Below are 57,279 nucleotides of genomic sequence, written 5' to 3' on the forward strand. Positions count from 1 at the left end.
CTTCGCGCTGATGGTAGTGTGGGGTTACCCATGTGAGAGTAAGTCATCGCCAGCTCATTATTCAAAGCCCCCTTGACATAAACGTCAAGGGGGCTTTTTTATACGGAAAGGAAAATATTAAGAAGAAAAGTAGAAGAAAGAAGTTTAAAACAATATATTTACAATAATAAATTATGTGAAAAATATAGCATATATCAAAATATCATAAATTACTGCAAGTCTATTTGGTCGAATTTATCTACAACTTTAGTCTAGGTTTTTAAGAAAATTAACCAGAGTTAAGTTTTTGCTGTAGACAAAAAGTGAATATTGATTCATTTTATATACAAAAGTGAATAACCATTCATTTTTTATAAAATAAAAAGCTCACAATTGGAGGTGAGGGAAAAATGACAGCAACAACAATGAATGTGAATGCTGTAGTGGATCAAGCAAAGTTTAAACCTTTTCATTTAAAAATTGTACTTTGGTGCGTATTTGTCGTTATTTTTGACGGTTATGATTTGGCGATTAACGGTGTGGCTTTACCACTACTGATGCAAGAATGGAATATGACGGCTGTACAGGCAGGTATGCTTGCGAGTACGGCACTGGCAGGCATGATGTTTGGCGCCATGCTGTTTGGCATGTTGGCAGACAAAATTGGCCGTAAAAATGTCATATTAATTTGTGTGACGTTATTTAGTGGCTTTACTTTTTGGGGCGGCTTTGCATCCAACCCAACAGAGTTTGGTATTTTACGTTTTATTGCAGGTTTAGGGATTGGCGGGGTATTGCCTAACCTCGTGGCTTTAACCTCTGAATATGCACCACAAAAAATGCGTAGTACCTTAGTTACCACCATGTTCAGCGGCTATGCCGTGGGCGGCATTATGGCAGCCTTACTTGGTGCATGGTTGACGCCTAGCTTTGGCTGGGAAGTGATGTTCTATATTGCGGGATTACCGTTACTTATTTTGCCTTTATTGTGGTTTTTCTTACCAGAATCTTTAACTTTTTTGGTGAAAAAACAGCAACATGAAAAAGCGCGTCACATCGTCCAGCAAATTAGCCCACAAGAAAATATCAGCCCACAAACACAATTTGTATTAAATGAAGTACAAACCGCAGATGCCTCAATTGCAGCCTTATTTCAAAATAACCGTGGCATGAGTACTTTGCTGTTTTGGTGCTGCTTCTTTATGTGTTTGTTGATGGTTTATGCTTTGGGCAGTTGGTTGCCAAAACTGATGATGGCAGCAGGTTATTCGCTGGGTAACAGTTTAATGTTCTTAATGGCGATGAACATTGGTGCTGTGATCGGAACCATCAGTGGCGGGATTTTAGCAGACCGTTTCCACTTAAAACCTGTGATTATTGGCATGTTTTTATTGGGCGCATTCTCTCTAGTGGGTCTAGGCTTTAATTCACCACAGCCTGTGATTTATTTATTGGTGGGCTTAGCAGGTGCTTCTGCCATTGGCAGCAGTATTTTATTGTATAGCTTTGTTGCTCAGTATTATCCACTTACGATTCGTTCTACAGGTATCGGCTGTGCTTCTGCAGTGGGGCGTGTCGGTGCGATTGTAGGCCCTATTATTATTGGCGTACTTTTGGGCATGGATTTACCACATAAAATGAACTTTTTGGCGGTGGCGATTCCTGCAGTGATTGGTGCAATTGCAGTAGCACTGATTCGTTTACAAAGTACATCACAGGTGGTGAGTGAGCCAAGCGTAGTTAAAAAAGCCAGCCGATCTTATAGTTAATTGATCGTTAGTGTTTTGGGACTTTGAAATTAAGGAGCATTGCTCCTTAATTTTTTGCCTATTCACTTTGTAGAAGATTTAAGTAAGAAAGTGTGTATCGCTACATTTCTACTGTGCACGAGGTACATTTCATTGATTATGATGTCTTGATTAGCACAAGCAAAGATTGAATGAATAGAGGAGCAATTAGGATGCTCAAGATAAATCGGCAATACTATGGATTTATATGTCTAGTTGTATTGGGTTTAACTACAGGGTGTAATGCGCAAGTTGAGCCGAAACAGAACACGGCTGCTTTAGAGTCAAAATCAACTTCTGCACAAAATTTACAACGCTATCAAATACAGCCAATTGCAGATTTTAATGAGCCGTGGGCATTGGCAGAATTACCCGATGGACGCCTATTAATTACAGAAAAAGCGGGGAAATTAAAACTTTTTGATCCAAAAACAGGTCAAAGCTTAGATGTTCAAGCTATCCCTGAAGTCGCCTATGGCGGACAAGGTGGTTTGGGTGATGTCATTTTAGATCCTGAATTTCAACAGAATCAGCAGATTTATTTAAGTTATGCCGAAGTGGGTACGGGTGGTTACGGTGCAGTCGTGATTCGGGGCAAGCTTGTATTAGATGCTAAACCCACGCCAAAACTCACCGAAACTCAAAGAATCTGGCAGCAAGTGCCGAAAGTATCGGGACAAGGACATTATGCGCATCGTATAAAGTTTGGGGCAGATGGCAAATTATGGATAAGTTCTGGTGAGCGACAAAAGTTTGAACCTGCTCAGGATTTAAAATCTAATTTAGGTAAAATTTTACGTTTAAATACAGATGGTACAACACCTTTAGACAATCCATTTCAAACACATGGAGAGATTGCCAAGCAAGTCTGGAGTTTGGGGCATCGCAACCCTTTAGGCATGGCATTCGATTCTACAGGGCAGCTTTGGGTTGCAGAAATGGGACCTAAAGGGGGTGATGAGTTGAATCTGATTGCCAAAGGCGAAAACTATGGCTATCCGTTGGTGTCGAACGGTGATCATTATAATGGTTTGCCAATTCCAGACCATGCGACTCGTCCTGAATTTACAGCCCCAGTGCTGGATTGGACGCCTGTCATCTCTCCCTCAAGTTTGATGTTTTATACGGGAGATGTATTTCCACACTGGAAGCATAAAGCCATTCTTGGTGGTTTATCTTCAAAAGCAATTATTGTGGTGGATACGCAAGCACAGCCTGTTCGGGAGTTACAGCGTATCGAGATGGGTCAGCGGATTCGTGGCGTATTTCAAGCACAGGATGGCAATATTTGGGTGATTGAAGATGGTCAATCTGCCAGATTGCTTAAATTGGTGGCTCCATAAAATAAATTTCTTCAGGTCTAAACTTATTTCAAAGTAGGACAAAAAACAAATAGAAAAAAGCCCCAACATCATGTCGGGGCTTTTTCAGATTTATGTTTAGGTATTACTCCTGTTATACCTTTCAGCGTCCTGCCGTTATATTATTTATTATTGTTATTCTTGCTTTTAGAAACATCCTGTTTCTGTATGTGTTAAATATAAAATGAAAGCTGATCTTTGCCTAGCGTCAATTTTCTGCAGTGCATGTAAGCTAAAACGTACAACGATATATCGGTAAAATATAGATCAATAAACTGGATTTATTTAATTTTAAGTATTTGATTATATTTAATAATTATCTTATTCAATAAAAAATCTCCCAAATTCATTTTCTTGTACTTGGGAGATTTGAACAGCAGAAAGATGCAGTAAGTATGCAAATTGATTACATCAACTTAATACCTTGTTGTCCTGCTGGGGTCACTCTAAAGATTTCAACTTCAAAGGTAATATTTTTACCCGCTAAAGGGTGGTTAAAGTCTACTTCAGTCACATCATCGTTGACAGATTTCACCACGCCATAGAGGCTTTGTTTGGCTTTATCTTCAAATTCAATCATGTGTCCTTCAACTGGATGTTGCTCAAATTTAACCGTATCAAAAGTTTGTACGTTTTCAGGATTCCATGGACCAAATGCTTCTTCAGGTGGAAGACTCACGGTACGACGGTCACCTGCACGTAAACCAAATAATGACTTTTCAAAACCAGGTAATAGGCTGCCATCGCCCATGACCAAACTTACAGGTTCAGCGCGGCTACGGGTGTTGTCAATTTCTACACCATTTTCAATGGCGACAGAAAAGTGCAATTCGACTTTTGAGCCATCTTCAATACGAGTTTCATCATTTGGATTAATAATTTCAGTCATGTTGCGCCTGCGCTCGTTCAATTCGGTGCTTTTCTAGGAAAAACGTATCAATTAACAGCAGAATGGTGCCAAGTGTGATGGCACTGTCTGCAATATTAAAGGCAGGGAAGTGGCTGTTGTTGTAGTACACGTGAATAAAATCGACCACGTAGCCAAGACTGACCCGATCAATTAAATTCCCAATCGCACCGCCTAAAATCAAGGCAATCGCCAAAGGCAGTACGATGACATTTTTTGGCATACGCATTAGCCAAAATACAAAAATTACAGACACTAAACCTGCCAGTGAGGTAAAGAAATAACGTTGCCATCCACCTGCATCGGACAAGAAACTAAAGGCAGCACCATAGTTATGCAGTAAAGTCCAATTCAAAAAGGGCAATACAGGCACTGGATCTGCGTAATTCAGATGCGATACTGCAATCCATTTGGTCCATTGGTCGAGAATAATCGCAACAATAGACAAGCCCACCCACCATAAATTATGTGGATAGAACTGGAATAAGCCCTTTTTGTGTTGTGGATTAGGCATATTTTCTCTCTTCGCCTTGACCTGTTGGAAGGTTGATAATACAACGTGAGCACAAACCTGGATGTGCAGAATGTGTATTCACATCAGGGAGTACATGCCAGCAACGTACGCATTTTTCGCCATCTGCTGCAGAAACTTTCACGTTCAAGCCATCTAAATCAGAGGCTTCACCTTGTGCAGCATCAAAGCCATTCACAACCACTTGTGAGGTAATCAGGACAAAACGTAGCTCATCGCCTAGTTTATCCAATACGGCTTTGAGTTCGTCATTCGCCCAAAGTTCAACTTTAGCAGACAAGTTGGAACCGACTGTTTTGGCGGTACGTGCAGCTTCAATGAATTTATTGACGGCAGATTTAACAGCGATCAGGGTTTGCCATTCCGCTTCTGCCAAGATGTTAGCTTCAGAAGCCACTGGAATGTCATACCATTCTGCAGTGAAGACATATTTTTCTGATTGCTCAGGAATTAGCGGCCATGCTTCTTGTGCAGTAAAGCTTAAGATTGGCGCCATCCAACGAACGAAAGCCTGAACCAAGTGATACAAAGCGGTTTGTGCAGAATGACGTGCTTGCGAGTCTGCTTTGGTGGTGTACTGACGGTCTTTGATGATATCGAGGTAGAAACCACCCAAGTCATTAATACAGAAGTTGGTCAGTGCACTGGTCACGATATGGAAGTTCATATCTTCATAGGCTTGCTGAATGGTTTTCTGTACTTCTGCGGCACGTTGCAGGATGTATTGATCCAGTGCAATCAACTGATCTACAGGCAGTGCATCTGTAGCGGGTTTGAAGCCATTTAAGTTGGCCAACAAGAAACGCAAGGTGTTACGGATACGACGATAACCGTCAGAGGCACGGCTAAAGATTTCCTTACCTGCGGTCATTTCATAGCGGTAATCTGCCGATGCAATCCAGAAGCGTAAGCCGTCTGCACCCATGTCTTTAATAATGTCTTGTGGAGTAATGATGTTACCCAACGATTTCGACATTTTGCGACCTTTTTCATCCACTACAAAGCCGTGGGTTAACAAGCCTTTGTATGGTGCGCGTTCATTGATCGCAATTGAGGTGAGCAATGAAGACTGGAACCAGCCACGGTGTTGGTCTGAACCTTCAAGATATAAATCGGCTGGGTCTTGTAACTCTTCACGCTCACGTAGAACTGCATAATGCGTCGTACCTGAGTCGAACCAAACGTCTAAGGTGTCGCGTACTGCATTGTAGTGCTCGGCATCCTCGCCAATGAAGTCTTTGGCTTCACGGTTGTACCAGCCATCAATCCCTTCTTGTTCGATCAGTTTCGCAACTTCTTCGATCAATTCAGGTGTGCGTGGGTGCAATTCGTTGGTGTCTTTATGTACAAAGAATGGAATTGGCACGCCCCAAGTACGTTGACGTGAAATACACCAGTCTGGGCGACCTTCAATCATCGCTTGGATACGGTTTTTACCCCAATCAGGTACAAAGCTGATGTCATTTTCAATCGCATTCAGTGCGCCTTGACGTAAACCTTTGGCATCCATGCTGATAAACCATTGTGGTGTAGCGCGGAAAATAATTGGAGTTTTATGACGCCAGCAGTGCGGATAGCTGTGTTTGATTGGGTGATGTGCCCACAGCTTATTGTTTTCTGCCAAAGTCGCAATAATTTGTGGATTGGCTTTGTAGATGTGTTCGCCTGCAAAGATTGGTGCAGTAGGTAAATATACGCCATTGCCACCGACAGGATTGTCAACTTTTAGGTTGTATTGTAAGCCAACTTTATAGTCGTCCACACCATGTCCAGGCGCGGTATGTACTGCACCTGTACCGCTTGTTGCGGTCACGTGTTCACCTAAAATCACAGGTACTTGGCGTGCTTGAATCAGTGGATGTTGTAAGATCAGGTTTTCGAGTTTGTCACCTGTGAAGTCAGCCAATACTTCATAGCTGCTAAAGCCATAGCGTTCAGTTGCTGACAGTACCAATTCTTTGGCCAAAATAAAGTTTTGTGGTGCTTTTTCATCGGCACGTGCCTTCACCAATTGGTATTCAATTTCGGCATGTAATGCAACGGCTTGGTTCGCAGGTAAAGTCCACGGTGTAGTCGTCCAAATGACGATGTCAGTGGCATCATTCACTTGCACATCCAAACGTGCAGATAAATCGGCTAAATCGACCACAGCAAAACCGACATCAATTGCATCGGATTTTTTATCTTCATATTCAACTTCGGCTTCTGCCAATGCAGAACCACAGTCCAAACACCAGTTCACAGGTTTAAGACCCGGTTCAATATGACCTGCTTTGGCAATTGCACCCAATGAACGCACGATATCGGCTTCTTGCTTGAAGTTCATGGTGAGGTAAGGATTGTCCCAATCACCAAATACACCCATACGCACGAAGTCTTTTTTCTGTAATTCGACTTGGGTGTAAGCATATTCGCGACAGGCTTTACGGAAAGTCGAAGCATCGACTTTTACACCCACCTTACCCACTTTTTCTTCTACTTTAAGTTCAATTGGTAAACCGTGACAGTCCCAACCTGGAACATAAGGTGCGTCATAGCCATCCATGACACGGCTTTTAATAATGATGTCTTTTAGGACTTTATTGACCGCATGACCTAAGTGAATTTGACCATTGGCGTATGGAGGGCCATCGTGAAGCACATATTTTTTCTTGCCAATACGCGATGCACGAATCTGCTGATAAATGTTGTCGGCATACCACTCTTCTAACCATTTCGCTTCACGTACTGCGAGATTTGCTTTCATTGCAAATTCAGTACCTGGGAGGTTTAGCGTGGCTTTATAATCCACTGCATTTTCAGGAGTTTGCTTATCGCTCATGCAAGTTGTCTTCCAGTTGAATCAGCCCATGGACTGACGCGTTTTACATTAAATATTCAGGGTAAAATTAAAAAGGGAAATTTGGATGATCTTGTCGAAATTCAAGAAGTTTTTCAACATCATCATCAATTCCCGCTTTGAGTGCTTCAAGCGAAGGGTAATTTTTTTCGCCATGTAAATAGTTTAAAAATGTGACCCGCATTAATAAGCCATACAGATTAGCAGAAACATTGGGGAAATGTACTTCTAATCGCCATTCGGGCTGTACTTGTTGGATGGCTGGGCGCGTACCCACATGCCCTGCACCAAACAGACTGTTCGGGCTGTAGCCTGCAACACCCGTTTTGTGAGGATGATCGTGTTTGACTTTTTCGCTTAAAGCGGTGGTTTCACAGACCACTTCAACGCCATAAATGCCATTTAAGCAGGGTTTATGGCGGTTTAAGCGTACATTAATGGTTGGAAAATCAAGTGTGCGACCAATTTGATCGCCATATTGGACGCGCCCTGTAATGCTATATGGGCGTCCAAGCAGTTTGGCTGCCAGTGCCAAATCACCTGCTTGTAAGGTTTGACGAATACGAGTTGAGCTAACACGCTCACCATTTAGTTCAATGGTGTTTAAATTGGTGACCTGAAAGCCATAGTTGCGCAAAAACTCGCTATTGCCTTGGCGGTTTTTACCAAAATGGAAGTCATCACCCAAGACCAAATGCGAGGCATTCAGGGTATCTTTTAAAAGTTTTGCAAAGGCTTCGGCGCTTAAACTGCGGAAATGATTGTCAAATTTCGCTACTGCAATGTAGTCGATGCCCAATTCAGTCAGATATTCGACTTTTTCCCGCAACGAGCTGATGCGTGGTGGAGCATCGTAGCCTTTAAAAAATTCCAGTGGTTGAGGTTCAAACAGCATCACCACGGTTTTGAGTTGTTGCATAGCAGCAACTTCTTTGAGCTGTTGAATCATCGCCTGATGACCGACATGCACACCATCAAAATTGCCAATGGTCACGGCAGTTTGGGCGAGGTCGGTGGTTGAAGATAAAGCATTCAGGCGGAGCAGCTGCATGATCGGATGAAAGTTGAAAATTTGTAAGGGCTATATATTGCCATATTCTCGCGCTTTCGTCTTGCTGTTGTGTTTTTAACCTGAAAAATTATCTGAAAATCAGGCAAAATCCGACTATTTGAGCGCTAAAGGTGAACTGGATTTGCACCGCGTCAGATTTTCTTTTCTAATGTGCCCAGTTTCAATGATCTGTACGAGTAAATAGTGATGAATTCTGATTTCGCTTTAATTATGGCATTGCCCAGTGAGTCTAAAGGCTTGTTTGAGCAGGCTGGGATTCAGGTGCATTACAGTGGCATTGGCAAGGTCAATGCTGCATTTAAAGCCTTTGAAGTGATTCAAAAGACAGGTTGTAAAACTTTATTGAATTTAGGCACAGCTGGCAGCTCACATTTTGATGCACATGCTTTGGTGGAAGTCTGCCAGTTTGTGCAGCGCGATATGGATGTTTCTCCGTTGGGTTTTCAGGTGGGGGTCACGCCAATGGATCAGGAACATCCTGCAGAAATTCATTTGGAACGCTATTTTGAGCATTTGCCAAGTGGTATTTGTGGTACGGGGGATAGCTTTGAAACGGGTACGCCCAAAGTACCGTGTCAGTTGGTTGACATGGAAGGCTATGCGATTGCCAAAGTCTGTAAAAAATTAGGGGTGCGGATGCTGTCGGTGAAATATATTACCGATGGTGCCAATGATACAGCGCATTTAGACTGGGAAGAAAACTTGTTGTTGGGTGCGCAAAAACTATTGTCTTTGTATCAGGGTCTTAAATAATATCGTTGCCAAAACGCCACGACCCTAGTCATAACTAGGGTCGTGAGTAAAAGTGCGTATCTTAGTTAGTGCTGTGCAATTAGTCTTCTGATTCTTGTTCAGGTGTGGCAGTGACCACAGCGGCTTGAGGTGCATCCACTTCGTCCTGACGCGGCATAATACCGTAGAGCATCATGTGAACTGTATGTTGCAAGACACGTTGCAACATGCTGCGGTTGCGCAGGGTTTTACCTGTCACCATTTCCATTTGCGTTGCAAAGTCGGCATAGTTTTGGGTAATCGCCCAAATATTCAAAATAAGCAACTCAGGATCAATCTGCTTAGACAGTTTGCCTTGCTCTTGCCACATGGTAATGACTTTGGCTTTGCGTTTGACCAGTTTTTTCAGAGGGCCTTTTAAAATTTCCTGAATATGTGGCGCACCTTGAATCACTTCTAATGCAAATAGACGTGATGCTTTCGGTTGAGTACGTGAAACCTCAATTTTCTGCAGCAGATAATTGGTAATTGCTTCATCAGGCTCGAGTTCAGCTTCGAGCATTTGCAAAGGTGCCAGCCATTTTTGTAGTACTGTAGTCAGTACCTCAACATATAAGGCTTCTTTATTTTCATAATAATAGAAAATATTCGACTTATGCATCTCTGCAATTTGTGCGATTTCGTCCAAACTCGCGCCGCTAAATCCGTATAAAGAAAATACGTCGAGTGCAGCATTGAGAAGCTGATGGCGTTTTTGTGTACTCTTTTTTTGTTCCATTCGTAATTTTAAAACAATGAAAAAAGGGAATTATTAATTGTACGGCAAATCATCAGGCTTGTGCATCTTTTAAAGATGTATTTTTAAAATATTTTTAGTTTATTCTGTAGTTTAGCTATTAAATCCGTGAAAAGTATGATTAGAGAGGGGGAGTATCTTGTTTTTGTATTTTCTGACTGAATGAATAAGTTTTTTGAATTTTCTATATAAATGATAAAAGTAAAGTTTCTTCCTGCCTTGCATCAATTTTATTTAAAAAAACTAAACAGTGGTGTGGATGCTGCCAATTTTGATCATCCCTACACTGTCGTGCTGACAGGTATAGGTGTGATGACCTGATTTAATCGGCAGCATGTTCCACGTGAAACATGTTTGGATTTTGGTTGTGCAGTATCATTCAACCTGTCAAAAAAACTCACTTAGAGCCGTTTTTTACACACAATTGAGTTGCGTTGATAGTTATATAAAGCCTGACGTGCATCGGGCAAATCATCGACACTGGCAGGAGCAAAGCCCTGTTCTAGAAACCAGTGTGCGGTGCGAGTGGTTAAAATAAATAATTGCTGAATGCCCATGGCTTTGGCTTTATCTTCTAAATAATCCAAAATTTGGCGGCCACGGTTGGATTTACGATAAGCAGGATGCACCGCGACACAGGCAATTTCGGCAGACTTGAGTTCATGACCTGTGGTTGGAATTGGATACAGGGCGGCACAGGCGAGAATCATGCCGTCACGTTCAATCACTGCAAATTGTCCAATTTCATTTTCCAGACGCTCACGTGAACGATATACCAACACGCCTTCTTCTTCTAAAGGACGTAATAAACGAATCAAACCGCCTACATCCTGAATATTGGCCGTACGCACTTCTTCATAATGTGCATCACTCACCATCGTCCCTGAACCATCACGGGTAAACAGTTCTTCGAGTAAAGCACCATCGTAGGCATAGGAAATGAGATGTACCCGATGTACGCCGTTTAATGAGGCATCTTGGGCTGCATTTAAGTGTAAAGCCAATTCAGGATGATGTCGCTGAGCATCTTCAATATATGGATTTAAATGTTGCGGATGAACTTCACGTTGCAATTGACCTTCGGCATTCTGCAAACCGTGCTGCGCGCCTAAGAAAATCAGTTTGTCAGCTTTTAATTGAATGGCAGTTTTAGTTGCCACTTCTTCAGCCAACAAGTTAAACACTTCACCTGTGGTGGAATAACCTGTTGGACCGAGCAACACAATATTATGATTTTCTAAATGGCGTTGAATGGCATCGACATCTACAGTGCGGACTTCGCCAGTCAGTTGATAATCGACCCCATCACGAATGCCATACGGTTTGGCGGTGATAAAGTTACCCGACACCACATCAATCCGTGCGCCGTACATAGGGGAGTTAGCTAGCCCCATCGACAATAAGGCTTCAATTTGCAGGCGAATTGAACCGACAGCATTCATGACACACGATAAAGATTCACGAGTGGTGACACGACGTTGCAAATGAAACGGTGTATCAATTTGGCTGAATTTTAAGTTTTGATTAATTTGTGGACGCGCACCATGTACCAAAATCAAACGAATACCAAGCGAGTGTAGTAGGGCAATATCATGAATAATGTGCTGAAAGTTTTCATGCAAAACCGCTTCACCATCGAACATAATCACAAAGGTTTTATTGCGGTGGGCATTGATATAAGGCGCAGAATGTCTAAACCAATGCACATATTGTAAGGTTGTGCTGTGCGGGTTTTCAGTTGGAGTCATTCGTTGGCCTGCTGTAATGATCGATGGTGCTGTCTTTGATTCTAATCAAAAAATTCTGCAGCGGAAGACTAAATATAAAAAAACACCTGAATGGTGCTTCAGGTGTTGTGGAGAAATGCTATTTTTCAGCTCAGGCTGAACGGTTTTAGCCAATAATACGAATAATACGCTGGGTGCGCTCATTAATCAGCACATAGTCACCGTTGACTTTATACCACTGCTGATAACGACCTGTGTTGGGTAAACGACGTGCTTCACGATCACTGACTTTGTAGCGGTTCGCATCATATCCGCGTGGGAGGTTTTGACCTACACGCCAGTCACGACTTGGATTCACGCGTTTTTGATCATAACGCTTTTGTTCCCACTGTGCAGGATGACGTGGATTGTCCCAACGCTTGTCGTGATGTTTATAGGTGGCACTCGCTTGATGACGACGATCATCATAACGATGGTCGGGTGCTGCCATAGCCGATGTTGCCATGATTGCGCTTAAAGACAGTGCTAAGGTGCTGAGTAATTTTTTCATGCGACTTACCTTCAGTTTTAAATATGGGGTAGATGTGTCCAAATTAGTCAAATACTCAAGATAAATGATGGTGGAAATTGAGGTGAATTGTGAATTTTATGGAGAAAACAAGGAGAGCCTGAGCGGACTATCGCTCTATAAAAAAAGCCCAAAGTGAGCTTTGGGCTATGTATTTAGATATTGTGTATGTACAACAGTAGGTCTATAAACCTGCGATACGCAAAATATGGTGATTTTCGACATCGACCAAAATGTAGTCTTGGTTGATTTTATACCATTGTTGTTTGCGTTCAGGGCGGGGCAAGTTATGTTCCTGATAATCGACTTTATAACCATTGCCACGATAATGCTGCGGCATGACATAACCCGTTTGCCATTTATGTTGTTGTAAGCGTTTTACACCACGTTCTTCACGCATGCGGCGTTTGTCTTGCATACGCTCTTCTGCATCGGCACGAAATTCATGTTTATTGTGTGCTTGGTTACGAGGATGGTCAGCTGAGTCTCGATCAAATTGAGGAGCGGCAGTTGCAAAATTGCTGCTTAGTAAAGCACTGAAAGACATTGCCAGAACTGTCAAAATCTTTTTCATGTAAACCCCTCATTCTCTCATCTTGATATCACAGTTCATACTTTAACCATTAAATGCAGAGAAACTGTGAAGAAAGCACATGAATTTTTTAAATACGCTCTGCAGGATGCGGCATGGTATTGATTCTATTATGCGACAAAATACGAAATTTAGTAGCTATCGCTCAGAAAATAGGGGTGGGATGATTTTTCTTGTGCTAAGGAAAGGATGAGACATCACCATAGCAGCGTACTGCTATGGTCTGCTTTAGTTCCAATGTTCAGTTAAGCCTTGTAAAGATTGCACAGCGATGGCAACACATTCGGCTGTTTCACGATCATCCAAAGCCACAATTAAATGCTGACCTAATTGCAAGCTTTTAATACTTTGAATCACGGCAGTTTTACGTTGAATATCAGTCATCACAATTTACCTAATGCTTGTTGTGGAGATACATCAAGCATAGGTGATGTATATTGATTTGGAAAACCGTATAATTTTATAAAAACAATCCAATAAAACGATTATTGCCACCGTTGCCATGAGTTTTGCTTAATAGGCGTAGTTTAAATCGGTGTAGTCGGTCAATGATTTTTGAATATGTGCATTGATAAATTCGCGTACATCTTCAGTACTCATTGGTGCGCCTTGCTTGCTAATCACGTGTTCAATTTCAGGTTGCCCTTCAATTTTAATACGATAAACAAAGTTTTTAACCACTTTGTAGGCATCGTCCAGTTTTTCAATGCCTGTGACATAGTGGTAAGCATGTTCAAAATTAAGGTCGGTATGTGAAAATACAAACTGATCAAACAGTTTGATTTTCTGACCGTTGTCGAGTGCCTGAATGTCATCTACGATGCTGGCTTCAAACTTCATGCCATATTTTTCAGAAATAGGCTGACCATCAATCAGTAAAGACACCATACCATCTTCAAGTGGTGTCACGGTGATGTTGTTTAATTCAGTCATGTTGCTCTCTGCATCGTTGAGGTTGAATTGAGATGTGGAAGCATGGTAATCAGGCTTTGCATTGCCAAAAATAGGCAGGATAGAAACCTGAAAATGCTTGTGCGATGCCATTTTACCGCAAATCAATGTGCAAAAATTGGCAATATGCTAGGTTAAGTCCATAAAAAAGGAAGCAAGCGCTTCCTTTCTTCGGATCAAACGACAGAACTAATCCTGTGCATCAATACTTTGACCATTCATGTGCAAGCTGTCATCGCCCATTAAATATAAATAGGCAGGCATGATGGCATCGGGTGTAGGTAAAGTTTTTGGATCTTCATCAGGATAGGCTTTGGCACGCATGGCAGTGCGGGTTGCACCCGGGTTAATGCAGTTGTAGCGAATATTTGGATGCACCTGTTCTTTGGCAAATAACTGGCTCACCGCTTCAATTGCAATTTTAGACACCGAATAAGCACCCCAGCGTTCACGTGCTTCACGACCTACACCTGAACTGGCAAACACGACTGAAGCATGTTCCGATTTTGCCAAAAGTGGTAATAATTCCTGAGTGAGTACAAATGGCGCACGTAAATTCACTGCCATGACGTCATCCCAAACATCGGCAGGGTAATTTGCCAACTCAGTCCGTTCGCCTAAAATGCCTGCATTATGCAAAATACCATCCAAACGTCCGAATTGTTTGTCTAGGGTATCGACCAGTAATTCATAATCTCGTGGTGAAGCACTTGAAAGCTGCAGCGGCAAAATAGCAGGTTGTGGTGCGCCTAAACTTTCGATTTCATCATAAATCACTTCAAGTTTATTTAAGGTACGACCATGCAGCACTACGGTTGCTCCGTGTAGCGCATAACTGAGGGCAGCCGCTCGTCCAATACCATCACCCGCACCTGTGATCAGGATAATACGATCTTTGAGAAGATCGGGGCGAGGTTGATATTCTGAGTATTTCATGGGCATCCCTCCTGTTCATTTCTTATTGCTTATGGGTTGAGTTTCATGTCATCGCTTTACAGGACTGATTCAAGCATTGGCACTGCTGTTTTGCGTTGCAGCTTGCAGCACCAATTTGTCTAAAACCGTATGTAATTCAGTCACTGAATCCACTATACAATCTGCTTGCCATGCTGTTAAGTCATCTTTGTGTTGCAAGGGTAAATAACCGTATGCTGCCAAAATGGTATACATATTGGCGTTACGACCTGCATCGATATCACGTGGATGATCGCCCACATAAATACAATGTTCTGGGGCAATTTCAATCTGTTTGGCCGCCAAATACATAGGTTCTGGGTCTGGCTTGGTACGGCTAACATCTTCAGGGCAGACCAAAACTGCACAGCGTTCAGTTAAATTCAGTGCTTTGAGCAGTGCTTCGCTGAGCCAGCGCGGTTTATTGGTGACAATACCCCACGGAATTTGACGCTGTTCCAACGCATCAAGCAGTGGATACATGCCTTCAAACAGATCAGTTTCGACTGCAATATCTGCACCGTACAGGTCTAAAAAGCGTTGTCGATGGGCCAAAAATACAGGGTCATCTACCTCAAGTTCTGGATAGACCAATTTGACCATCGCCCGCGCACCTTCAGATACCTGTGTGCGAATGGCGTCTGCTGCCACAATCTCACAGCCTTTATCGCGGCACATATCTTGAATGATGCGAATAAAATCTGCAGCGGTATCAATTAAGGTGCCATCGAGGTCAAATAAAACCGCCTTCATTCTGTTGCCTCATTGACCGTGTAAACCATGTAGTTCACATCAACATTAGGTGCCAACCAATAGCGTTTAGTCAGTGGGTTGTAGTGTAAACCCGTCATATCTTTGAGTTTTAAACCCGCTTGGCGAATGTCATGTGCCAATTCAGATGGTTTAATAAATTTATGATAATCGTGCGTACCTTTGGCCAGCATACGCAACACGTATTCTGCACCAATAATGGCAAATAAGTATGATTTTGGATTGCGGTTAATGGTAGAAAAAAATACATGACCACCTGGTTTGACCAGTTTTTGGCAGGCTTGAATAATAGAGGCTGGGTCGGGTACGTGCTCTAACATTTCCATACAGGTCACGACATCGTACTGACCAGCCTGTTGTTCTGCCAGTTGTTCAACAGGAATTTGGCGATACTCAATATTATTTACGCCTTCTTGCTCAGCATGGATACGTGCCACATTTAAAGGTGCTTCGCCCATATCAATGCCGAGTACATTGGCACCACGACGTGCCATACTTTCTGCCAAAATACCACCGCCACAGCCGACATCCAGCACTTTTTTGCCTGCTAAACCGCCTGCATGCTCATCAATCCAGTTCAGGCGCAGTGGGTTAATCATGTGCAGGGGACGGAACTCGGAATGCTGATCCCACCATATGGCTGCAAATGCTTCAAATTTGGCAATTTCTTGTGGATCAACATTCAGTTGCGACATGGGTGTCACCTCAATTTAATCGTGATGATGGTAAAAATATGTATAAACCCTAGTGTAGCGTTAATTCTAAAAAAAGCGATAAAAGCTGTAAAAAAGTTCACAGAAGGAAAACGAAATCAGCATAATTGATTTATAGTGTTGCCATACACTAAACAGAATGATTTAGAGGATTATAAACGCAATGAAAAAATTCCTTTTAGGTAGTTTGGCAACAGCCATCTTTGCTATTTCTGGTAGCACTATGGCGGCAAATTTTGTAACAGGTAAAGATTATAGCGTTGTCGCCAACCCAGGTAAGGTTGATGTACCGGGTAAAATTGAAGTGCGTGAGTTCTTTTGGTATGGCTGTGGTCACTGCTTTACTTTAGAACCATATATGCAAACATGGTTACGCCAGTTACCTAAAGATGTGAATTTTGTGCGTACTCCTGCAGCCATGAATCCTGTTTGGGAAATGAATGCACGTGGTTATTATGTGTCTGAAGCTTTGGGTGTGCGCAAGAAAACTCACTTGCCACTTTTCCATGCCATTCATGACAAAGGTCAGCAAATTTTTGACCAACAATCACAAGCTAAATTCTTTGTGAAATATGGTGTACCTGAAGCGAAATTTAACAGCATGTTTAACTCGTTTGCGATCACCTCTAAAATTTCACAAGCTAAACAATTGGCGCGTCAGTACCAATTGACAGGTGTACCTGCGGTGGTGGTGAATGGTAAATATATCGTTCAAGGCGATAACGGCAAAGTGATTCAAGTAGTGAACTACTTGGTTGATCAAGAGCGTAAAGCTAAGAAATAAGCAGATGCAATAACAAGATGATGCAAGGCTGAATCAGCAGCGCATCGCTAAAAACCGCAATGATTGCAACGTCATTGCGGTTTTTTTAATGCAGGTTAAAAGTGTGTTGTATGTTTAATCTGCGACAGGCTGCGGACGTTGCCAGTGGCAAATGCCACGAAATAATAAATGTACTTGAGTAATGGTTTGTTGAATAAAACGCTGCTGTTGTTCAGGTAATTTTTCGGCTTCAAATTGGCGTTCTAAACCAATCCAGCTCATTGCCCAGTTTAAAGACAAATTAATTAAAATATTGGCCAGAATGTGAAAATCTTCGGCATGTTGAAAATGCTGCACACTTTCTACCCGTTGCAAATCATTGGCTAAATCTTCAATTAAAAAATCAATTTCACGGGAAATGGCTTGGCGTAAAACGGCAGAACCGCCCCAGCGTTCGGCAATTAAAAAAATCCATTGTTGTGGGCGTTGATCGACTGATTTAAAAAACAGGGTCAATGCCGTTTCTGTCTGTGCATCGGGTTGGTACAAATAGCCTTGCCCCAATTGATGCAAAATCCCTTTAATGTGTAGGGCAACTTGATCGACCAAATCGAGTGCTAAAGCATCCATATCTTGAAAATGCCGATAAAACGCGGTGGGCACGAGCCCAATCTGTCGTGAAATTTCCCTTAAGCTGATGCTGCTAAAGGCACGTCCAGAAGCACTCAGTTGTAGTACCGCATCAATAATGGCCTGACGACTTTGTTGTTTTCGTTCTTCTCGAATCGACATTTTATTTCCTGATTCTGCCAGTGCCGCGCAGTCTAACAAAAACCTGAATTGCAGAGTAATACTAAAAGATGAATGAAGCGATGTTGCGGTTATTGTGGCAGAAGTAAGCGAAACTGCACAGGGAACAGCCTAGAAAAGCGACCTTCGCTGTGGCATCTGTTATACTTGCGGGCAATTTATTTGAGCCAAAAATAAGGACACATTATGCGTATTGACCAACGAGCTTTAGATCAATTACGTGAGGTAAAAATTACCCGTAACTATACTCGCTATGCTGAAGGTTCAGTGTTGGTAGAGTTTGGTCATACCAAAGTTTTGTGTACCGCAAGTATTGATAACTCTGTACCGCGCTTTTTAAAAGGGCAGGGACAAGGTTGGGTAACTGCAGAATATGGCATGTTGCCACGTTCAACTCATACCCGTAGTGACCGTGAAGCGGCGCGTGGTAAACAAAGCGGACGTACACAGGAAATTCAGCGCTTAATTGGTCGTAGCTTGCGTGCCATGGTCGATTTGAAGAAACTGGGTGAAAACACCATTACCATTGACTGCGATGTGATTCAGGCCGATGGCGGTACCCGTACTGCAGCCATTACAGGTGCAGCAGTGGCATTGATTGATGCTATGAATGTGTTGCTGGAAAAGAAAAAAATTAAGCATGACCCATTAAAGGGTTTGGTGGCTGCAATTTCTGTGGGCATGTACCAAGACCAAGTGTTATTGGATTTGTGCTATGAAGAAGATTCAAATTGCCAAACTGATTTAAACGTGGTGATGACACAAGCAGGTGAATTTATTGAAATTCAGGGTACTGCTGAAGATAAGCCGTTTAATCGTGTGCAATGTAATGCCATGTTGGAAATGGCAGAAAAAGGTATTCAGGAATTGGTAAAAAAACAGCAGCAAGCTTTAGGTTGGTAAGCTAAGCTTTTTGATGTTTTTCTGCTGTTTAAGAGCGCATCTTCGGATGCGTTTTTTTATGGATGAGATTTAGATTGCGATAGGAAGCGTGAAGCAAAAAGCTACAATATTGCAGGATGCGTTCTTTTAAGATGGAAAACTGTATGCAAAGAGCCTGAATGAAAAGAGGAGGAAAGCATGAAACTATTGATTATTTTAATGTCTGCCATGATGTTGTTTTTAACTGCATGTGATTCACGTACTGAGCGTGAAAATGAAGACAATCGTAGTGTACTCGGTCAAGCTTCTGACAACGACAACGACAACGACAACGACAACGACAACGACAACGACAACGACAACGACAACGACAACGACAACGACAACGACAACGACAACGACAACGACAACAAGGACGATGATTAAATTCAAAATTGAGGCATAAAAAAAGGAGGCTCATTTGCCTCCTTAAAATCAATTTTTGGAAAAAATTAAGGGTGCAGATTGCACCCTTAATTTTAAAAGTAATCGTTTACGCATTAAAACGCATTGATAAATCCACAGCTTTGACATCTTTGGTTAAAACACCCATCGAAATATAATCTACGCCTGTACTAGCCACTTCACGTAAATTTTCAATGGTGATGTTGCCCGACGCTTCAAGTTTACAACGACCTGCCACATGCTTGACCGCATCAATCATTTGTTGCTGGCTAAAGTTATCCAACATCACAATATCAGCTTTGGCTTCAAGGGCTTGATTTAGTTCATCCCAAGTTTCCACTTCAACTTCTACAGGTTTGCCCGGAGCAATGGCATGTGCTTTGGCAATTGCCTGAGTAATGCCGCCTGCTGCCATAATGTGATTTTCTTTAATCAAAAAGGCATCAAATAAGCCTAAACGATGGTTTTGTCCACCACCGACCGTGACAGCATATTTTTGTGCAATGCGTAAACCCGGTAAGGTTTTACGGGTATCTAGCAGTTTGGTATTTAAGCCTTCAAGTTGTTGCACATAGGCTGCTGTTTTAGTCGCAACAGCAGACAGGGTTTGCACAAAATTCAGCGCAGGGCGTTCTACCGTTAACAGGCTGCGTGCAGAACCTGCCAATTTCAAAAAGGCTTCATTGGCAGCAACGTGGTCGCCATCATTTTTTAACCACGTGACTTGCACATTGGCATCGTATGCTTGAATCAGGGCATTTACCCACGGTTGACCTGCCAAAATCATGTCTTCACGGCTAATAATGGTGGCAGTGGCCTGCTCATCTTCAGGGGTCAATAATGCGGTAATATCACCATCGCCAATATCTTCTTGCAAGGCTTGCTGAATATTGATTTGGATGGATTGTTCAAGCAAAGCTGGAGAGATGCTCATAAGATTTTCCGTGTCGATCTTGCCCATGAAAATTGCGCGTTATATTAACACTGTTCTGCGTCAGGATGTGTTTTTTAGCCACGTTCGGGTGTAATTTAAGATGTTCATTGTCACGCGTTGGCATTAAACTGAAATTTCTGTTCTATTTTTCTATTCTAATGGTTTGGGGATTGCCTTATGCAGCATGTGCCGTCGTTTCAGGTGGTTGAGGGTCAATTACAAGGGGCAAGACAAGTCCCGTCTCCGAATTTCAACGCCCGTCCGACAGACCAAGAGATTCAATTGCTGGTCATTCACAATATTAGTTTGCCGCCGTCACAATTTGGTGGTGGTTATATTGAGCAATTTTTTCAGAACCAAATGGATTGGTCGCAGCATCCTTACTTTCAGACCATTCAGGGCCTGCAGGTTTCGGCACATTTGTTGATTTTAAGAACAGGCGAGGTGCTGCAATTTGTTAATTTTGCAGATCGGGCGTGGCATGCGGGGCGTTCTAGTTATTTGGCACAGCCTGAATGTAATGACTATTCAATTGGGATTGAATTAGAGGGCAGTGATGACTTGCCTTTTGAAACAGCGCAATATCAGAGTTTGGTGCAGGTGGTACACAGTTTGCAGCAGGCCTATCCGAGTATTCAACAGCATATTGCAGGACATTCCGATATTGCACCGGGACGTAAAACTGATCCAGGGCCGTATTTTGACTGGCAGTATTTTCGTGAACAGTTATCTCAACTTAAAGCTTCGACATCACAGGAAAAATTGATCAATCAATAACAAAACTTTGTTGATGCTTTGATTACAATAGCGACTAAATTTTTAATTGGGTGGTAACGATGGCGCTTTGGCGATCGACCTTTATTGTCAGTGCAATGACCATGCTGTCACGGGTGCTAGGATTAGTCCGTGATGTGGTATTGCTGAATGTGTTTGGTGCAGGTAAAGATTTCGATACCTTTGTGGTGGCGTTTCGTATCCCCAACTTTTTCAGGCGACTGTTTGCCGAAGGGGCGTTTTCGCAGGCATTTATTCCTGTATTGACCGAATATAAAACCAGCCGCACTCATGCCGAAGTACAAATTTTAATTAGTCGGGTTTTTGGCTGTTTAATGACGGTAATGACAGGGCTAACTTTCGCCGCCATGGTGGCTGCGCCTGCGGTGATGTATATCTACGCACCGGGTTTCCATAGTGACCCTGAAAAGTTTGCGCTAGCCACCGATATGTTCCGCCTGACCATTCCTTATTTGTTGTTTATGTCGCTGACGGCATTTGCCAGCAGTATTTTGAACAGCTATGGCTCATTTACCACGCCTGCCTTTGCGCCTGTGTTGCTGAATGTGGCGATGATTGCAGGTGCATTATGGCTCACACCGTACATGGCAGAGCCGATTATGGCACTGGGTTGGGCGGTGATTATCGCGGGTGCTTTACAACTTGCGATTCAAATTCCAGAACTATGGCGTAAAAAGCTGCTGATACCCCCTAAAGTTGATTTCAAGCATGAAGGGGTGGATCGGATTATGAAGCTGATGCTGCCTGCTTTATTTGGGGTATCGGTCACGCAAATTAACCTGCTACTCAACACCATTTGGGCATCTTTTATGCAGGATGGTTCGGTGTCGTGGTTGTATAGTGCGGAACGTATGACAGAGCTACCTTTGGGCTTAATTGGTGTAGCGATTGGGACGGTCATTTTACCGTCACTGTCTGCGCGTCATGCAGAACAAAATATGGATAAATTCCGCGGCATGATGGACTGGGCTGCACGGGTGATTATTTTGGTAGGTGTCCCTGCCAGTATTGCACTGTTTATGTTATCAACGCCTATTATCCAAGCCTTGTTTGAGCGTGGTCAGTTTAGTTTTAAAGATACGCAAATGACCGCTTTGGCCTTGCAATGTATGAGTGCAGGGGTGATTTCATTCATGCTGATTAAAGTCTTTGCACCGGGTTTTTATGCACAGCAAGACACCAAAACACCAGTACGTGTGGGTTTAATGGCTGTGGCTGCCAATGCGATTTTAAACGTGGTGTTTATTGGCTTCTTTAAACTGATTGACTGGCAAGCTGAACACATGGCATTGGCACTGGCATCATCAGGTTCGGCTTTGGTGAATGCAGGCATGTTGTATTTCTATTTGCATCAACGCAAGATTTTCCGTTTTGGTGCGCACTGGAAAAAACTCATGGTGCAGTTTGCAGTGGCAAATGCCGTGATGATTGCTGCGTTGTGGTATGCCTTAACTTGGTATAACGGTGATGTATCACAATGGATGCGTGTGGCAGAAGTCACTGCGCTGTGTGTGGTGGGCGTAGTGGCCTATGGGGTTGGATTGTTGGCAACGGGTTTTAGACCACGTCATTTAAAACCTTAATGAAGCGAAGTTGATCTGAAAAAATACCGCAATTTAAATTGCGGTATTTTTTTGTTTAAAGATGATGCGGCTTTGGATTATTTTACAATTTCTAAAAGTTCCACATCAAAAATAAGCGTGCTGTTTGGCTCAATTGCATCGCCTGAGCCAATTTGACCGTAGGCTAGAGCAGCAGGAATAAAGAAGCGATATTTGGCACCAACTTTCATGAGTTGTAAGCCTTCAGTCCAACCTTGAATGACTTGGCTGACCTGAAATTCTGCAGCTTGATCGCGGGCGATAGAACTGTCAAATACCGTACCATCAATTAAACGACCTTCATAATGGACTTTAACGGTAGAGGTGGCTTTGGGTGATTTGCCCGTACCTGCCTGTAAGACTTGATATTGCAAGCCAGACTTGGTGACTTTGACCCCTGCCTTTTTGGCATTATTGTTTAAAAAGGCTTGCCCAATTTTAGCATTGCTATCGGCTACTTTTTTAAGCTCAATCAGTTGTTTGGCTTCGGCTTGCTTTTTGAATTGAGTCAGCACTCGTGCCATTTCTTCATCGCTTAAACTGGCGGCTTGGTCTTGTGTTGCCATTTTTAAGCCAGCAATGAAGGCTTCGAGATCAATATCTTTTAAGGTTTCCGCATTGCTGCGGCCCATTAAATAACCAAAGCTATAACCGACCTGATCTGCAACAGGACTTTTATTGGTCACGGTTTTGGCAAAACTGCCACTGCTGAGCAGTGCGATACACACAAGGGCAAGGTGTTTTTTCATTCTTTTCGTCCTAAGACCATACAGGAGAGCCAAGCTCTCCTGAAAGGGTGATGTTGTTATTTCACTTCAATCAGTTCAACATCAAAAATTAAGGTGCTGTTGGCAGGAATCATGCCTGGTACACCTTGTTCGCCGTAGCCCAGTTTCGATGGAATATACAGCGTAGCTTTACCGCCTTCCTTCATGAGCTGTAAACCTTCAGTCCAGCCCGGAATGACTTGATTCAGTGGGAATTCAATTGGCTCACCACGTTGTACCGAGCTGTCAAATACTTTGCCATCGACCAGTTTACCCGTGTAGTGCACTTTGACCACAGAGCTTGCCGTTGGCTGTTTGCCTGTGCCTTCTTTAATCACTTGATATTGCAAGCCAGAAGCTGTGGTTTGTACGCCTGCTTTTTTGCCATTTTCAGTTAAGAATGAATCACTGGCTGTTTGTGCAGCTTGCGCTTGAGTGGCTTGTTTTTGTTGCAACTCTTGCTGGAATTGCTCATAGGCTTTTTGTAATTCTTCTTCGGTGTAGGCAGGTTGTTTACGCGCATGACCTTCACGCACACCTGTTACAAAGCTGTTGATGTCTAGCTCTGGTGGGGTTTGATGTGCCACTTCATAACCCAAAGCGTAGCTGATTTTTTCAACCGCAGAAGCATTTGCCGACGCTTTAGAGGTCGCCACTGCTGGGTTTTGAGAGGCATAATAAACAGGAACAAGTGCAGCACCGCCTAAAATTACAGCAACAGCGATGGGTAAGGCTTTACTCATAGGTTTTCTCAAATTCATTTTATAGTTAAAAAAGCAGCATTCATCTTAGCAGACTTTTTTACAGACTTTTCTATTTTGATACCTGCGTTGAAGCAGGTATCGATTCAACGTTTTAATATATGCTGCTTACGCAGTTTATTCTATAACAGACTGAATATCTAAAACATTTTTTATACATAAATCTTATCAATTCAGGATTCGCTGTGAGCAAATTAAGAAAACTCTGATTTAGTTTGAGCTGCAGGAAAATTTTTATTGTAATCGTAAAATGATTAAGACAGCGTTCTGTGGGCTTGTCGTCCAATAATTGGATTAACCTTCGGTTCGACCCACTTTTGTTTCGGCAAAAGTGGGCAAAACCATTGTCATCCACAAAACCTGTTTAATGCTTGTATCCCTTTCATTATTTCGCAAAAACAATAATGGTCTAATACTACGCAGGTTGTGGATGACACTTCCGAGTATCTTCATGTTATCTAGGTTTTTAGATAAGCGGTTTTACCTAAATAAAGATAGACATAAATATATTTGACTATCCTGATTTAACTTAAAATCAGTCAAAGTCGGCCTTTAACACCACCCGATAGCGAGCCTTGCCTTGATGCAAATGTTCAATGGCCTGATTGATCTGTGACATTGGAAAAACTTCGACTTGCGGGGCAATCTGTTTGCGTGCTGCAAATTGAAGTAATTGACGCAGAGCTTTGGGTGAACCTGTTGAAGACCCCGTCACTGATTTTGCACCACCAATCAAGCTGCCTGCCTTAATAGGCATGGGTTCCAGCGCTAAACCTAGCATGTGAATAGTGCCATGCGGTGCCAGCGTGCTTAAATAGGCATTCCAGTCCAAGCTCACATTTACCGTACTTAAAATCAGGTCAAATTTGCCACGTTGGGTTTTAAGCGCAGCGGCATCACGGCTGTTCACCACATGATCTGCCCCCATGGCCAACAATTCTGCAGTTTTGTCGGGGTTAGTACTAAAGGCCGTAATTTCACAGCCCCATGCTTTTAAGAGTTTGATTGCAATGTGGCCTAAGCCACCAATACCAATCACAGCAACATGATGCACTGCCTGAATTTGGTGTTTCAGGATCGGATCAAATACGGTAATTCCCCCACAGAGTAACGGCCCTGCACTGACAGGATCGACCGCATCGGGTAAGGGGATGACCCATTGCCAGCCTGCACGGACTTTATCGGCAAAACCACCTGCATGCCCGACAATGGTGGCTGTGGTGCCATTGCTGCACAGTACTTGTTCTCCCGCTACACAGGCATCGCAGTATTGGCAACTGTCTGCTGTCCAGCCAATACCTACGCGCTGTCCAACTTTTAAGCCCTTGGCTTCTGCACCCAATTGGGTAATGGTGCCAATAATTTCATGTCCTGCCACTACAGGATAGACTGAAGAATGCCAGTCATTTTGAATGACCGAGAGATCGGAATGACATAAGCCGCAATATTCGACTTTGACTTCTACCTGATGCGCCTGCAATTCACCCGCATCAAATTGATAGGCTTGCAGGGCTTCACCTGCCTGCATTGCGGCATAGGCTCGAATGGTATTACTCATATTGCACCGTCCTTGTCATCGACTGACTGTATTGATTGGTGATCTTGCTGTTATGGGTTGAGCAGTTTTGAATACTAAAGCTTGGATGTTGTTTTAAAGTGACAGTGATTTTCATGGTCATCGACCATGCCCACAGCCTGCATAAAGGCATAGCAGGTGGTCGGGCCTACAAATTTAAAACCATTTTTCTTTAAGGCTTTCGACATGGTAACACTGGCGTTGGTTTGTGCAGGTGCAAGACGATAGTCAGGTACATCATTCCTAATAGGTCGCTGTGCGACAAAATCCCAAAGCCATGTCACGACGTCTATATCGGCATCTTTTAGTTTTTGCCATGCACGTGCGTTGTCACGAATTGCTTGTAATTTGCCTCGATGGCGAATTAATCCAGCATCTTGTAATTTGAGCGTAAGATCATCATCACTAAATGCGGCAATTTCAGCAATGCTGTATTGGAAAAAATGTTGACGATACGCCTCACGTTTTTTTAATACAGTAATCCAAGACAAGCCTGCTTGCTGTCCTTCCAAACACAGCATTTCAAATAAATGTGCTTCGGCAAATACAGCTTGTCCCCACTCTAAATCATGATAGGCAATATAGAGCGGATCATCGGAACACCAGCCACAGCGTTGTATCGTCATGGGTCATGCTCCTTATTGAATAGATGTGAATGGGACAGGCTTAAAGCTGAAATGCTGCCCATTGGTCATGTTGGTTATCCCAATAATATAGTTCTGCCTGTTGCAGATCGTGAAAGGAAATCCAGTTGTCTTTACCAACTTTATCTGAATAGCCTGTGCTGATGAGCAGGGCATCTTCAGTAATTTCCATGACCCAGCCTTGATGGACTTGTCCTGCCAATACAATTTTTTGTTGATTGCCAGATTCTGCAAATTCCACCAATCGATTTATCAAGGCTTCAGACATGAAATGTTCCTAACAAAATTAACGTAAATAAGGATAAGGATTGACCGCACCGCGTCCTTTACCATTTAAATAAAGTCCGTAATGCAAATGTGCGGCAGTGTGTCGGGCGTTGCCTGTATTGCCGACATAGCCAATATGCGCTCCAGCCTTGACATAATCGCCCACGTTTAAACCGCGTTTGTGCCCATCTAAGTGTGCATAATAATGCCAAGTGCCTGCAGGCCCTAATATCCAAATTACTTTACCACCTAAGCGATTATCGCGTAAGTCTGCAATTAAACCTTCTGTAGCGCTATACACTTTGCTGCCTTTGGCTGCAAGAATATCAATGCCTTCATGCAAACGTCCGCTACTACGAGATGCGCCCCAAGTGTCATTCAACTGATGTGCTTTAATGCCCTGCACAGGAATGGGCAGGCGAGTTTTTAAACTCATTTGATTGAGTTTTTGCACCAAGGCAGGCGGGAGTGGGGTACTGGGACGTTTCGGTGCAGAACTACAGGCCGCAATCAATAAGGTAAAGAGTGACAGGCTTAAAACAGCAATCCATCGAAACATAAGACATCCTTGTAATGGCAGTGAAAGCAAAGATTTCATTCATCACGATGCCTGACTATGTCACAGATTGATTGCCGAGATCAATTTTTTCATGGCCGTCGGAATGCCCAAATCGCTAGCTTGTTGCGGACTATACCAATTTGCATTCAGTTCAATTGCCAAGTGTTCTTGTAGATCAGCATCGACCTGAAAACACAGTGCTTCAAGCTGCCAAGTGAAATGGGTAAAGCTATGTGAAATCTGTGCGCGTTGCTGTACCTGTTTAAGGCTCAAGCTTTGACACAGTTGCTCAAAAGCCTGTGCATCTTCAATGACAGGCAAACACCATAGTCCACCCCAAAGTCCTGTATTGGGACGTTGTTGCCATAACCACTGATCTGCGCATTGCAGTACTAAGACCTGTGCAGATTTAACGGGTACGGCTTTTTTCGGTTTTTTAAAGGGCAATTCCTGCTCTAAACCTTGTTGATGTGCTTTGCAGTGTTGTTGCATTGGGCAATATAAGCACAGTGGTTTTTTGGGGGTACAAATGGTGGCGCCCAAATCCATAATAGCCTGCGTATAGTCGTGATTACGCACTTCGGGGCAGAGCTGTTCTGCCAGTTGCCACATGGCACGTTCATGTACAGGTTTGGATAAATCATCTTCAATAGCAAAAAAACGTGCTAAAACCCGTTTGACGTTGCCATCCATAATGACGCCGTATTGGCGTAAACCCAGCGACATCATGGCACCACCCGTAGAGCGACCAATGCCCGGCAAAGCCATCCACTGTTCGAGCGTACTTGGAAAATGTCCTTGCTGTGCCACAATGGCTGCGGCTTTATGCAAGTTGCGGGCGCGGGCGTAATAGCCTAAACCTGCCCAATACGGTGCAACTTCATCCCAAGTTGCACGTCCTAAATCTTGCACTGTCGGAAAGCGCTGCAAAAAACGCTCAAAATATTGCAATACGGTTTTGACCTGAGTTTGTTGCAGCATGATTTCAGACACCCACACCGCATAGGGATCATCGGCGACTTGCCACGGCAGGTCATGGCGTCCGTGTTGATCGAACCACGTGAGGAGAGCATCGGAAAATGAAAAAGCAGTCATGCGAACCCAGTTTGTAAAGTAGCGGCTTAGTATAGCCAAACTGGCGTGGGAATTACGTGCATAAAAAAAGAAGATGAGCGTGCATCTTCTTCTTTAGGTTTGGTTTCACTTGGTTTGGGATAAAACGAGTCGTGGTTTAAATTTGACCGCTCATACCCCAACGGTTATCCAATTTTAAGGTCTGACCTTCATAGCGTGGAATAATGTGGATGTGTAAATGCTCAGATTTAGCATCAAACACATCGCCATCATTAAAACCCACATGGAAACCTGCAGGTTGATGACGCAATTGCAACTCATTGCGCGCCAATTCTAATAAAGACAATAAACTTTTACGTTCTTTGTCTGTAATGTCAAAAAAAGAGCCGACGTGACGTAGCGGAATGATCACGCAATGTCCTTTAGACAGGGCATTGGGTTCAGGCAAAATTACCCCAAATTCATTTTTTGCCAAAACATCATAATCATCAAAATTGCAATAAGGGCATTGCTCAGTCATTGTTATATCCTCTTCTTTAAAATTTTCTTGGCTTGCGTTGAGTATATGCTGCGTAATGTGAACAGCAGATTAATCTGCTAAACGACGATCCAACACTTCATACATGGCAGCTAAACCTTGTTGCTCTGCCGATGCGTTATAGCCTAAATCGACCCCATTGGCTTTGGCACGTTCATCGGCTTGAGGGTTACTAAAGCCGTGTTTGGCATCTTCAAAAATAATCACTTCATGCTCTACTTGAGCCGAGTGCATTTCTTCACGGAAACTTGCGACGTCGTCTAAAGTCACCATGCTGTCCAGTTCACCATGCAACACCAAAATCTCGGCTTGTACCTGACCTTGTTGTGCAGGGGCTTTCGGGCTGAGGTTGGCGTGGAAGGTCACCACTGCTTTTAATGCTGCGCCAGAACGAGCCAAATCCAGAACGACTTTGCCGCCATAACAGAAACCAATTGCAGCGAGTTTATCGCGATTTACTTCAGGTTGGGCAGCTAAAGTGTCCAAAGCTGCAGACGCACGAGTCACAATTGTGTCAGCATCTGCAAAAGTTTGCATCATCCATTCATTGGCTTGGGCTGCGGTGGTGGTGACTTTTTTATCGCCATACATATCAATCGCTAAGGCTGCAAAACCATGTTCAGCCAATTCACGCGCGCGTTGTTCGGTGTATTCGTTACGTCCCCACCATTCAGGTGCGACAATCACCCCCGCGACAGCTTGTGCTGTTTCTGGTGCAGCAAAATAACCGATCAGTTTGCTGCCATCTGCAGCCGTATATTCAATTTCGCGAGTTTTGATTGCTAAAGCCATGCCTTATTCCTTATCGTTTTCAATGCCATGATTAAAGCATAATAATATGGCACGCATTTTTAAAAACAGGGTAAATACTGCCTATAAATGTGAGAAAATATTTTTAAAATAGCCAAATTGGCATTTGTTGCGTAAAAAGCGGACATAAAAAAAGAAGGAAAAATCCTTCTTTTTTATCTGATTTTTAGGAATTTATAGACGAGGTCACTAGATTTTTCCGCGAGAGAGGAAACCAACAATTGCCAAAATCACAGCAATCACCAATAAAATAATGGCAAAGTCTTTGGATAAACCTGCGACACCACCAAAACCAAGTAAACTCGCGATTAACGCAATCACTGCGAAGATTATAGCCCAACGAAACATAATTGTTCTCCATGTGTTTTTATAGCTTCTGAATTTAGTATAGGGAGCTGAACGCAGCACACTGTTTTGTTTTTGTGTATTAAATGTTCAGTTGTTTGAGTTAAGTGTTTGATTCATTTAAAGACTAAACAAAAGCAACAAGTTGAAACAAGGCTGTTATAATGATGCAGTTTTGTTATTTTCTGTGCGCTATGTCTGATCAATTACGACCTGAATTTTGGAAAAACTATCCGCTGAATGCCTTAAATACTGCGGAATGGGAAGCCTTGTGCGATGGTTGCGGTTTATGCTGTTTGGTCAAACTAGAAGATGAAGACACGCAAGAAGTGGCCTATACCAAAGTGGCGTGCAAGTTACTGGACTGTAACACAGCACGTTGTTCAGATTATGCCAATCGCTTTGACTTTGTGCCCGATTGCATTCAACTTTCCCCCGAAAAACTAGAAAAAATTCACTGGTTGCCGCCAAGTTGTGCCTATCGTCGTTTAAAACAGGGCAAAAATTTGCCATCTTGGCATTACTTAAATACGGGCTCACGCCAAAGTGTGATTAAAGCCAAAAAATCTGCGGCAGGGCGTTGTATTTCAGAACTGGATGTTGCAGAAGAAGATATAGAAGATTATGTGGTGCGTTGGGTGCGTTAATTCATACTGCAGAATAAACTTTGAATCGTGTTTTAGCGATAAATCGGTACGATTAGAAATACTCCAAAGCTTGAGATCATAGTAGACTAGGTTGAAGTCAAGTATAGAAATAACAAGATGTCAGAGAGTCATATTCCACTGCCTGAGCGTTTGCGTCCACGCGATTTATCGCAAATTATTGGTCAAGATCATCTTTTAGGTGAGCAAGCGCCGTTACGCCAAATGATTGATCAGGGGCATTTGCCTTCAATTATTTTCTGGGGGCCACCAGGGGTGGGGAAAACCACCATCGCTTTGCTGTTGGCGCAGGCGGTAGATCGTCCTTTTATCAGCCTTTCTGCCTTGAATACTGGGGTCAAAGAGCTGCGTGAAATTATTGCCGAAGGCGGCGATTTGCTCACACCAGTGGTGTTTATTGATGAAATTCATCGCTTTAATAAGTCGCAGCAAGATGCCTTATTAAATGCGGTGGAAAAGGGCAAAATCACCTTAATTGGTGCGACCACTGAAAATCCATCTTTTGAAGTCAATAGTGCGCTGCTTTCACGTTGTCAGGTCTATACCTTAAAGGCTTTAGATGCCGATTCGATTCAGACTTTGCTTACTCAAGCCATTCAGCAAGATCAATTCTTAAAAGACCGTTATATTCAGATTGAAGAATTTGATGCTCTGATTCAGTTTGCTGCAGGTGATGCACGCAAGGCTTTAAACCTACTGGACTTGGTGGCAAGCACCTTTGAACCCGAGGTGGAAAATATCATCACCAACGCGATTGTGGTCAAGGTTGCGCAACAAAACATTGCCCGTTATGACAAGTCAGGCGAGCAACATTATGATTTGGTATCGGCTTTTATTAAGTCAATTCGTGGCAGTGACCCCGATGCTGCATTGTATTGGATGGCGCGCATGCTCAAAGGCGGTGAAGACCCGAGCTTTATTGCGCGTCGCATGTTGATTGCTGCTTCGGAAGATATTGGCAATTCAAATCCGAATGCCTTGTTATTGGCAGGCGAGTGTTTCCGCTCGGTACAAGTGCTGGGTATGCCCGAAGCGCGGATTATTTTAGGACAATGTGCAGTATATTTGGCAACCAGTGCCAAAAGTAACAGTACTTATTTGGCAATTAATAAAGCCATGGATTTGGCTGAAAAAACCGCCAACTTACCTGTGCCACTGCATTTGCGTAATGCACCGACCAAACTGATGAAAGAACAAGGCTATGGCGTAGATTATTTGTATCCGCACAATTACCCAGAGCATTTTGTGCTACAGGACTATTTGCCGCCTGAACTGAAAGGCACAAAGTTGTATGAGTCGGCACGTAATAAACGTGAAGTGGAAGGTGAGCGTTTACAACAACGTCGTTGGCAGCAGACTCAATCCTAAGCGATTTGGTATAGCTGAAAAGATATTTGTAAAAGTATTGGCATAAAAAAAGCTCAAGAATCAACTTGAGCTTTTTTAGATTTGTTTGCAGCCTTGAGTGCTGCATTCAAAGGTTTAAAGCGGTTTGATGTTTACAGCATTCGGGCCTTTTTGACCTTGCGCAATGCTGAATTCAACTTGCTGACCTTCGTGTAAAGTCTTGAAGCCTGAGTGTGCGATTTCGCTGAAATGCGCAAACACATCTGGACCAGATTCTGGTTGAATAAAACCAAAACCTTTAGTTTCGTTAAACCACTTTACCGTGCCTTTCATTGTCGGATTTGACATAGGGAAATATCCTGCTGAATTTTAATATGTTGCAATCTAAAAAAGATTTGGAATAACTGGGAAAAAGATGCGACTTAAAATCTGAACAAACGAAGGATTACAAAATAAAACTACGGACTTAGACGATTAAAACGAACTTCATATTTTTCTAGTATGACAACAAGCATACACGGAATTGCAGAATACACAATTTAAATTCAGATAAATTTAAAAATAGGCAGACAGACTGGGCATTGTGGATGGGGCGATTTTTTCAAAGATTTGGTTTGTAAACCCTGTTTGGTCTACAGCAAAATACAAAAAACCGAGCAATGTTGCTCGGTTTTGGGAATTCAGCTTTTAAAATTGAAAAGCTTGAATTAGATATTGTCTAAGTCGATGCCTAAACGTGCAGCAACTTCTTCATAAGCTTCAACCACACCGCCTAAACCTTGACGGAAACGGTCTTTGTCGAGTTTCTTCTTGGTGTCTTTGTCCCATAAACGGCAACCGTCTGGAGAGAACTCATCACCCAACACAATACGGTCGTGGAATACACCAAACTCAAGTTTGAAGTCGACCAAAATCATGTTACCTGCATCAAACAATGCTTTTAATACATCGTTGACTTGGTAAGTTAATTCTTTCATTTTTGCCAATTGTTCAGCATTGGCCCAACCTAAAGCAATCGCTTGAGATTCGTTTACCATTGGGTCGCCAAGAGCGTCATCTTTAAAGAACAATTCAAATGTAGGTGGGGTCAGTTCTTTACCTTCTTCTACACCTAAACGACGGCAGAGTGAACCTGCAGCGTAGTTACGAATAACGCACTCTACAGGAATCATGTCTAACTTTTTCACCAATACTTCGTTTGGTGTAAGTAGTTTTTCAAAGTGAGTTTCGATACCCGCTTCAGCCAATTTTTCCATGATAAAGGCGTTAAAACGGTTGTTCACCTTACCTTTACGATCTAGTTGTTCGATTTTTTCGCCATTGAACGCAGAGGCATCATCACGAAAGACTAAAATCAGGTGGTCTGCACTGTCTGTGGTATAAACAGATTTTGCTTTACCAGTATAGAGCAAGGTTTGTTTTAACATGAGGGAACCTTTTTCAAAAAAAAATGCCTAGTACGGCTAGGCTGGCCAATTTTGGTAAATCTGGGCCAACAGATCTGCAGCTTTTTCTTGATCTGCAAAGCTGTTATCGGCATTGAATACAGCTAGGTTGTTGCTCGAACCGACAGAGGTCAATCTTAAGACATAAATCTGTTGATCGACCTTAATGGTTGCCTCGTAACGGTTCTTACTTTGACCAACAATGCTGTAATTCAGACTGCTGAGGGTGGCAAGTGTGTATTGCCAAATTGTAGCAGAATTTCCATCAATTTTGAGCAACGGATTTTGGTTTCCGTCAACTACGGGTTGAGGACGTCCAATTTGCGTACTGTCTTGAACTGTGTTGCTGCTGGCTTGCATGGCTTCAGGACGTGGCATCGCAAAACGGTTGCCACGTGCATTTTCAAGCTTAGGTGCATTTGCCGTTGCTAAAGGGTCAACGCTTGGTGCAGGATACAACGGTGTTGCAGGTCGAACCACAGAACCTTCTGGATATTGAAGTGGTGCTAAAGTAGCGGCGTCTTTATAGTCCAATGAACCATTATTGATGGCAAGAGAACTACAACCAGCCAAACTCAATACTGAAAGTGCGGCGATAAAACCAAAACGTAATTGCATCATACTAAGCTCTTTTATTGAATGACACCCGCAGCCTGAAGGGCTTCGCGTAACGGTGCACGATATTGTTCTGCAAGCGGAGTTAATGGCAGGCGAATTCCTGTACCAATTAATCCCATTTCATGAAGTGCCCATTTCACAGGAATTGGGTTCGATTCACAAAATAGAATATTGTGTAAATTTGCAATCGCACTGTTTTGTTGCTCTGCACCTGCAGCATCACCTGCGATTGCAGCCGCGCAAACTTGGCTCATGGCTTTTGGTGCAACATTGGCGGTTACAGAAATATTGCCTTTTGCACCGTGCAGCATCAATTGATATGCCGTAGCGTCATCGCCTGAATACACCACCATGTTTTTGCCTGTTAAGCCAGCCAATAATTGCTGACCACGTGGCACATCGCCCGTTGCATCTTTTACGCCCACAATATTTGGGATGTCTGCAAGACGGATGACCGTTTCATTTGACATATCTACACCAGTACGACCCGGTACATTATATAAAATGATAGGTAAATCAACTGCTTCTGCAATTGCTTTATAGTGCTGGTATAAACCTTCCTGAGTTGGCTTATTATAATAAGGCGTTACCAATAAGGCCGCATCTGCGCCCAATTGTTGTGCTTCTTTGGTCAGTTCGATGGCTTCATGCGTTGAGTTTGCACCAGTACCAGCAATGACAGGAATACGCTTATTTGCGACGCGAATAATTTCTGCGATCACTTTGGTGTGCTCTTCCATACTTAAGGTCGATGCTTCACCAGTTGTACCTACAGCAACAATACTGTTGGTACCTTGTTCTATGTGCCACTCAACGAGCTTCTCGAGACCTTTCCAATCTACGCTGCCATCTTCTAACATTGGGGTGACAATTGCGACAATTGAGCCTTGAATGGTCTGTGCTTGCTGAGTCATTTTTTAAAAAGATCCTATTTTTCCATCCACAGAGGTGTAGAAAAGGTAGATGTGGATGGTTGCAGTATTTTGATTTGGGTCAAAATTCAATCAAATTGATTAAATAATGCTTAGCCAAATTATGACTGATTCAGTGTGTCAGAACAATATGCTTTCGTCAAAGCAATCATAAACTTTGTTTAATTTAGTATTTTAGGATCAGCAGCTTGTTGTTCAAAATAAAAAAATAATAACCATCTCCTTTGTACCCAAATTTTCATTGGTATGGCGCAACCCTCATCAGCACTTTTTTAGCCTCAAGTTTGAAATACAACGCTGAATATAGGGTCTGTTGACATTTCATAAATGGCTTGCGCTGTAGGCTAAAACTGAGCAGATCAGGCATGAAACGCAGGGAATAGCGAGACTATTGCCAAGTTTCATAACGCAATCTGAGAAAGTTTTAGCCACAGCCTTTCAGGGCGAGCATATTTTTTGCTGCTATTGCGTTATGTGCCAGTCATTTAGAATGACTAAATTTCCTGTCTCATGCTTTATATCAGCTAAAAAATCTTGCGAGATATATCTCTCACGTCGCAAACATAGATGAATTGTCAACAGACCCTAGATATTTATATAAAAAAACGCTCAATTCAGACCTTATAGCTCTTATATCTGACTGTTTTAATCGGGATATTTTGATTTTTGATTCTTAAGAATAATAGCTTTTAAGTCTACCTATGTTGTCGCTGACTTCTTAAATGGTGAGAAATCTTGCGCTGAATTTACTGCTTTAAGCGGGAAAATAGCGTGTAATTTGCCAGATTTATTGTTTTTTTCGCTATGTTTTTTTCTACATGCTTCGCAACACGTTTGCGCTGATCTGAAAAAATTCACTTTGGTCTAACACTTATTGATAGCTATTGCTGCAGTTTAAAACTGCGCAAGATGCAGGCTTTCACATGGCTATCTAATTCTAGTAGAGGGACCCAATGGATAGATCAACACAACATAGCGATCAGCGGCATGCGGTTATTACCGTCGCGATCTGCTTTTTAATTGCAGTGATTGAAGGTCTGGATATTCAGGCAGCAGGTATTGCTGCGGCAGGTATCCGTGAGCATTTTGGTTTAGACAGCTCGCAGCTTGGGGTATTTTTTAGTGCGGGTATTTTAGGTTTATTGCCAGGTGCTTTGGTTGGCGGACGTTTTGCAGACCGTATTGGTCGTAAAAAAGTATTAATCTGGTCTACAGCAGTCTTTGCTTTATTTACCTTATGTACGGTGTGGGTGAATAGCTTTGAAAGCCTATTGGCGGTGCGCTTCTTGGCAGGTGCGGGTTTAGGGGCAGCCATGCCAATTTTAATTACTTTGGCATCTGAAGCTGTTTCGCCACAAAACCGTGGTCGTGCTGTGGGCTTGATGTATTGTGGTATGCCTGTGGGTGCAGCCATTTTATCTTTAATTGCCAGTACAGATTTTGGCTCAAACTGGAAAAACATTTTCTATTTGGGTGGTTTGCTGCCATTTATTGTCATTCCATTGATGATGTGGTTATTGCCAGAATCACGTGAATTCTTAAAAGCACAAGCGGCAGGTAAAGATGTCACAGCACAAAATGCTGCGCCAAAAGCATCTTTTAAAGATTTGTTTAATTCACAAAACTTATTGCGCACCTTATTTATTTGGGTGAGTTACTTCTTTACCTTGATGGTGGTTTACATCATGTTGAGCTGGTTACCATCTTTATTTATGGAATTAGGTTTCTCGCGTAAAGAAGGCAGTACTGCACAGTTCTATTTCATGGTGAGTGCGACAGTCGGTACTGTAATTTTGGGTATGCTGACCGACCGTTGGAAAAAAGCCTACGTGATTTTATTGATGTATGGTGGTATTTTGGCAGGTTTATTTGCTCTAAATGCAGCGGGTTCACTCATGCAAATGTATATGGCTTCAGCTTTGGTCGGTGCTTTTGTGATTGGCTGTCAGGGCGTGTTATATGCTTTTGGTAGTATTGTCTACCCAACCGAAGTACGTGGTACTGGGGTCGGTGTTGCCTCTGCTGTTGGTCGTGTAGGCGCAATGCTTGGCCCTGCTATTGCAGGTCAGTTGTTGGCAGCAGGCTTTGGTGCGGCTGGGGTTATTTCAGCAGCCATTCCATGTATTATTATTTCAGCCATTTTCATGTTGTTATTGGTACGTCGTATTCAAACTGTTTAAAAGGATGAGAACAGTTGAAAGACCAAATAGCCTGCACCTGCAGGCTATTTTTTTGTATGTTGATCGCTGATTTTTGAGAAAAAATGCTCGAATGAAGTGTGACAAGTACTGTCGCAAAGCTGCCTGTTCTACTGGGTGACAATGACGCAAGCAGGGTATAATAAGTCCTAAAAAACAGTAAATATAAGAGTATCATTTGAAGCAGAAAAAATTGATTGCAGAATTTCAGTTGGATCAACAGCAGTTTTCGCTGTATCTGATTGAATATGAATTTATTTTAGAACTGAAACGCCATTTTCGAGCAACACGGACTTCTCCAAAACAAAACGCGTGGCTGGCATTTGCCGATCAAGCTACTTATGAATATGTCAACGCAGGTACTGATGCCTTTCAGGTGATGCGTTTAACCCGACAGCATTTGGTCAATTATTTAACTCGGCATCCACTGCCTTATTTTTATTTTCATGCCGCGACTGCACGCAAAGCCAAAATCTATCCACGTTTTGTACGGCAATTATTGTTACAGCTACCGAACTATCAACATTGTGCCGAAAACGATTCTTTTTATTTTTATCAAAGCGATACAACTCAGACTTAAATTTCAGCTATGCTGAGGGTAGCGTTTAAGATGGGAAAGGAAACAGCATGCAGCAGCTGAATAATGCCTTGATTGTGGTTGATGTGCAAAATGGTTTTTGTCCAGGAGGTAATTTGGCGGTTGCAAATGCCGATCAAATTATTCCCTGCATTAATGCGTTGGGACGTGTGTTTCAGAACATTGTGATCACCCAAGACTGGCATCCTGCAACGCATGTGTCCTTTGCTGCCAACCATTCAGGCAAACAGGACTATGAGCAGATTCAGCTCAGTTATGGCGAGCAAGTGTTGTGGCCTGTGCATTGTGTGCAAGGCACAGCTGATGCTGAATTACACCCAGATTTAGATTTGCCTACAGCACAATTGATTATACGCAAAGGTTTTCACGAGCAAATAGACAGTTATTCTGCCTTTATGGAAGCAGACCGCAAAACCACCACAGGCTTGGCGGCCTATTTAAAAGCCCGTGAAATTGATACGGTTTATATTGTGGGCATTGCCACCGACTTTTGTGTGGCGTGGACGGCAATAGACGCCTGTGAGTTGGGTTTTAGCACCTATGTGATTGAAGATGCCACCAAAGCGATTGATTTAAATGGCTCTTTAGAACAAGCATGGCAACAGATGTTGGCACAAGGAGTACAGCGAGTACAAAGTCAGCACTTACTTGGCTAAAACTAGATAACGAACTGGCCGCGAAAGGGAAGGGCGAAATCTTCCTTTTTGCTATAAAAATAGATTAAATGTAAAATAAAATAAATAAAAATCAATTTTTTACATATACCCAATTTTGACGAAATGTTCTGCGATTGATTGTGGGTGTAACATGATTGTCATAATCTCTACCTACCATGCCTTGCACAGAGGCGAAATAAGCAGACTGTCTTAAAAACAGCATAGAGAAGATATGGAACACTTTCAGCATTCATCTGATACTTATTTTAATCGTGAACTCTCTTTAATTGAGTTTAACCGTCGGGTCTTGGCGCAAGCTTTAGACCCAGAGTTACCTATTTTAGAGCGACTCAATTTTTTAATTATTTTTTCACGTAATTTAGATGAGTTTTTTGAAATTCGCGTTGCAGGTTTAATGAAGCAACTCGATTTGAATGCCATTACCCGTACCCCAGATGCCATTCCGACTGAACAGGTCTTGGTAGAACTGTCTGATAAAGTGCATCAGGCGGTGAAGCAGCAATACGACACTTTAAATTATGCCATTTTGCCGCAGCTGCAAAGTTTAGGGATTCACTTTATTCAATACCATGACATTGTGGATAAACATAAAGCGTGGATTGCCGATTATTTTGCCCGTCAGGTACAGCCTGTTTTAACGCCAATTAGCCTAGACCCATCGCATCCATTTCCGCGTTTGGTCAATAAAAGTCTGAACTTTATTGTCAGTTTACAAGGCAAAGATGCTTTTGGACGTGAAATTGAAATGGCGATTGTGCCTGCGCCACGCTCTTTGCCACGTTTAATCAATTTGCCAAAAGAAGTGGCAGGTAGTGCGACTGAACATATTTTCTTGACTGCGATTATTCAGCAGCATATCAATGATCTGTTCCCAGGCATGAAAGCCACAGGTTGTTATGCGTTTCGAGTAACCCGCAATGCCGACCTGATTTTGGCCGAAGATGTCGATGATTTGGCAGTTGCCTTAAAAGATGAATTATCGTCACGTCGTTTTGGGCGTGCGGTACGTTTAGAAATTGAAGATGATTGCCCGCAAGATATTATTGATTATTTGCTCAGAGAGTTTGATTTAGATGAGCAGCAATTATATCGGATTAGCGGGCCGATTAACCTGTCGCGTCTGACCAGTAGTTTTGACCGACCTGAATTGAAATATCCACCTTTTGCACCTGTGATTCCAAAAATATTTCGGAAGCAAAAACCGATGTTTGAGATTCTGAAAAAGCAGGATGTGTTGCTACATCACCCATTTGACTCTTTTCAGCCAGTGATTAATTTACTCAAAGAAGCGGCGAAAGACCCAAATGTGTTGGCGATTAAGCAAACGCTGTATCGTAGTGGCCCAGATTCTGAAATTGTGCAGGTACTTGCAGAAGCCGCACGTAATGGCAAAGAAGTCACTGCCGTGATCGAGCTACGCGCACGTTTTGATGAAGAATCCAACATTATGGTCGCCAACGTCTTGCAAGAGGCAGGCGCAGTGGTGGTGTATGGCATTGTCGGCTATAAAACCCATGCCAAAATGATTTTGATTGTGCGTCGTGAGCAAGATCAGTTGGTGCGCTATGTACATTTGGGTACAGGCAACTATCATGCGGGCAATGCACGTATGTACACCGACTATGGTTTGATGACCACACATCCTGATATTTGTGAAGATGTGCATCGGGTGTTTCAGGAACTCACAGGCATGGGCAGATCGGCAAAATTAAAAAACTTGCTGCATGCACCATTTACCTTGCACAGTGAATTGCTCAAACTGATTGAACAAGAAATCGGGTTTGCACAAGCAGGCAAAGCTGCCCGAATTATCATTAAAGTCAATGCATTGACTGAGCCTGAGTTAATTACGGCTTTGTACCGTGCTTCGCAGGCAGGGGTACAGGTCGATTTAATTATCCGCTCGATTTGTTGTTTGATTCCAAAAGTGAAAGGTATGTCTGAGCGTATTCATGTCCGTTCGATTGTGGGACGCTTTTTGGAACATACCCGCGTGTATTATTTTGAGCATGGTGGTGCAAAAAAATTGTACTGCGCCAGCGCAGACTGGATGGGGCGCAACTTATTTTCACGGGTGGAAACTTGCTTCCCTATTTTGGATGAGAAAATTAAACAGCGTATTGTAGAAGATGGCTTGCTGAGTTATTTGCATGACAATCAAAATGCGTGGGAGCTACAAGCCAATGGCGAATGGCAGAAAGCTGCTGTGGTGGGGCAGGCTGCTGTACACAATGCGCAAATGTATTTGGTCGAGCAGAAGCAGTTGAATGTGTAAATTGGGCTGCAGTAAATGGATGTGATCTAGCATCTGTGAGTATAAAAAACCTGAGTATGTGTGCATACTCAGGTTTTTATGCTTTTAAGGCATCTCATGGATTATTTTAAGAAGCTCTTGAATGTTTGCCTTTTAGAATTTCAGTTCGCAGGCTTTGCGCCAACTCAGCCGATTGGCTGTCCATGCCATTAACCATAAAGGCATGGCGCATCAGCACATTGGTCGGATTTGGCATACTCACCAATTCATAATGCGTAGACAGTTCATCTAGTAATTCATTCGGTAAATGCACTGCATTTTCACGAGCAGATAATTGATGCACCAAACGCTCTGCTGCCTGCACTGCAGATAACTGCATGGCTTCGACTGCGGTTGATAAACCACTGCGAGTTTGCAACACAAAACGCTTTTCTTCACGATAACGCTTATACAGCACTTCAGACAATAACTGGAACACCGTGCCAATCATGGCCATACAGGCTGCTGCATTTGGTGTATTGGCTGCAATACTGAGTGTTGCGCCATCTTCATGGAATGGTTGTACTGTTTGAATGTCGGAACGGTTTAACTTGTAGTGTTGTACGCACAGTTCAATGCTTTTGTTCAGGAAAATCTGACATAAGCTAAAATAAGGCACAGACACACTTTGCGTGACCGTGTCTAATAATTGTTTCGGGTCATAAAACTGAATATTCAGCGCAATGTTGTTTTGCTCTTGGCTTTGCTCAATGGCTTTGTTTGCTTTAGGCGACATCACAGGTTTAGGCTGTTGCTGTGCCTGCGCAAGTGCCAAAGCCGTTTGATGTTTTTCTTGTTCAAGGGCTTGCGTCAATAATTGTAATTCGTGTTTAAGGCGAGATTCATTATTAATGCGTGCTAAATATTCACTACGACTTGGACGGGCAATCGCGCGATAAGCCAACCATAACAAGCCATGAACCAATAATGATAAAAGTGTCGCTAACCATTGGGTACGCAGAATTTCACCAATACTTGGCTGAATTAAGGTAATTTCAATGCTGCCGACTTTCTTTTCATTGATGATTGCATCGCGGACAAAGACTTCACCTTCACGGGTACGTGACTGTCCACCTGTCGCCAAGACCTGATTTTGCGCATCTAAAATACGAATAGAAGCAATGCTTGGATTGGTGGCATAACGATTCACCAATAATGCCAGTGATACTGTATTGGCAGGTTCCAGCTCAGAAAGGCTGTCTGTGACCAGTTGGCTGGTCATTAACTGCCCCTGATTGGCGCGGTTTTCATTTAATTGGTGTGTTGTTGCAAGCACCAATAAAAAGGTGTGAAAAGCAAAACTTACAATCAATAGGCTAGCAAATAGCCCTTGTCTAGGCGCATTCAAGGTAAAACTTCCAAGGCATTTATATTCAATTTAGATTATGATTCTCACAATAGTTGTAGCTCAGACCCGAGTCAATTCATGCGAGAAATCATTCTTATATCATTTTTAGGACCTGACCAACCTAATCAGTTTACTCGATTAATGCAGGTATTGTCCGCTCATTCCTTACAAATCTTAGATGTTGGCCAAGCTGTTATTCATAATCAACTGACTTTAGGTATTGTTGTTGCATCAGAAGACCAGACTGCAACTGCTTTAGCCATGAAGGAGATTCTGATTTTAGCACATGATATTGGCTTAACTGTGCGTTTTAAACCAATCTCTGCAACTGAATATGAGCAATGGGTCAGAGAAGGCGGTCGTACCCGTTATATCGTGACTGCACTGGCACCAGAGCTGAATGCCTCACATTTACAGGCGGTCACGCATATTGTATCTAGCCAAGGTTTTAACATTGAAACTGTAACCCGTTTGTCGGGTCGCCCACAGCTTAATGTAGCCGAAGATGAACCTAAACGTGCTTGCATTCAGTTTGGATTAAGTGGACAAATGCTAGATGCAGTTGCCATGCGTGCTGCGTGTTTAAGCCTGTCGAATGAATTGAGTGTGGATGTCGCGGTACAAGAAGACAATGCCTACCGTCGTAACCGCCGTTTGGTGTGTTTTGACATGGACTCAACGCTCATTGAACAAGAAGTGATTGATGAGTTGGCGATTGAGGCAGGTGTGGGCGATCAGGTGGCGGACATTACCGAACGTGCCATGCAGGGTGAACTGGATTTTCAGCAAAGTTTCCGCGCGCGCGTAGCATTGCTCAAAGGTTTAGATGCTGCTGTGTTGCCTAAAATTGCCGAACGTCTGACCGTGACCGAAGGTGCTGAACGCCTGATTTCAACCCTGAAATCTTTGGGTTATCGCACCGCTATTTTGTCGGGCGGTTTCCAATATTTCGCAGAATATCTGCAGGAAAAATTGGGGATTGATGAAGTGCATGCCAACATTCTAGATGTGGAAAATGGCATGGTTACAGGCGAAGTAAAAGGTCACATTGTGGATGGTGCGCGTAAGGCATTATTGCTACGTGAACTGGCAGACAAAATGGGGATTTCTTTGGAACAAGCCATTGCGGTGGGTGATGGTGCGAACGACTTACCAATGCTTTCTATTGCAGGTTTAGGTGTGGCGTTCCGTGCTAAACCGTTGGTACGTCAAAACGCCAATCAAGCCATTTCAAGCGTGGGCTTAGATGGTGTGCTGTACTTATTGGGCGTGCATGACAAAGACTTGAACCGTGCCTAATATGACAATTCAATGAAAAAAACGCAGCAGTCATGCTGCGTTTTTTGTTTGTATAATCAGCAGATAACGATGAACGGTAAACAAAAACTGTCGATAAAAACCGCAACAGCATTGAATGAAAAAAATATTTTTTAAGGCAAAAAAATAAGGTGTTTTTTTGTAATGACACGCGAATAAAGAGCTAGCTTAGCTTCCCGAAAACTACAAAATTTAAAAAATGTAATGACAATATAATATTGCGACAAGGTGTGTCGCTTTATAAAAATACAAGTCTTTTTTTATCTAGAAAACGCAGCATAATGCAGACATAGAATTTAAATCGACATCCATTATTTATTTAAACGGTATTTGAAGTCGCAGACCAATTCAAAAAGAGGCTGCATCTTTAGACGGAGGTTTTTATGCTAACAGCGAATTTAGCGACCATTGTAGGCTTAAGCCTCGTCGCAGCTGCGTTGATTGCTGTTTTCTTTTCGCCTTATCGTCGCTGGTTAAACTTTATGTTGGCAGGTATGGTGTTTTGGGGTTTATTGGAAGTGGTGCGCTACAGTGTGCAAAGCGTATTTGAACTGCCAATTACCTACAGTTACTTGTCGGCAATTTTCTTGGCGATGACTTTGGTGACTTTATTATTATTACGAGAAGACCGTCGGGCAGAGCGTGCTTTGGCAAAACGTCGCTATATCGAACATACCCCAGTCTATGAAGACGATCAGCAGCAGTGCTCAAGCCGCTAAATCGTACAGACTAAATTCAAAAACTTTAAAAAGATGCAACTGGTTTGCATCTTTTTTGCTTTATCTGTACGGCAGTTTGCGCCATCCAAACAGCGACAAAATTTTAACACCCTCCTAAAGATTGTTATACAAAGCCTTGCAGCAAAAAGCGGGAGTTGTGATAGGATGAGTCTGTTCATTATCCAACAATTACAATAGGCTTCACTGTCATGAAACTTTCTGCAATTCCTGTGGTCAAACTTCCTTTGGTTGATGTCAGCACCGATCCACTTGACCTTCTCGTGGCAGGTTTGGCATTGCGTATGAAACAACTGGCACGTACCAGTCCAAAATTTATTGAGTTGGTGCATGAACGCCAGTTCCGTATTCAAATTGGCACAGACTTGGGTATGGCGCGTCAAATTATTGTCAACAATGGACATATTGACACTGTGGCAGGCGATGCAGAAAAAGCCGATTTTATTTTGCAGTTTGCAGACAGCGAGCAAGGCGTAAAAACCTTAATGAAAGGTGATCCAACTGCATTTATGACAGGCATGCAAAATGGCAGCATTAAAATGGAAGGTGATTTTGGCTTATTGGTGTGGTTTAACCAAGCAGCGAAATTGATTCCACCTAAACTACCAAAACCTGTAAAAGAAAAAATTAAAATGGCACGCCAGTTTATTAAACAAAAAACGGGTAAATAAGCTGCTCAGACCCAAACAAAAACCTCTGATCAATTTTTGACAGAGGTTTTTTTATATGTGATTTACTTGACTTCCAAACAAAAAGTCACAGGCCCGTCATTTACCAAATGCACTTTCATATCGGCAGAGAAAATACCTGTTTCCACCCTGTCAAACTGACTTTTGGCATAGTCCACCAATTGTTCATACAGCGCTTTGGCATCGTTTGGGGGCATCGCAGGGCCAAAATCAGGACGTAAACCTTTTTGAGTCTGTGCCATGAGGGTAAATTGTGAAACCAATAACACACTGCCATTGGCCTGACTGACATTCCAACCCATTTTGCCTTGTTCATCATCAAAAAAACGATATTTTAAAATTTTATCAATCAGCTTTTTGCCTTTCTCAAAATTATCGTCTTTGCCTAAGCCCAAAAATACCAAAATACCCTGTTGAATCTCGCCAGTGATTTCACCATCGACCACGACTTTGGCTTCAAGAACTCGTTGTAATAATGCGCGCATGGGGGACTAATTTTCTCAGTGTGGGGGATGGCTGCAGATTGTAGCAAACTTAGGCACTTTGGCGTGCATTAACATCAATCACGAAAGCATCACAACGGTAGCTGCCCGCAGAGAGGTAAAATATCTTGGGAAGGCTACACTTCAGCAAAGTTGTAACAAGATTGTCGATAAAAGCCCTTTTTTGCTGAATAAAGTATGCTTTAATGCAAGAAGTACCGCGAAATGATGATCCCTATGACCCCCATTATTCAATCTCTGCTCGATACTGATTTATATAAATTCACCATGTTACAGGTGGTGCTGCATAAATTTCCGCAAACGCACAGTGTGTATCAATTCCGCTGCCGTAATCTTGAAGATACCGCGTATCCACTGAGCGATATTTTAGCTGAGTTGAATGCGCAGCTTGATCATTTGTGTCAGTTGAAATTTAAAGAAGATGAATTGCAGTATTTGCGTAATTTACGCTTTATTAAAAGTGACTTTGTCGATTATTTAGAATTATTTCAGCTCAAGCGTCGTTTTATTCACGCCAGTATTGATGCGCAAGGTCGTTTGGATATTCGGGTAGAAGGCCCGATGGTACAGGCCATGATGTTCGAGATTTTTGTCCTGGCAATTGTCAATGAACTGTATTTTCAGCGCATCCGTAATGATGAGGTTTGGGCAGAAGGTGAGCGCCGTTTACAGCAAAAAATTGCCCTGATTCAAAGTTACCAACAGCAGCAACTGCCTGAAGATCCACCATTTTTGGTTTCAGATTTTGGTACGCGCCGCCGTTATAGTTTTGCATGGCAAAAGCACGTGATTGCGGCTTTTCATCAAGCTGTACCTGAAGTGTTTCGTGGTACTAGTAATGTACTGTTGGCTAAAGAATTAGGCATTACCCCAATTGGGACAATGGCACATGAGTTTTTACAGGCATTTCAGGCGCTAGATGTACGTTTACGTGACTTCCAAAAAGCCGCACTAGAAACTTGGGTGCAAGAATATCGGGGTGATTTAGGCATTGCCTTGACTGATGTGGTCGGGATGGATGCTTTCCTGCGTGACTTTGATTTGTATTTTGCCAAGTTATTTGATGGCTTGCGACATGACAGTGGCGACCCGTATGTGTGGGGCGATAAAGCTTATGCACATTATAAAAAGCTAAAAATTGACAGTAAAACTAAAATGCTGACCTTCAGTGATGGCTTAAATGTCGAAAAAGCATGGGCCTTGCATCAGTATTTTAAAGACCGTTTTCAGGTTAGTTTTGGGATTGGTACCAACTTAACCAATGATATGGGGCAAACTGCGCTAAATATTGTGTTGAAATTGGTGGAATGTAATGGTCAGTCGGTGGCGAAATTGTCCGATAGTCCGGGTAAAACCATGACCGATAATGACACCTTCTTGGCATATTTACGCCAAGTTTTTGAAATACAAACGCCTGTTTAAAACCTGAGCACATTGAAAAAACCGAAGAAAATCTTCGGTTTTTTTCTAGATTAAAGCATGTGATTGTTAAAATTCTGCGAAAGTTATGAAAAAAACAGCATGCTATCAAAAATGACCTATACTAAGTTAAAGTTGATTGCCAAACAGACTGAACCGCATAAAAATGAGCACTTCTCCATTCAATTTTGGACTGCTGATTGAAGCAGAAGATTTAGTTCCCTTTTTAGGGCATGAAAAATTGCGCATTGTCGATTTGAGCCGCAATTCGGTGTACGAGCAATTGCATCTTCCGCATGCTTTACAGGTCAAACCGAGCATGTTGCTACGTCAGGATGAAGATACATCGGGTTTATTGCCTGAACCCGAGGCTTTACAAGACTTGATTCAGTATTTGAGTATTTCCCCTGAGCATCATGTGGTCGCCTATGACGATGAAGGTGGCGCATGGGCAGGGCGTCTGATTTGGAATTTACACTGTTTAGGCTTTGAAAATACCAGTTTACTAAATGGTGGGATTCACGCATGGTTGGCAGCAGGTTTTCCAACTACTTCTGAGGTTGAACCGCTAACACCCGTCAGCATGCTTGTTCCTGTTGCCGAGCAAAATCAGTATCGAATTCAATATGATGAGCTATTAGAAAAGTGCCAAAACCAGTCGGTGCAACTTTGGGATTGCCGCACCATAGATGAATATACAGGGCTGCGTTTGGCTGCACGACGCGGCGGTCACATTCCTGGGGCATTGCATTTTGAATGGAGTACTGCCCTTAATCGTGAAAATCATTTAAAATTGCATCCCTTAGAACGCACACGACAGCGTCTGGAACAACTCGGATTCAATTTAAACGAACCTGTAGTGGTGTATTGTCAGTCACATCACCGTTCAGGTTTGGCCTACATTTTAGGGCGTTTATTGGGTTGGAAAATTCAGGCCTATGATGGTGCGTGGAGTGAATGGGGCAACCGCCCTGACAGTCCTGTTATTACTGGAGAGTTGCCGTCTTGAGCCTCACATCACGTTTAAAAAAACAAATTTTCATTCAGGCACAACGCGTTGTGCCACAACATCAATTATCACGTGTTGTGGGTAAACTTGCAGCCAGTGAGCATCCTGTGCTCAAAAATGCGGTGATCACTGCATTCAAGGCGCAATACGGCATTGATATGTCTTTGGCAGAACAAAGCAATGCCTTGAAATATAAATCTTTTAATGAATTTTTTACCCGTTCTTTAAAGCAGGGTGTGCGGGAAATTGACAGCAATCCGAACAGCATTGTATCGCCTGCAGATGGGGCGATTTCACAGTTGGGTAAAATTGAAGATGGGGCAATTTTTCAGGCCAAAGGTCAGCAATTTACTGTTGAAAACTTAATTGCCGACCCGCAATTGGCTGAACCATTTAAAAATGGTCAATTTGCAACCGTGTATTTATCTCCGCGCGATTATCACCGTGTACACATGCCTTTTGCAGGCACACTCACCGAAACTTTATATGTGCCAGGTGAGTTGTTTTCTGTCAATCAAACCACAGCCGAAAATATTCCGGGTTTATTTGCCCGCAATGAGCGCATGGTGTGTTTGTTTGATACCGAACTGGGGCGTATGGCAGTTGTTTTAGTGGGTGCCATGATTGTAGCGGGCATTGAAACCGTGGCGACAGGCAAGGTCAAACCATCGGGGCGTTTGGAACTGAATCAACACCAATTATTCCTTGAAAAAGGTGCAGAATTAGGACGTTTTTATTTGGGTTCAACCGCGATTGTTTTGTTTGAAGAAAATAAAATGCAGTGGGATGCCGAATTCAAAGCCAACTCTGTGGTGGAAATGGGGAAAAAGTTAGGCTTTTTACTTTAATTTTCAATTTATAACGTTACAATTATCCCTCAATATTAAATATCTGCCTATTTTGTAGGCAGATGCATTATAAAGTGAGGGTTTTATTTATGTGGTTATGGATTTTACTTGCCTTAATTGCAGCGATTATTTATTTGGTTCTTACTTCTTATAATTCGCTGCAGCGTAAGGCGCATGATATTAAAGAGTCTTTATCCAATATTTCTGTCTCAATTAGTAAAAAAGTTAATTTAATTAATCAGCTTATGGATGTTGTTCGAGGTTATCAAGAAAGTGAGCAATTGACACATTTAACAGTAGTTAAAGAAACAGGAATGAATGCTATCTATTCTAGTTATCAAGATAGTAATATGATGTTAACGAACTTACAGGGTATGGCTGAGAGATACCCTGATTTAAAGGCAGACCAACAATACCATCGCTTAATTACAAATATTGAGCAATGTGAGCATGAAATTTCTCAATGGCGCAATGAATATAATGCTCGCGTGAAAGCTTATAACTCACATCGTTCATCTATCCCTACGATTTTTGTTGCTAACGGGATGGGTTTTTCTGAAGCACCATATCTTGATTTAACAATAGAAAATGCAGAACAAACTATTTTAAAAGATTTTAAAATGGATGATGGAGAGCGTTTGAATGCTTTATTTAAATCAGCAAAAGATAATATTGTAGATGGTTCTAAAGCCTTAGCCTCAACCTCTAAAGTTGTATTGGATAAAGCAGCAGATACAAGCAAAAAAATTGCGTCTAGTGAACAAGTACAAGGAATTGTAGATAAAGCAAATGTTTATATGGGGAAGCCAAGTACAACTAAATTCTTCTATTTATTATCTGATTCGACACCAAAAGGTCCTGTAAAAATAGAAGAAATTATTATGTTGGCTGAAGATCCAAATTGGGTTGAACAAGTCCGTTTATCAGAAGTCGGGACAGAACAGTGGATGAGCTTTGAAGAATGGACTACGCTTCATACACAACCAACACTGCAATTACAACAACGTGATATTTAACTTAAATAGACTCTCCCTTCTATTATAAGAGGGGAGAGTTTTCCTATTAAATCTCGTAATACAAACGCTCTTTCGGGAACACAGCTTTGAATATAGAGCCTTGATTTTCTTTAGATTCGACTTCTAAGTGTGCATTATGCTGCATCAAAACGTGCTTCACAATTGCTAAACCTAAACCTGTGCCGCCTGTTTGTCTGCTACGCGCGCTGTCTACACGATAAAAGCGTTCAGTTAAGCGTGGTAAGTGTTTCGGATCAATCCCGATGCCAGTATCTTCTACAGTAAAATAGCCTTGATTGCCATTATCATGCCAGCCAATGGTAATCGTCCCGCCTTTTGGGGTGTATTTAATTGCATTGGTGATTAGGTTGCTAAAGGCGCTGGCCAATTCTACATCTGAACCAATCAGATCATAATGACTGTCAATATTTAAGTTGAGTGTATGTCCATAATCGACGTTATAGGCATGTGCATCGTCAAATAATTGATTCATTAAACTTGGCATTTCAATGATTTGATTTTTGGCGATGGTTTTTTCATTTTCCAGACGTGACAGCAGCAGAAGGTCATTCACTAAAGCATTCATGCGTCGGGTTTGTGACTGCATTTGCTCAAAAGCACGTTTCCAACGCGGGTTAATATCATCCTGATCGGTAAAGGTTTCGATATAACCACTCAGCACCGTTAGCGGAGTGCGTAATTCGTGTGAAATATTATCGACAAAGTCTTTACGCATTTGTTCTAGGTTATGCATACGCGTCATGTCGTAAGCAAATAACAAACGGCTATCGCCACCAAACTGAGTCATTTTGACTTGCACATATTGCCCTTCATGCACGCTAGATTTCATTTTTAAACCGTCAGGTGCTTGATCAATATGATTAAAATATTCAATAAAACTAGGTTGGCGCAAAATAGTGAGGATGTTGCGTCCACGGTCTAAAGGCTGAATACCCAATAGCTTTTCAGCAGCAGGGTTCCACCATTCAATTTGATGATTTTCATCAATCAGCATCACGGCTTCATCCAACGCCACCAATGAAGACTGGGCGCGATCAATCAACCCGACCATTTCGGCCTGAACGATACGTTCCTGACGTTGTGAGCGATAAACATTGAACAGTAATGCACCCCAAATACCATGCAGATTTGGCGGCACATCATAAGGACGATTGGAAATCCAATCATTAACTAAATAGAGGGAGCGCATTTGCTGAAGAAAAAACAGCAAAAAGGCGAGGCTAATACAAATCCAAAAATACCCAATCCCAAAACCAATCAAGCTTGCAATAATTAGGAAAAAGGCCAATAAACGAAAATCTTGTTTGGCAAAAGTCCATAAACTGCTGTAACGAACTTGTTTGAGGTCACGGGCGAGTTCAGGGACTGGGTAAGGTTCGTACATAAAATAATTTTAGCCTAAAGCAACATCCGCACGTGTCGAGAAGCGATAGCCTGTACCACGTACCGTTTGTACAAAACGGTCTACGCCATACGGTTCTAAAACTTTACGTAAACGACGAATATGCACATCAATAGTTCGGTCTTCAATATATACATTCCCGCCCCAGACTTGGTCAAGCAATTGCGCTCGGGTGTAAGCGCGCTCTGGGTGCGTCATAAAGAACGCCAATAGACGATATTCGGTTGGGCCCATTTCTAAAATATTGTCACCAAAACTGACACGCTGGCTGACTGGGTCCAAAATTAAACCGTTGGCATCAATAGTTTTTTCACCGCTTAAGGCATTGGCACGACGTAAGACCGCTTTAATACGTGACACCAGTTCACGGGTCGAGAACGGCTTAGTCATGTAGTCGTCCGCGCCAGCATCTAAACCTTGAACTTTGTGATCTTCTTCGCCACGTGCAGTGAGCATAATCACAGGAATTTCAGCAAGGTTGTCATCGCGTTTTAGGCGACGGCACAAGTCTACACCGCTGACACCGCCTGGCATCATCCAATCAAGCAAGATAAGCGCTGGACGTTGATCGACAATCATCTGATGAGCTTGTTTTGCATCTTCTGCTTGTAAGCACTGAAAGCCTGCCATATCTAAAGAGGTATGGATCATCTCCCGAATTGGAAGTTCGTCATCGACGATTAAAATGCAGTCATCTTTCACAACGCAATATCCTATAGATGTTAACGGTGGACCGTTTTATTTATGACAGGCTTATTACAAAGATTAATTATGACAGTATCATTGCAGAAAGGGTTGAATGGGCTATTTTTGCAATAATTTGTGACAAAATAGTGTCGATTTGATGAAAAAACTGAACAGGTTCAGTCAAAGTAAATAGGGTCTGCTGACACTTCGTCTATGTTTGCGACGTGAGAGATATATCTCGCAAGATTTTTTAGCTGATATAAGGCATGAGGCAGGAAATTTAGTTATTCTAAGTGACTGACTCATAACGCAATAGCGGCAAAAAAATATGCTCGTTCCGAAGGACTGTAGCTAAAACTTTCTCAGATTGCGTTATGAAACTTGGCAATAGACCCACTATTCCCTGCCTGATCTGCTCAGTTTTAGCCTACAGCGCAAGCCATTTATGAAATGTCAGCAGACCCCTCTGAATTTGAAAAATATTATGAATATTTTTCGATTTTATGACAATGTCGAAGAATCTTTCACAAAAGCTTGCTCTTTTTCCGAAAAGGTCTGTAATAACGATAAAAATACAATACGGCAAGAAGACAAGACATCTTCCATGGATTGTTTGAAATCGCTCATCACCCAGCGAATCGCAATTTGGGTGACATAACCATTTAAGCCTGTCGCTACCAGTGAAATTTCTCGGTTGGGGCGGTCTAAATGCGGCATCATCAGCATGACAAAGGCCTGAATCATGCGGTCAAAACGCGACATAGTTTCGTGAATGGTGGCTTGGTTATGTAGTTCTTGCACCAGCATGGCATCAATATAAATAATACGTGCCATTTGCGGGTTATTTTTTAGCGTGGTCAGTAAAGCAGTCAGTCCTGCATCAATCATTTTTTTAGGATCAGCCGAGGCTTGCATAATGGCTTGCATGACATTTTGCTGCAATTCATCAATCAGTTTTAAAAAAATAGTCTGAAATAGTTCTTCGCTTTTTTTAAAGGATTCGTAAAAGTAACGCTCGGTCAGTTTGGCTTCGGTACAAATATCTTTGACAGTCACGGCAAAAAAACCATGCGTACCATAGGCCTGAATACCCGCTTCAATCAGTTTTTCCCGACGTGCCTGTTTGCGTTCAGTTAAAGACAGACCTTTAAACTGACGTTCTTTTTGTTGTTTCTGGGGCTGTTGTTGTGTATCTGCGTGGATGGGCAGTTGTTCTGTCATCTTCACTTGAGCCAAATAAATTCGTTAATGGGTTTTATATTAGCAATAATTATCTGTTAAACCTATGTTTTCATATTTGTTTGCGATATTCGTACTGGCTTATATTGACAATACTTATTGTCAAAATTATATTTAAACCACAGCGCATCGCACAGCCCTACAAAACAACAAGCAGGTCTGAACTGTGCACGCCACATACTCAAGGAAATCACATGAAAAATTTTAAAAATAAAGTTGCCGCAATTACAGGCGCAGGCTCGGGTATTGGGCAGCAATTGGCTGTTCTATTGGCGAAGCAAGGCTGTCATTTATCGCTCAGTGATGTGAATGAACAAGGTTTGGCGCAAACAGTGGATTTGCTCAAAGACAGTAATGTGCGCGTGACCATTAAAAAGGTGGATGTTTCTAAATTAGAACAAATGCGCGAATGGGCAGCTGAAACTGTGCGAGACCACGGCTCGGTCAATATGATTTTTAATAATGCAGGCGTGGCGTTGGGTTCTACCGTAGAAGGTGCAAGTTACGAAGAGTTGGAGTGGATTGTTGGTATTAATTTCTGGGGTGTGGTCTATGGCACCAAAGAATTTTTGCCTTTAATCAAACAAACGGGAGATGGTCATATCATTAACATTTCCAGTTTATTTGGTTTAACTGCACAGCCAACGCAGTCGGCTTATAACGCAACCAAATTTGCGGTGCGCGGTTTTACCGAGTCTTTGCGTCAGGAATTGGATTTGGAAAATTGTGGTGTGAGTGCGTTGAGCGTGCATCCAGGCGGGATTCGTACCAATATTGCCAACAATGCTAAAATGAACGACAGCATGCGCACTTTGGGCATGAATCCTGAAAAATCGGCACGTGCTTTTAATAAATTATTGCGTTGCCCGCCTGAAGAAGCGGCGCGCCAAATTTTAGAAGCGGTACAAAAAGACAAGCGCCGTTTATTGATTGGTAATGATGCCAAAACTTTGGATTTAATCCAGCGTATTGTTCCAACGGGTTATCAGAAAGTTACCGCATGGGCGACTAAGTTGGGCAAGAAACGCGGTTAATCTAACTTACAAATATAACAGACCATTCAGACCAAAACCTGAATGGTTTTTTTCTTCCAGACAAATTGATAATACGCACCTTGACCGATGCACAGACTCACAAATGCCAAGGCATAGGCATACCAAATTCCTTGCAAACCCCACCACTGACTGAAGAAATAAGCACACGGTACTTCAATTAAAACAATCGCTAAAATATTGATGATCATTGGAACATTGACCGTGCCACTGGCGCGCATAATGGAGGCAAAAATTGCACTGGCACCAAAAAATAAAATGGCCCATAACACAATAAATAAGAGCTGCTGACCCAGTACCACCACCGCAGGATCGGTAATAAACAACGCCATCAGATATTTAGAAAATAAATAACCCAAGGTGACTAAAATACCTGTAATCAGCAAATTCATGCCTAAGGCTGTACGGGTCACTTTAGCCAGTAATTCGGCTTTGCCTGCACCAATGGCTTGTGCAGCAAAAATTGAAGCGGCAATTGCAATAGATAGCGCAGGAAATTGAATATAGTTCAACACCTGATTAACTGCGCCATAGGCGGCAGTGGCCTCAGCACCATGCCGATTGACCAAACCGACAATCACCAAACCTGCCATAGAGGTAGTGACCATTTGTAAGCCTGTGGGAATCCCTAAGCGTAAAATCACCTTGCTTAAATTGGGTTGATGCCGAATTTGACGTAGTAGATGCACATCCATTTTTAAGGGATGATTCTTTTTATTCAGGTAAATCACCAAAAAAATTAAAACAGCCAGATAGCCCAGAATGGTGGCAATTGCAGGGGCAATAATGCCCAAGCGAGGAAAGCCAAAATAACCTGCAATCAGGATGGGGGTAATCACCAATCCCATTAAACTAGTCAAACTCAGGGCAATGAGTGGCGTAAGGCTATCGCCCACTCCACGTAAAATAGAGGTATAAATAATATAAACAAACAGCAGTGGGCTGCCTGCCAACATCCATTGCACATACGGCAGGGATAGATGCATCACTTTAGGGTCTGTGCCTAATAATATTAAAATTTGTTCGGCAAAAATCACCCCCAAACAGGCAATGAAACTGCCGCCAATTAGGGTCATAAATAAAGTCGAACCGACAATACAACGCACTTTTTCGACATTTTGTGCGCCCCACGCTTGCCCGACCAACACGGTCGATCCTGCCGAAAGCCCAATCACAAAGGCCATCAGGCAAAAAATAATGGGAAAAAATACCGACACCGCAGCAATGGCTTCCACACCGAGCATTTGCCCGACAAAAATCGTGTTAATGGTGCCCGAAAGATTTTGCAAAATATTGGTGGCAATCAGTGGCAATAGAAATACCAAAAAGGTTTTCCAAAGCTGAGGGTGATCGACCAGTGCCTGAGGTCTTGCCATGCCAAATCCTGCGCTTCAATATGCGGTTGTTTGAAATTTCACCCTAGCATGATTTGGTCATAAAAAGCCTTAGCTTTTCAGTAACTCAGTGACATTTCAGTGGAGCTTCATCGCTTAAATTGCCGATAAAATTTCACCTGCACGCAACAGGGTTTCGGTTTTTTTAGCAAAGCAGAAACGGATTAAACGTAAATCATCGGGTGGGGTTTGATAAAATGCAGACACAGGAATACCGACAATGCCGTGCTGCTCGGCTAGAAAATGGCACATATCGACAGCATTTAAGCCGGGACGGATATTGCTGTAATCTAAATTTTGAAAATAAGTGCCTTGTGCAGGGCTGAATTGAAAGCGTGAATTGGCAATGCCTTGATTAAACAAATCACGTTTGTCCTGATAAAACTTTGCCAGTTCTGCAATATGTTCAGGGTGCTGCTGCATATAATTTGCCAAAGCCACTTGCACAGCGCTAACTCCGCAGAAATTAATAAATTGATAGGCTTGGCGAAAGAGCTGCATTAAGGCAGGTGCAGCCGCACAGTAGCCTGTTTTCCAGCCTGTGACATGAAAAGTTTTACCAAAGGAACCCACGACAAAACTGCGTTCCCTAAGCTCAGGAAAAGACAGTGCAGAGCGGTGTTGATGCGCATCAAAGACCAAATGTTCATAGACTTCATCGGACAGCACCACAATATTATGTTCCTGAATAACATCAATTAAATGCTGCCAATCTTGCGCTGACCATACTGTGCCTGTGGGGTTATGTGGTGTGTTGATGATGATCATGCGGGTTTTGGCATGAATCGCATCTTTGACCATATTCCAGTCCACCTGAAAATGTGGAGCCTGCAGCGGAATATGAACGGCTTTTGCACCCAACAATTTTACACAGGGTGCATAACTGTCATAACTTGGATCAAAAATAATGACTTCATCGCCTGCCTGCAGCACGGTTTGCATGATGCTAAAAATAGCCAGTGTTGCCCCTGGGGTGATGGTAATTTCACTGATCGGGTCAAGCATTAGCTGATCACGCTGTAAAAATTGCTGTGCCAGTTGTTCGCGTAGTGGCAAGTAACCATCGCCCAAAGGATATTGATTGAAGCCTGCGTGTGTGGCTTGGCTTAAAGCATCCAGTAATGCTGCAGGTGGGGGAAAGTCGGGAAAACCCTGCGATAAATTTAAGGCATTCAGTTGTTGTGCCAAGTTAGACATGGTACTAAAAATACTCAGACCTTGAGCAGGCAGTTTCGCGTGAATATCGAGCATAGTGGGGTTCTGGTTGTGGCAGCAGCTTGTTTTACATCGTAGCGTTTTCAGGGGGGAATGCAAATGGGGTAAAGGGTGATGATGTGGCTTGAATAGATCGTTCGAGGCGTTATTTTTGATTGAACACCTCAAGATCGACTTATCAAAAAAATTTCATCTCAAATCAACTCCACCAATGCCCGAATAATCCCCAATCCCAGACCAATAAATGCACCTACCACTACACCATTGACCCGAATCATGTGTAAATCACCACCGACTTCGTTTTCAATTTTGCCAATCATTTCGCGCGAGTCCCATTCATGAATGCGCTCACTAATAAAGCGAATTACTTTTTCACTATATTGATCTGACAAGTTCACCGCAATCGTACTCATTTTTTCATTCAGTAATTGACGTACTGCGGTATTGGCAATGATATTTTCACCGACTTGCTGAATAGCAACACGCAGGTTTTGTGCAATTCCCGAATCAGGTTTTTGTAAATCTTCCTTAATCGCATTGCAGAGAATCACCACTGCACCACTGATAAAATTCAAGACTTGTGGACTGTCTAATAGGGCATTTTTAGTGTCATTTAGACGTAGACTGGCACTGCTGTTGTTATCTGCCAGTTGTAACATCAGTTGTTGCCCAGCCTCTTCAATTTTTTGTCGCCAAGGGTGTTCAGGGTCTGCCAACATAGATTCGACCCGTTGCAGTAAAGAATCTATGGTGCGTTGC

Annotated in this window: 59 protein-coding genes (1 of these 59 only partly in view); 22 read left to right on the plus strand and 37 right to left on the minus strand. The window is 42.6% G+C overall.

Annotated elements, in window-relative coordinates:
- Positions 1-389 precede the first annotated feature (389 nt).
- Together FTU98_RS05970 and FTU98_RS05975 are read left to right on the plus strand one after the other, a co-directional pair.
- Positions 390-1,748, plus strand: a complete 1,359-nt coding sequence (locus FTU98_RS05970; RefSeq protein WP_136144752.1) for an MFS transporter — start codon at positions 390-392, stop codon at positions 1,746-1,748.
- Between the two features lie 191 nt (positions 1,749-1,939).
- Positions 1,940-3,109, plus strand: coding sequence for a PQQ-dependent sugar dehydrogenase (locus tag FTU98_RS05975; RefSeq protein ID WP_180043533.1), 1,170 nt, complete (start codon positions 1,940-1,942; stop codon positions 3,107-3,109).
- A 424-nt stretch (positions 3,110-3,533) separates the two neighbouring features.
- On the opposite strand, the gene FTU98_RS05980 is transcribed toward FTU98_RS05975, so the two are convergent.
- The 4 genes from FTU98_RS05980 to ribF form a co-directional block, all read right to left on the minus strand.
- Positions 3,534-4,016 carry a peptidylprolyl isomerase gene (locus FTU98_RS05980; RefSeq protein WP_004974037.1) on the minus strand — a complete coding sequence of 161 codons (483 nt, stop codon included), beginning with the start codon at positions 4,014-4,016 and terminating at the stop codon, positions 3,534-3,536.
- Positions 4,009-4,548 carry a signal peptidase II gene (gene lspA / locus FTU98_RS05985; RefSeq protein ID WP_004974039.1) on the minus strand — a complete coding sequence of 180 codons (540 nt, stop codon included), beginning with the start codon at positions 4,546-4,548 and terminating at the stop codon, positions 4,009-4,011. Before lspA ends, FTU98_RS05980 begins: the two co-directional genes overlap by 8 nt.
- Entirely contained in the window at positions 4,541-7,387 is a 2,847-nt protein-coding gene (ileS, locus tag FTU98_RS05990) for an isoleucine--tRNA ligase (RefSeq protein ID WP_180043531.1), read from the minus strand. Before ileS ends, lspA begins: the two co-directional genes overlap by 8 nt.
- A gap of 67 nt (positions 7,388-7,454) precedes the next feature.
- Entirely contained in the window at positions 7,455-8,456 is a 1,002-nt protein-coding gene (ribF, locus tag FTU98_RS05995) for a riboflavin biosynthesis protein RibF (protein ID WP_180043528.1), read from the minus strand.
- A 207-nt stretch (positions 8,457-8,663) separates the two neighbouring features.
- Between ribF and FTU98_RS06000 the strand changes: the two genes are divergently transcribed.
- Complete coding sequence (locus FTU98_RS06000; protein ID WP_136144516.1) at positions 8,664-9,230, plus strand: 5'-methylthioadenosine/S-adenosylhomocysteine nucleosidase; 567 nt, start codon at positions 8,664-8,666, stop codon at positions 9,228-9,230.
- Positions 9,231-9,309: 79 nt separating this feature from the next.
- On the opposite strand, the gene FTU98_RS06005 is transcribed toward FTU98_RS06000, so the two are convergent.
- From FTU98_RS06005 to ubiG, 9 genes are all read right to left on the minus strand, one after another.
- Positions 9,310-9,987, minus strand: a complete 678-nt coding sequence (locus tag FTU98_RS06005; RefSeq protein WP_136144515.1) for a TetR family transcriptional regulator C-terminal domain-containing protein — start codon at positions 9,985-9,987, stop codon at positions 9,310-9,312.
- A gap of 419 nt (positions 9,988-10,406) precedes the next feature.
- Positions 10,407-11,753, minus strand: a complete 1,347-nt coding sequence (argA, locus tag FTU98_RS06010; protein ID WP_180050714.1) for an amino-acid N-acetyltransferase — start codon at positions 11,751-11,753, stop codon at positions 10,407-10,409.
- A gap of 145 nt (positions 11,754-11,898) precedes the next feature.
- Positions 11,899-12,282, minus strand: a complete 384-nt coding sequence (locus tag FTU98_RS06015; RefSeq protein ID WP_180038257.1) for an RcnB family protein — start codon at positions 12,280-12,282, stop codon at positions 11,899-11,901.
- Between the two features lie 202 nt (positions 12,283-12,484).
- Positions 12,485-12,874 carry an RcnB family protein gene (locus tag FTU98_RS06020; protein ID WP_154320157.1) on the minus strand — a complete coding sequence of 130 codons (390 nt, stop codon included), beginning with the start codon at positions 12,872-12,874 and terminating at the stop codon, positions 12,485-12,487.
- A 246-nt stretch (positions 12,875-13,120) separates the two neighbouring features.
- Positions 13,121-13,276: a hypothetical protein gene (locus FTU98_RS06025; RefSeq protein ID WP_179990216.1), complete on the minus strand. Its 156-nt coding sequence runs from the start codon at positions 13,274-13,276 to the stop codon at positions 13,121-13,123.
- A 129-nt stretch (positions 13,277-13,405) separates the two neighbouring features.
- The gene (locus tag FTU98_RS06030) at positions 13,406-13,825 is read right to left on the minus strand and encodes a hypothetical protein (protein ID WP_004974057.1); all 420 of its coding nucleotides are present in this window, start codon (positions 13,823-13,825) and stop codon (positions 13,406-13,408) included.
- A gap of 207 nt (positions 13,826-14,032) precedes the next feature.
- The gene (locus tag FTU98_RS06035; protein WP_004974058.1) at positions 14,033-14,779 is read right to left on the minus strand and encodes a YciK family oxidoreductase; all 747 of its coding nucleotides are present in this window, start codon (positions 14,777-14,779) and stop codon (positions 14,033-14,035) included.
- A 69-nt stretch (positions 14,780-14,848) separates the two neighbouring features.
- Positions 14,849-15,550 (minus strand): HAD family hydrolase, encoded by a 702-nt coding sequence (locus FTU98_RS06040; protein ID WP_004974060.1) that lies wholly within the window; start codon positions 15,548-15,550, stop codon positions 14,849-14,851.
- Positions 15,547-16,263 carry a bifunctional 2-polyprenyl-6-hydroxyphenol methylase/3-demethylubiquinol 3-O-methyltransferase UbiG gene (gene ubiG, locus FTU98_RS06045; protein ID WP_168417636.1) on the minus strand — a complete coding sequence of 239 codons (717 nt, stop codon included), beginning with the start codon at positions 16,261-16,263 and terminating at the stop codon, positions 15,547-15,549. Before ubiG ends, FTU98_RS06040 begins: the two co-directional genes overlap by 4 nt.
- Before the next feature lie 181 nt (positions 16,264-16,444).
- Between ubiG and FTU98_RS06050 the strand changes: the two genes are divergently transcribed.
- Positions 16,445-17,065 (plus strand): thiol:disulfide interchange protein DsbA/DsbL, encoded by a 621-nt coding sequence (locus FTU98_RS06050; RefSeq protein WP_180050717.1) that lies wholly within the window; start codon positions 16,445-16,447, stop codon positions 17,063-17,065.
- A gap of 114 nt (positions 17,066-17,179) precedes the next feature.
- Here FTU98_RS06050 and FTU98_RS06055 read toward each other — a convergent pair whose 3' ends face one another.
- Positions 17,180-17,836, minus strand: a complete 657-nt coding sequence (locus tag FTU98_RS06055) for a TetR family transcriptional regulator (protein ID WP_180050721.1) — start codon at positions 17,834-17,836, stop codon at positions 17,180-17,182.
- 204 nt (positions 17,837-18,040) lie between these two features.
- Here FTU98_RS06055 and rph point away from each other — a divergent pair, with 204 nt between their 5' ends.
- The gene (gene rph / locus FTU98_RS06060; RefSeq protein ID WP_004974074.1) at positions 18,041-18,757 is read left to right on the plus strand and encodes a ribonuclease PH; all 717 of its coding nucleotides are present in this window, start codon (positions 18,041-18,043) and stop codon (positions 18,755-18,757) included.
- 177 nt (positions 18,758-18,934) lie between these two features.
- Positions 18,935-19,162 (plus strand): hypothetical protein, encoded by a 228-nt coding sequence (locus FTU98_RS06065; RefSeq protein ID WP_154320158.1) that lies wholly within the window; start codon positions 18,935-18,937, stop codon positions 19,160-19,162.
- 106 nt (positions 19,163-19,268) lie between these two features.
- Here FTU98_RS06065 and nadC read toward each other — a convergent pair whose 3' ends face one another.
- Positions 19,269-20,114 carry a carboxylating nicotinate-nucleotide diphosphorylase gene (gene nadC / locus FTU98_RS06070; RefSeq protein WP_004974082.1) on the minus strand — a complete coding sequence of 282 codons (846 nt, stop codon included), beginning with the start codon at positions 20,112-20,114 and terminating at the stop codon, positions 19,269-19,271.
- Between the two features lie 177 nt (positions 20,115-20,291).
- Here nadC and ampD point away from each other — a divergent pair, with 177 nt between their 5' ends.
- Together ampD and murJ are read left to right on the plus strand one after the other, a co-directional pair.
- Positions 20,292-20,891 (plus strand): 1,6-anhydro-N-acetylmuramyl-L-alanine amidase AmpD, encoded by a 600-nt coding sequence (gene ampD / locus FTU98_RS06075; protein WP_004974083.1) that lies wholly within the window; start codon positions 20,292-20,294, stop codon positions 20,889-20,891.
- Positions 20,892-20,941: 50 nt separating this feature from the next.
- The gene (gene murJ, locus FTU98_RS06080) at positions 20,942-22,492 is read left to right on the plus strand and encodes a murein biosynthesis integral membrane protein MurJ (protein WP_180050723.1); all 1,551 of its coding nucleotides are present in this window, start codon (positions 20,942-20,944) and stop codon (positions 22,490-22,492) included.
- Positions 22,493-22,569: 77 nt separating this feature from the next.
- Here murJ and FTU98_RS06085 read toward each other — a convergent pair whose 3' ends face one another.
- From FTU98_RS06085 to FTU98_RS06130, 10 genes are all read right to left on the minus strand, one after another.
- Positions 22,570-23,259, minus strand: coding sequence for an FKBP-type peptidyl-prolyl cis-trans isomerase (locus FTU98_RS06085; protein WP_004974089.1), 690 nt, complete (start codon positions 23,257-23,259; stop codon positions 22,570-22,572).
- 56 nt (positions 23,260-23,315) lie between these two features.
- Positions 23,316-24,020, minus strand: a complete 705-nt coding sequence (locus tag FTU98_RS06090) for an FKBP-type peptidyl-prolyl cis-trans isomerase (protein WP_004974091.1) — start codon at positions 24,018-24,020, stop codon at positions 23,316-23,318.
- A 553-nt stretch (positions 24,021-24,573) separates the two neighbouring features.
- Positions 24,574-25,596, minus strand: a complete 1,023-nt coding sequence (locus tag FTU98_RS06095; RefSeq protein WP_180050725.1) for an NAD(P)-dependent alcohol dehydrogenase — start codon at positions 25,594-25,596, stop codon at positions 24,574-24,576.
- 74 nt (positions 25,597-25,670) lie between these two features.
- On the minus strand, positions 25,671-26,240 hold the full coding sequence (locus tag FTU98_RS06100; RefSeq protein ID WP_180050727.1) for a DNA-3-methyladenine glycosylase I: 570 nt from the start codon (positions 26,238-26,240) through the stop codon (positions 25,671-25,673).
- Between the two features lie 40 nt (positions 26,241-26,280).
- The gene (locus FTU98_RS06105) at positions 26,281-26,526 is read right to left on the minus strand and encodes a hypothetical protein (protein WP_104852758.1); all 246 of its coding nucleotides are present in this window, start codon (positions 26,524-26,526) and stop codon (positions 26,281-26,283) included.
- Positions 26,527-26,544: 18 nt separating this feature from the next.
- Positions 26,545-27,084, minus strand: a complete 540-nt coding sequence (locus tag FTU98_RS06110) for a M23 family metallopeptidase (protein ID WP_004974099.1) — start codon at positions 27,082-27,084, stop codon at positions 26,545-26,547.
- 60 nt (positions 27,085-27,144) lie between these two features.
- Positions 27,145-28,179, minus strand: coding sequence for an A/G-specific adenine glycosylase (gene mutY, locus FTU98_RS06115; RefSeq protein ID WP_180050729.1), 1,035 nt, complete (start codon positions 28,177-28,179; stop codon positions 27,145-27,147).
- A 136-nt stretch (positions 28,180-28,315) separates the two neighbouring features.
- On the minus strand, positions 28,316-28,678 hold the full coding sequence (locus tag FTU98_RS06120) for an HIT family protein (RefSeq protein ID WP_070155794.1): 363 nt from the start codon (positions 28,676-28,678) through the stop codon (positions 28,316-28,318).
- Positions 28,679-28,747: 69 nt separating this feature from the next.
- A complete protein-coding gene (locus tag FTU98_RS06125; RefSeq protein WP_180050731.1) occupies positions 28,748-29,488 on the minus strand; it encodes a dienelactone hydrolase family protein in 741 nt (246 codons plus the stop codon).
- Between the two features lie 207 nt (positions 29,489-29,695).
- The gene (locus FTU98_RS06130; RefSeq protein WP_004974108.1) at positions 29,696-29,854 is read right to left on the minus strand and encodes a DUF1328 domain-containing protein; all 159 of its coding nucleotides are present in this window, start codon (positions 29,852-29,854) and stop codon (positions 29,696-29,698) included.
- A gap of 191 nt (positions 29,855-30,045) precedes the next feature.
- Here FTU98_RS06130 and FTU98_RS06135 point away from each other — a divergent pair, with 191 nt between their 5' ends.
- Complete coding sequence (locus tag FTU98_RS06135) at positions 30,046-30,498, plus strand: YcgN family cysteine cluster protein (protein ID WP_026438343.1); 453 nt, start codon at positions 30,046-30,048, stop codon at positions 30,496-30,498.
- A gap of 117 nt (positions 30,499-30,615) precedes the next feature.
- A complete protein-coding gene (locus tag FTU98_RS06140) occupies positions 30,616-31,884 on the plus strand; it encodes a replication-associated recombination protein A (protein WP_004974112.1) in 1,269 nt (422 codons plus the stop codon).
- A 114-nt stretch (positions 31,885-31,998) separates the two neighbouring features.
- Here FTU98_RS06140 and FTU98_RS06145 read toward each other — a convergent pair whose 3' ends face one another.
- The 4 genes from FTU98_RS06145 to dapA all read right to left on the minus strand — a co-directional run bounded on the left by FTU98_RS06145 (position 31,999) and on the right by dapA (position 34,840).
- Positions 31,999-32,211 (minus strand): cold-shock protein, encoded by a 213-nt coding sequence (locus FTU98_RS06145; protein WP_004974113.1) that lies wholly within the window; start codon positions 32,209-32,211, stop codon positions 31,999-32,001.
- A 359-nt stretch (positions 32,212-32,570) separates the two neighbouring features.
- Positions 32,571-33,290, minus strand: a complete 720-nt coding sequence (gene purC, locus FTU98_RS06150) for a phosphoribosylaminoimidazolesuccinocarboxamide synthase (protein ID WP_004974116.1) — start codon at positions 33,288-33,290, stop codon at positions 32,571-32,573.
- Between the two features lie 36 nt (positions 33,291-33,326).
- Positions 33,327-33,926, minus strand: a complete 600-nt coding sequence (locus tag FTU98_RS06155; RefSeq protein WP_026438344.1) for a hypothetical protein — start codon at positions 33,924-33,926, stop codon at positions 33,327-33,329.
- Positions 33,927-33,940: 14 nt separating this feature from the next.
- A complete protein-coding gene (gene dapA / locus FTU98_RS06160) occupies positions 33,941-34,840 on the minus strand; it encodes a 4-hydroxy-tetrahydrodipicolinate synthase (protein WP_131261232.1) in 900 nt (299 codons plus the stop codon).
- Between the two features lie 971 nt (positions 34,841-35,811).
- On the opposite strand from dapA, the gene mhpT reads away from it, so the two are divergent.
- From mhpT to ppk1, 4 genes are all read left to right on the plus strand, one after another.
- A complete protein-coding gene (gene mhpT / locus FTU98_RS06165; RefSeq protein WP_131261231.1) occupies positions 35,812-37,038 on the plus strand; it encodes a 3-(3-hydroxy-phenyl)propionate transporter MhpT in 1,227 nt (408 codons plus the stop codon).
- 196 nt (positions 37,039-37,234) lie between these two features.
- Positions 37,235-37,636 carry a hypothetical protein gene (locus tag FTU98_RS06170; protein WP_180050733.1) on the plus strand — a complete coding sequence of 134 codons (402 nt, stop codon included), beginning with the start codon at positions 37,235-37,237 and terminating at the stop codon, positions 37,634-37,636.
- A gap of 47 nt (positions 37,637-37,683) precedes the next feature.
- Positions 37,684-38,310 (plus strand): bifunctional nicotinamidase/pyrazinamidase, encoded by a 627-nt coding sequence (gene pncA / locus FTU98_RS06175; RefSeq protein ID WP_180050735.1) that lies wholly within the window; start codon positions 37,684-37,686, stop codon positions 38,308-38,310.
- Positions 38,311-38,542: 232 nt separating this feature from the next.
- Positions 38,543-40,606, plus strand: a complete 2,064-nt coding sequence (gene ppk1, locus FTU98_RS06180) for a polyphosphate kinase 1 (RefSeq protein ID WP_131261229.1) — start codon at positions 38,543-38,545, stop codon at positions 40,604-40,606.
- A 106-nt stretch (positions 40,607-40,712) separates the two neighbouring features.
- Here ppk1 and FTU98_RS06185 read toward each other — a convergent pair whose 3' ends face one another.
- On the minus strand, positions 40,713-41,972 hold the full coding sequence (locus FTU98_RS06185) for a hypothetical protein (RefSeq protein WP_004974135.1): 1,260 nt from the start codon (positions 41,970-41,972) through the stop codon (positions 40,713-40,715).
- 78 nt (positions 41,973-42,050) lie between these two features.
- On the opposite strand from FTU98_RS06185, the gene serB reads away from it, so the two are divergent.
- The 3 genes from serB (at position 42,051) to FTU98_RS06200 (ending at position 44,697) form a co-directional block, all read left to right on the plus strand.
- Positions 42,051-43,271, plus strand: a complete 1,221-nt coding sequence (serB, locus tag FTU98_RS06190; protein ID WP_179997047.1) for a phosphoserine phosphatase SerB — start codon at positions 42,051-42,053, stop codon at positions 43,269-43,271.
- Positions 43,272-43,672: 401 nt separating this feature from the next.
- On the plus strand, positions 43,673-44,008 hold the full coding sequence (aciT, locus tag FTU98_RS06195; RefSeq protein WP_004974137.1) for a ciprofloxacin tolerance protein AciT: 336 nt from the start codon (positions 43,673-43,675) through the stop codon (positions 44,006-44,008).
- A gap of 209 nt (positions 44,009-44,217) precedes the next feature.
- Positions 44,218-44,697 (plus strand): hypothetical protein, encoded by a 480-nt coding sequence (locus FTU98_RS06200; protein ID WP_004974140.1) that lies wholly within the window; start codon positions 44,218-44,220, stop codon positions 44,695-44,697.
- 62 nt (positions 44,698-44,759) lie between these two features.
- Here FTU98_RS06200 and dtd read toward each other — a convergent pair whose 3' ends face one another.
- Positions 44,760-45,200 (minus strand): D-aminoacyl-tRNA deacylase, encoded by a 441-nt coding sequence (dtd, locus tag FTU98_RS06205; protein WP_136144035.1) that lies wholly within the window; start codon positions 45,198-45,200, stop codon positions 44,760-44,762.
- 234 nt (positions 45,201-45,434) lie between these two features.
- Between dtd and pncB the strand changes: the two genes are divergently transcribed.
- The 4 genes from pncB (at position 45,435) to FTU98_RS06225 (ending at position 49,510) form a co-directional block, all read left to right on the plus strand.
- Positions 45,435-46,640, plus strand: coding sequence for a nicotinate phosphoribosyltransferase (pncB, locus tag FTU98_RS06210; RefSeq protein WP_131261228.1), 1,206 nt, complete (start codon positions 45,435-45,437; stop codon positions 46,638-46,640).
- A gap of 163 nt (positions 46,641-46,803) precedes the next feature.
- Entirely contained in the window at positions 46,804-47,646 is an 843-nt protein-coding gene (locus FTU98_RS06215) for a sulfurtransferase (protein WP_167846417.1), read from the plus strand.
- Positions 47,643-48,494 carry an archaetidylserine decarboxylase gene (asd, locus tag FTU98_RS06220; protein ID WP_104852745.1) on the plus strand — a complete coding sequence of 284 codons (852 nt, stop codon included), beginning with the start codon at positions 47,643-47,645 and terminating at the stop codon, positions 48,492-48,494. Before FTU98_RS06215 ends, asd begins: the two co-directional genes overlap by 4 nt.
- Before the next feature lie 89 nt (positions 48,495-48,583).
- The gene (locus FTU98_RS06225; RefSeq protein ID WP_158660398.1) at positions 48,584-49,510 is read left to right on the plus strand and encodes a LemA family protein; all 927 of its coding nucleotides are present in this window, start codon (positions 48,584-48,586) and stop codon (positions 49,508-49,510) included.
- 46 nt (positions 49,511-49,556) lie between these two features.
- Here FTU98_RS06225 and phoR read toward each other — a convergent pair whose 3' ends face one another.
- The 3 genes from phoR to FTU98_RS06240 all read right to left on the minus strand — a co-directional run bounded on the left by phoR (position 49,557) and on the right by FTU98_RS06240 (position 52,841).
- Positions 49,557-50,915, minus strand: a complete 1,359-nt coding sequence (gene phoR / locus FTU98_RS06230; protein WP_104852743.1) for a phosphate regulon sensor histidine kinase PhoR — start codon at positions 50,913-50,915, stop codon at positions 49,557-49,559.
- Between the two features lie 9 nt (positions 50,916-50,924).
- Positions 50,925-51,635, minus strand: a complete 711-nt coding sequence (gene phoB, locus FTU98_RS06235; protein ID WP_180050738.1) for a phosphate regulon transcriptional regulator PhoB — start codon at positions 51,633-51,635, stop codon at positions 50,925-50,927.
- A gap of 486 nt (positions 51,636-52,121) precedes the next feature.
- Positions 52,122-52,841, minus strand: a complete 720-nt coding sequence (locus tag FTU98_RS06240) for a TetR/AcrR family transcriptional regulator (protein ID WP_179994144.1) — start codon at positions 52,839-52,841, stop codon at positions 52,122-52,124.
- A gap of 212 nt (positions 52,842-53,053) precedes the next feature.
- On the opposite strand from FTU98_RS06240, the gene FTU98_RS06245 reads away from it, so the two are divergent.
- Positions 53,054-53,893: an SDR family oxidoreductase gene (locus FTU98_RS06245; protein ID WP_096901500.1), complete on the plus strand. Its 840-nt coding sequence runs from the start codon at positions 53,054-53,056 to the stop codon at positions 53,891-53,893.
- A gap of 26 nt (positions 53,894-53,919) precedes the next feature.
- Here the strand turns inward: FTU98_RS06245 and FTU98_RS06250 are convergent, their stop codons facing one another.
- The 3 genes from FTU98_RS06250 to FTU98_RS06260 form a co-directional block, all read right to left on the minus strand.
- Complete coding sequence (locus FTU98_RS06250) at positions 53,920-55,287, minus strand: MATE family efflux transporter (protein ID WP_096901501.1); 1,368 nt, start codon at positions 55,285-55,287, stop codon at positions 53,920-53,922.
- A 114-nt stretch (positions 55,288-55,401) separates the two neighbouring features.
- Positions 55,402-56,556 carry a methionine aminotransferase gene (locus tag FTU98_RS06255; protein WP_180050741.1) on the minus strand — a complete coding sequence of 385 codons (1,155 nt, stop codon included), beginning with the start codon at positions 56,554-56,556 and terminating at the stop codon, positions 55,402-55,404.
- A 158-nt stretch (positions 56,557-56,714) separates the two neighbouring features.
- Positions 56,715-57,279, minus strand: partial view of a DUF445 domain-containing protein gene (locus FTU98_RS06260; RefSeq protein WP_131261223.1) — the 3' end only. 764 nt of this gene lie beyond the right edge of the window; the window shows 565 of its 1,329 coding nt (coding positions 765-1,329); its start codon lies beyond the right edge, outside the window; its stop codon occupies positions 56,715-56,717.

This window comes from Acinetobacter sp. YH12211 (assembly GCF_013418015.1).
GTDB lineage: Bacteria > Pseudomonadota > Gammaproteobacteria > Pseudomonadales > Moraxellaceae > Acinetobacter > Acinetobacter towneri.

Bases quoted from the DNA above. Each gene is read 5' to 3' on its own strand.
- FTU98_RS06145 (WP_004974113.1), bottom strand. From the start codon at position 32,211: ATGTCAAATCCGACAATGAAAGGCACGGTAAAGTGGTTTAACGAAACT.
- mhpT (WP_131261231.1), top strand. From the start codon at position 35,812: ATGGATAGATCAACACAACATAGCGATCAGCGGCATGCGGTTATTACC.
- FTU98_RS06050 (WP_180050717.1), top strand. From the start codon at position 16,445: ATGAAAAAATTCCTTTTAGGTAGTTTGGCAACAGCCATCTTTGCTATT.
- FTU98_RS06000 (WP_136144516.1), top strand. From the start codon at position 8,664: ATGAATTCTGATTTCGCTTTAATTATGGCATTGCCCAGTGAGTCTAAA.
- FTU98_RS06035 (WP_004974058.1), bottom strand. From the start codon at position 14,779: ATGAAATACTCAGAATATCAACCTCGCCCCGATCTTCTCAAAGATCGT.
- FTU98_RS05975 (WP_180043533.1), top strand. From the start codon at position 1,940: ATGCTCAAGATAAATCGGCAATACTATGGATTTATATGTCTAGTTGTA.
- FTU98_RS06200 (WP_004974140.1), top strand. From the start codon at position 44,218: ATGAAACTTTCTGCAATTCCTGTGGTCAAACTTCCTTTGGTTGATGTC.
- serB (WP_179997047.1), top strand. From the start codon at position 42,051: ATGCGAGAAATCATTCTTATATCATTTTTAGGACCTGACCAACCTAAT.
- pncB (WP_131261228.1), top strand. From the start codon at position 45,435: ATGACCCCCATTATTCAATCTCTGCTCGATACTGATTTATATAAATTC.
- nadC (WP_004974082.1), bottom strand. From the start codon at position 20,114: ATGAGCATCTCTCCAGCTTTGCTTGAACAATCCATCCAAATCAATATT.
- FTU98_RS06105 (WP_104852758.1), bottom strand. From the start codon at position 26,526: ATGTCTGAAGCCTTGATAAATCGATTGGTGGAATTTGCAGAATCTGGC.
- purC (WP_004974116.1), bottom strand. From the start codon at position 33,290: ATGTTAAAACAAACCTTGCTCTATACTGGTAAAGCAAAATCTGTTTAT.
- lspA (WP_004974039.1), bottom strand. From the start codon at position 4,548: ATGCCTAATCCACAACACAAAAAGGGCTTATTCCAGTTCTATCCACAT.
- dtd (WP_136144035.1), bottom strand. From the start codon at position 45,200: ATGCGCGCATTATTACAACGAGTTCTTGAAGCCAAAGTCGTGGTCGAT.
- FTU98_RS06215 (WP_167846417.1), top strand. From the start codon at position 46,804: ATGAGCACTTCTCCATTCAATTTTGGACTGCTGATTGAAGCAGAAGAT.
- ileS (WP_180043531.1), bottom strand. From the start codon at position 7,387: ATGAGCGATAAGCAAACTCCTGAAAATGCAGTGGATTATAAAGCCACG.
- FTU98_RS06005 (WP_136144515.1), bottom strand. From the start codon at position 9,987: ATGGAACAAAAAAAGAGTACACAAAAACGCCATCAGCTTCTCAATGCT.
- FTU98_RS06250 (WP_096901501.1), bottom strand. From the start codon at position 55,287: ATGGCAAGACCTCAGGCACTGGTCGATCACCCTCAGCTTTGGAAAACC.
- FTU98_RS06125 (WP_180050731.1), bottom strand. From the start codon at position 29,488: ATGGCTTTAGCAATCAAAACTCGCGAAATTGAATATACGGCTGCAGAT.
- FTU98_RS06245 (WP_096901500.1), top strand. From the start codon at position 53,054: ATGAAAAATTTTAAAAATAAAGTTGCCGCAATTACAGGCGCAGGCTCG.
- FTU98_RS06095 (WP_180050725.1), bottom strand. From the start codon at position 25,596: ATGAGTAATACCATTCGAGCCTATGCCGCAATGCAGGCAGGTGAAGCC.
- FTU98_RS06055 (WP_180050721.1), bottom strand. From the start codon at position 17,836: ATGTCGATTCGAGAAGAACGAAAACAACAAAGTCGTCAGGCCATTATT.
- FTU98_RS06040 (WP_004974060.1), bottom strand. From the start codon at position 15,550: ATGAAGGCGGTTTTATTTGACCTCGATGGCACCTTAATTGATACCGCT.
- mutY (WP_180050729.1), bottom strand. From the start codon at position 28,179: ATGACTGCTTTTTCATTTTCCGATGCTCTCCTCACGTGGTTCGATCAA.
- FTU98_RS06155 (WP_026438344.1), bottom strand. From the start codon at position 33,926: ATGCAATTACGTTTTGGTTTTATCGCCGCACTTTCAGTATTGAGTTTG.
- pncA (WP_180050735.1), top strand. From the start codon at position 37,684: ATGCAGCAGCTGAATAATGCCTTGATTGTGGTTGATGTGCAAAATGGT.
- FTU98_RS06100 (WP_180050727.1), bottom strand. From the start codon at position 26,240: ATGACGATACAACGCTGTGGCTGGTGTTCCGATGATCCGCTCTATATT.
- FTU98_RS06135 (WP_026438343.1), top strand. From the start codon at position 30,046: ATGTCTGATCAATTACGACCTGAATTTTGGAAAAACTATCCGCTGAAT.
- FTU98_RS06255 (WP_180050741.1), bottom strand. From the start codon at position 56,556: ATGCTCGATATTCACGCGAAACTGCCTGCTCAAGGTCTGAGTATTTTT.
- FTU98_RS06140 (WP_004974112.1), top strand. From the start codon at position 30,616: ATGTCAGAGAGTCATATTCCACTGCCTGAGCGTTTGCGTCCACGCGAT.
- FTU98_RS06130 (WP_004974108.1), bottom strand. From the start codon at position 29,854: ATGTTTCGTTGGGCTATAATCTTCGCAGTGATTGCGTTAATCGCGAGT.
- FTU98_RS06110 (WP_004974099.1), bottom strand. From the start codon at position 27,084: ATGTTTCGATGGATTGCTGTTTTAAGCCTGTCACTCTTTACCTTATTG.
- ppk1 (WP_131261229.1), top strand. From the start codon at position 38,543: ATGGAACACTTTCAGCATTCATCTGATACTTATTTTAATCGTGAACTC.
- FTU98_RS06225 (WP_158660398.1), top strand. From the start codon at position 48,584: ATGTGGTTATGGATTTTACTTGCCTTAATTGCAGCGATTATTTATTTG.
- FTU98_RS05980 (WP_004974037.1), bottom strand. From the start codon at position 4,016: ATGACTGAAATTATTAATCCAAATGATGAAACTCGTATTGAAGATGGC.
- FTU98_RS06020 (WP_154320157.1), bottom strand. From the start codon at position 12,874: ATGAAAAAGATTTTGACAGTTCTGGCAATGTCTTTCAGTGCTTTACTA.
- argA (WP_180050714.1), bottom strand. From the start codon at position 11,753: ATGACTCCAACTGAAAACCCGCACAGCACAACCTTACAATATGTGCAT.
- FTU98_RS06030 (WP_004974057.1), bottom strand. From the start codon at position 13,825: ATGACTGAATTAAACAACATCACCGTGACACCACTTGAAGATGGTATG.
- FTU98_RS06085 (WP_004974089.1), bottom strand. From the start codon at position 23,259: ATGAAAAAACACCTTGCCCTTGTGTGTATCGCACTGCTCAGCAGTGGC.
- phoR (WP_104852743.1), bottom strand. From the start codon at position 50,915: ATGTACGAACCTTACCCAGTCCCTGAACTCGCCCGTGACCTCAAACAA.
- FTU98_RS06120 (WP_070155794.1), bottom strand. From the start codon at position 28,678: ATGACTGAGCAATGCCCTTATTGCAATTTTGATGATTATGATGTTTTG.
- FTU98_RS06090 (WP_004974091.1), bottom strand. From the start codon at position 24,020: ATGAGTAAAGCCTTACCCATCGCTGTTGCTGTAATTTTAGGCGGTGCT.
- ubiG (WP_168417636.1), bottom strand. From the start codon at position 16,263: ATGTCGCAACTGAATGTTGATCCACAAGAAATTGCCAAATTTGAAGCA.
- FTU98_RS06025 (WP_179990216.1), bottom strand. From the start codon at position 13,276: ATGACTGATATTCAACGTAAAACTGCCGTGATTCAAAGTATTAAAAGC.
- FTU98_RS06015 (WP_180038257.1), bottom strand. From the start codon at position 12,282: ATGAAAAAATTACTCAGCACCTTAGCACTGTCTTTAAGCGCAATCATG.
- aciT (WP_004974137.1), top strand. From the start codon at position 43,673: ATGCTAACAGCGAATTTAGCGACCATTGTAGGCTTAAGCCTCGTCGCA.
- FTU98_RS05970 (WP_136144752.1), top strand. From the start codon at position 390: ATGACAGCAACAACAATGAATGTGAATGCTGTAGTGGATCAAGCAAAG.
- FTU98_RS06065 (WP_154320158.1), top strand. From the start codon at position 18,935: ATGAAACTATTGATTATTTTAATGTCTGCCATGATGTTGTTTTTAACT.
- dapA (WP_131261232.1), bottom strand. From the start codon at position 34,840: ATGACTCAGCAAGCACAGACCATTCAAGGCTCAATTGTCGCAATTGTC.
- rph (WP_004974074.1), top strand. From the start codon at position 18,041: ATGCGTATTGACCAACGAGCTTTAGATCAATTACGTGAGGTAAAAATT.
- ampD (WP_004974083.1), top strand. From the start codon at position 20,292: ATGCAGCATGTGCCGTCGTTTCAGGTGGTTGAGGGTCAATTACAAGGG.
- FTU98_RS06240 (WP_179994144.1), bottom strand. From the start codon at position 52,841: ATGACAGAACAACTGCCCATCCACGCAGATACACAACAACAGCCCCAG.
- ribF (WP_180043528.1), bottom strand. From the start codon at position 8,456: ATGCAGCTGCTCCGCCTGAATGCTTTATCTTCAACCACCGACCTCGCC.